Origin of the sequence: Nonomuraea sp. NPDC052634 (assembly GCF_040678535.1) — a bacterium.
Classification (GTDB): Bacteria; Actinomycetota; Actinomycetes; order Streptosporangiales; family Streptosporangiaceae; genus Nonomuraea; species Nonomuraea fastidiosa.
The window spans coordinates 283,038-339,191 of the sequence record NZ_JBFATY010000006.1 but is presented as its reverse complement, the minus strand read 5'-3'; the positions used below and the strand labels follow the sequence as shown (position 1 = coordinate 339,191).

The following is a 56,154-nucleotide window of genomic DNA, read 5'->3' as shown; positions in this document are numbered from 1 at the left end:
ACGCCTACAACCCCTCGCAGGCGTACGTGGACGCGATCCTGCTGCACGCCCGCCAGATCAAGCGCGACCCGCGCGCCTACTACGCCTATTACGCCTGGCAGGTCTTCGTGCTCACGACGGAAGGCGAGCGCCGCCTCACCGGGCCCTGAAGCTCAGGACAGCGCGCGGGCCGCGTGCACCAAGGGCACGTGGCTGAACGCCTGCGGGAAGTTCCCGACGAGCCGCCCGTAGCGGGGGTCGTACTCCTCGGCCAGCAGCCCCACGTCGTTACGGAGGGCCAGCAGCCGTTCGAACAGCTCCTTGGCCTCCTCCTTGCGCCCCTGCATGGCCATCACCTCGACCAGCCAGAAGCTGCACGCAAGGAACGCGCCCTCGCCGCCGGGCAGGCCGTCCACGTCGTTGTCGGCGGCCAGCGGATAGCGCAGCACGAACCCGTCGGACATCAGCTCCTTCTCGATGGCCGCGACCGTGCCGGTCACGCGCGGGTCGTCGATGGGCAGGAAGCCCACGAGGGGGATCATCAGCAGCGCGGCGTCCAGCTCGGACGAGCCGTACGACTGGGTGAAGGTGTTGCGCCGGGCGTCGAAGCCCTTGTCGCAGACCTCGGCGTGGATGGCGTCGCGCAGCCTGCGCCACTTGTCGACCGGCCCGACGCGGCCGAACTGCTCGACGTACTTGACGGCCCGGTCGAGCGCCACCCAGCACATCACCTTGGAGTGCACGAAGTGGCGGCGCGGCCCGCGCACCTCCCACAGGCCCTCGTCGGGCTCGTCCCAGTGGTCCTCCACGTAGTCGAGGAGCTGGCGCTGAATCGTCCAGGCGCGGTCGTCCGGCCACAGGCCGCGGCTGCGGGAGGTGAACAGGCAGTTCATCACCTCGCCGTACACGTCGAGCTGGAGCTGCTTGACGGCCTCGTTGCCGATGCGGACCGGGCGGGAACCCTCGTAGCCGTCGAGCCAGTCGAGCATCAGCTCGGGCAGGCGGCGTTCGCCCGCGACGCCGTACATGATCTGCAGGTCCTGGGGGCGGCCGGCGATGGCGCGCAGCAGCCAGCCGCGCCAGTCGGCGGCCTCCTCCAGGTAGCCGGAGCTGATGAGCGCGTCCAGCGTGAGGGTCGCATCGCGCAGCCAGCAGAAGCGGTAGTCCCAGTTGCGCACCCCGCCGAGGTCCTCGGGCAGCGACGTGGTGGCGGCGGCGACGATGCCACCGGTCGGCGCGTACGTGAGCCCCTTCAGCGTGATCAGCGACCGCACCACGGCGTCGCGGTACGGCCCCGAGTAGGTGCACTTGGCCACCCACTCGGCCCAGAACGACTCGGTCTCGTCGAGCTGGTTCTCGCACTCGATCTGCGGCGGCATCGGCTCGTGCGACGGGTGCCAGGTGAACACGAACGGCAGCCGCTCGCCCTCGCTGACCTTGAACGTGGCCCGGTGCGCGTAGTCGCCGCCCTTGAGCGGCACGGGGGAGTGCAGCCACACCGAGTCGGGGCCGCCGATGGCCTGCAGGTGGCCGTTGTGGCGGCGCACCCAGGGCACGATGCGGCCGTAGTCGAAGCGCACGCGCAGCTGGGTGGACATCTCGACGGTGCCGGAGACGCCTTCGACGATGCGGACGACGTCGGGGTTGCGGTCGCGGGGCGGCATGAAGTCGATCACGCGGACGGTGCCCGTCGGAGTGTCCCACTCGCTCTCCAGGATGAGCGTGTCGGGACGGTAGCGGCGCCGGGTGGCCGGCTTGCGGCCCGTCGGCCCGAGCCACCAGTGCCCGTTGCGCTCGTTGCCGAGCAGCGCCGCAAAGCACGCGGGTGAGTCGAACCTGGGCAGGCAGAGCCAGTCGATCGAGCCGTCCCGCGCCACGAGCGCGGCTGACTGCATGTCTCCGATCAGGGCGTAATCCTCGATCCGCATGCCTAGACGGTACTCGGCGCGGGGTGATCCCGGGCCCGGGCCGATCATGTCGCGTCATGTCCGGCCCGGACGGCCCGGGATCACGTCAGGGGGAACCAGCGGGTGAACAGCTGCGTCAGCGGTCCGATGGCCAGCGCGAACACGACGGTGCCGACGCCGACCTGCCCGCCGAGCAGCCAGCCCGCGGCCAGCATGGTGGCCTCGATGAGGAAGCGGGACAGGCGTACGGACATGCCGAGGCGCACCAGCCCGGTCATGATGCCGTCGCGCGGCCCCGCGCCCATGCCGGCCCCGATGTAGAACAGGGTGGCGAGGGCGACCGTCACGACCGCGAGGCCCACGTAGACCGCCTGGACGGCGAGGTCGCCGGGGGTGGGCAGCAGGTACAGGCCGAGGTCGGCGAACACGCCCACGAGCAGCACGTTGCTGATCGTCCCCAGCCCCGGTTTCTGTTTCAGCGGGATCCACAGCAGCATGACCAGGGCGCCCGTCAGGGTGATGACGGTGCCGATGGTCAGGCCGAGCCGCAGGGCGACGCCCTGGTGGAAGACGTCCCATGGACCGTTGCCGAGGCCCGACTCGACCTGGAAGGCGAGGCCGAAGCCGTACAGGGCGAGCCCGCCGAAGAGGCGGAGGAGGCGCACCGGGAAGGAGTGCGGCCGCGCGACGGTGGTTTCACTCATGATGGCTTCACAGTGGCAGGCCATGACTTGCCAAGAACAGGGCCAATAGCGAAAAGTGGCCTCATGCGGCACTTGTCAGCCACGCAGGTGGCCCGGCTCGTCGGCCTCGACCCCGGCGCCCGGCCCTACTATCGCGCGCTCGCCGACGCGGTGCGCGCGCTCATCCTGGACGGGCAGATCCCCGTACGCGTCCGCATGCCCGCCGAGCGCCACCTCGCCCAGACGCTCAAGGTCAGCCGCACCACCGTCACCGCCGCCTACGACCTGCTGCGCGAGCGCGGCTACCTGGAGAGCCGGCAGGGCTCGGGAAGCTGGACCGCCCTGCCCGACCCGGCCGCCACCGCCGACAACCCGTGGCTCGGCACCGACGGCGACGGTCTCGTCCAGCTCCACGCCGCCGCGCCGCCCGCGCCCTGCGGGCTCGCCGAGGTCATGGCGGAGGCGGTGGCCGACCTGCCCCGCTACGGCATGGGCAACGGCTACGACCCCATGGGCCTGCCCGCGCTCAGGGAGCGCATCGCCGCCCGCTACACCGCCAGGGGAGCGGCCACCAGGCCCGAGCAGATCCTCGTCACCACCGGCTCCCAGCACGCGCTCCAGCTCGTCTTCGGCCTGCTCACCGGCCCCGGCGACCCGGTGCTGATCGAGTCGCCCACCTACCCGCACGCCATCGGCGCCGCCCGCAGGCGCGGCGCCCGCATCGTCCCTGTCGGCGTCTCCTCCGAGGGCTGGCAGCAGGACCTGGTGGCGGGGGCGATGTGCCAGTCGTCGGTGCGGCTGGCGTACCTGATGCCCGACTTCCAGAACCCGACGGGCGCGCTCATGGAGGACTCCGTGCGCGCCGCGCTCGCCGGCGCCGCCCGCCGCGCGGGGACCACGCTGCTGGTGGACGAGACCTGGGCCGAGCTGGCGCTGGACGAGGTGCCGCGGACCTCGCCGATGGCCGCCTTCGACACCGACGGCCGGGTGATCAGCGTCGGGTCGGCGTCCAAGCTGTGGTGGGGCGGGCTGCGCATCGGCTGGATCCGCGCGGGGGCGGCGCTGATCCGCCGGCTGGCCACGTTCCGCGCCTCGGCCGACCTGGCCAGCCCCGTGCTGGAGCAGCTCGTCGTGGCGCGGCTGTTCGACCGGCTGGAGGAGACGCGCGCCGAGCGCCGCCGCGGGCTGCGCGCCTCACGCGCGGCGCTGCTCGCGGGGCTGCGCGAGCATCTGCCCGAGTGGACGTACGTGCCGCCCAAGGGCGGCGGCACCCTCTGGGTACGCCTGGGGCAGGGCACCAGCTCGGCCGTGCTCGCCGAGGCGGCCGCCTGCCAGGGGCTGCGCCTGGCCCCCGGCCCGTGGTTCGGCCTGGACGGCACGCTGGAGAACTACCTGCGGCTGCCGTTCACCCAGCCGCCCCAGGTGCTCGCCGACGCGGTCGTCCGGCTGCGCGCCGCACTCGACCAGGGCCCGTCGGCCGTGCCGAGGCCCCGCGAGTCGCTCATCGGGATGGTCTGAGGCGTGGTCCGACGGGCGTCCGATGGGCCCGATCAGTCGCCGACGCCCCTGGCCAGCGGCGCCCGCCAGTTGCGCCGCATCGCGGCGATGCGCAGCCCGAAGGCCAGCACCGCCGCCGCCAACGTGGCCGGCCAGCCGTGCAGCCCGTACGCCGACAGCCCCGCCATCGCCGCCGACCCCACCAGGGCGGGCACCGCGTAGAGCTGCCGGTCGTACAGCAGGGTCGGGATCTCCCCGGCCAGCACGTCGCGCAGCATGCCGCCGCCGACCGCCGAGGTGACGCCCAGCAGCGAGGCGTGCAGGGGGCTGAGGCCGTACTCCATGGCCTTGGCCGTGCCGACCGCGCAGAACAGCCCGAGCCCGGCCGCGTCCAGTACCAGGATCGCCGGCATCACCCTGGCGACGTGGGGATGCCAGAAGAACACGATCACGGTGGCGGCCAGCGGCACCAGCACGTAGCCGAGGCTCTGGAAGGCCGCGGGCCGCACGTTGAGGATGAGGTCGCGGACGAGACCGCCGCCGAGCGCGGTGATCTCGGCGAGCACCGCCATGCCGACCACGTCGAGGCGCTTGCGCACGCCCATGAGCGCGCCCGACAGCGCGAAGACGAAGATTCCGGCCAGGTCAAGAAGTTCGGACACGTTGGGAATGTCTACCGCATGGCAGGTTCGTGGTGTTCGGCCATCATGATCCGCAGCTTGCGGGTGAACATGAACAGCGCCGCACCCGCCACGATCGCCAACGCCGCCAGCACCAGGTAGTACGCCGGATCCGACAGCACCCGGCTCAGCCGCCCGGTCTGCCCGCCGACCGCGTCGCCCACCGACGTGGCGATGAACCACAGGCCCAGCATCTGCCCCTTGAACGCCTCGGGCGCCAGTTTCGTCGTCACCGACAGTCCGACCGGGCTCAGCGACAGCTCGCCGAACACCTGGATCAGGTAGACCAGCACCAGCCACCACACCGACACCCGGCCGCTGCCGGCCAGCGAGGCCGCCAGCGCCATGACCACGAAGCTCAGCCCCACCATGACCAGCGCGAAGGCGAACTTCTGCGGCGTGCTCACCCGCGTGCCGAGCCGCACCCACAGCGCCGCGAACACCGGCACGAAGATCATGATGAACAGCGGGTTGAACGACTGCGTGGTGGCCGCCTGGATCGGCAGCCCGAACAGCGACAGGTCCGTATGGTCGGCGGCGAAGAACAGCAGCTTGCTCGGCGCCAGGTCGTAGATCATCCAGAACACCGCCGCCGCCACGAACAGCCAGATGTAGGCCTTCATCCTGATCCGCTCGTCCTCGGTCAGGTCGTGGCTGCCCAGCAGGATGTAGCCGAAGTAGGCGATCGGCACGATGAGGATGATCACGGTGATCGCCACGGTGAGCCCGTCGATCGTCAGCGTGCCCGTCGCCGCCCACACTCCCAGCGCGATCGCCACGATCGCCACGCCGAGCAGCGCCAGCCGCAGGAAGTGGTGCCGCTCGCGGCGGGTCAGGCGCAGGCCGGGACGCTCGCCGACGCCGCGCAGGCTGTGCCGCCCCCACACGTACTGCACCAGGCCGAGCGCCATGCCGACCGCCGCCGCGCCGAACCCGAGATGCCAGCGGTCGTCCGCGGCCAGCCAGCCCACCACGATCGGCGCGAAGAACGCCCCCAGGTTGATGCCGAGGTAGAACAGCGAGAACCCGGCGTCCCTGCGCCCGTCGTCGCCCTCGGGATAGAGCCGGCCCACCATGACCGAGATGTTCGGCTTCAGCAGGCCCGTGCCGGAGATGATCAGCAGCAGCCCGAGCCAGACGAAGAACGGCGTCGTCACCGGGATCGCCATGCTGATGTGCCCCAGCATGATGATGAACCCGCCCCACAGCACCGACCTGCGCGCACCCAGGATGCGGTCGGCGATCCACCCGCCCGGCAGCGCCACCAGGTAGATCAGCGCCCCGTAGACGCCGACCACCGCCTGCGCCGTCTCCTGAGACAGGCCGAGCCCCTGGTGTGCGGGCGAGGCGGCCATGAACGTGGCCAGGATGGCCCGCAGGCCGTACCACGAGAACCGCTCCCACATCTCGGTGGTGAACAGGGTGGCCAGCCCCCACGGATGCCCGAAGAACGTCCTGCCGCCGTGTTCGCTCATGCGCGCCCCCAGCACACTCCACGCATTGTCTCGATCACTGTACGTGAACAACATGGATCTTTCTCCGCAAGCTCTTGTCGCCTCCGGCGTGCTGTGGTGCGATGCATGCCACTCACATAAGTGATTACTGACAGGAGGCGGGTGCCATGGCCGATGTCCTCGAAGTCCGGGCGGAGATCCTGCGGGAGAGCGCCGGCCGTACCGTCTGCGAGCGGCTCGCGAACGCGGCGGAGCAGCATGGCGACGCGCCCGCGTACTCCGATCCGGACGGCGACGGATGGACCACGCTCACCTACCGCGAAGCCCGCACGCGGGTCCTGGAGATCGCCGCCGGCTACACCGCGCTCGGGCTCCGGCCGGGGGAGCCGGTGGCGATCATGATGGTCAACCGCAGCGAGCACGTGCTCGCCGACCTCGGCGCCGTGCACGCAGGAGGGGTGGGCTGCACGATCTACTCGACGTTCGCGCCCGACCAGATCGCCTTCGTGGCCGGCGACGTCGGCGCCCGCATCGCGGTGCTCGGCGGCCCCGCCGAGCTGGTCCGCTGGGCGCCCGTCCTGGACCGCCTCGACGGCCTGCGCAAGATCATCATGCTGGACGGCGCTCCCGCCGGCGACCGCTTCATGACCTGGCGGGCGTTCCTGGAGCTGGGCCGCGAGCGCCTGGCCGCCGACCCGGCCGCCGTCGAGGCCCGCCACCGCGCGGTCACCTCCGACGACGTGGCCACCGTCCTGTACACCTCCGGCACCACCGGCACGCCCAAGGGCGTGCCGCTCACCCACACCAACATCTTCTACGAGGTCGCCGCCACCGACCGGCTGACCAGGCTGCCCGAGAAGGGCACCCAGGTCTCCTACCTCACCTACGCCCACATCGCCGAGCGCATCCTGAGCCTCTACCTGCCGCTGGTGAAGGCCTCCCACGTGCACTTCTGCACCGACCTCGCCGGCCTCGGCGCCACGCTGGGCAAGGTCAGGCCGATGTCGTTCTTCGGCGTGCCGCGGGTGTGGGAGAAGATGATGGCCCGCCTGCGGGCCGTGCTCGCCACCCAGCCGGAGGAGCAGCAGGCCGCCGTACGCGCCGCGATGGCCGCCGGGGCCGCGTACGTCGAGGCCGGCCAGTACGGCCGCACCGTCACGCCCGAGATCAAGGCCGCGTACGAGAAGGCCGACGCGGCCGTGCTCTCCACCATCCGCGGCTTGATAGGCTTCGATCGCGCCGAGTGGACCGCCACCGGCGCCGCCCCGCTCTCCGACGAGGTGCGCCACTTCTTCGCCGGACTCGGGATCAAGGTCATCGACGTGTACGGCATGACCGAGACCGCCGGCGCCTGCACCGGCAACAGCCCCACCTGCTACCGCCTGGGCAGCGTCGGCAGGGCCGAGCCCGGCGTCGAGATGCGCATCGCCGAGGACGGCGAGATCCTCACCCGCAGCCCGCTCAACACCGCCGGCTACCTCAACAGGCCCGAGGCCACCGCCGAGCTGATCGACGCCGACGGCTGGCTGCACACCGGCGACATCGGCACCGTGGACGAGGACGGCTTCTTCCGCGTCGTCGACCGTAAGAAGGAGCTGATCATCACCGCGGGCGGCGAGAACATCTCACCCGCCGAGATCGAGAACCACCTCAAGCAGCACATCCTCATCGGCCAGGCGCTCGCCTACGGCGACCGGCGCCCCCACCCCGTCGCCGTCCTCACCCTCGACGCCGAGACCGCGCCCGGCTGGGCGCAGGCGCGCGGCATCTCCTTCGGCTCGCTCGCCGAGCTGGCCCAGCACCCCGAGGTGCTCAAGGAGGTCGAGGAGGCGGTACGCGCGGCCAACGCCAAGCTCGCCCGCGTGCAGCAGGTCAAGAAGTGGGCCTTACTCGGCGTGGAGTGGACCGCCGAGACCGAGGAGCTCACCCCGAGCCTCAAGCTGAAGAGGCGGATCATCCACTCGAAGTACGCCGACGTCATCGAAGGGCTCTATTCAGGCTGATCCCGGCTTTGCCATTCGGGGCGTGTGTTGTGGCCGTGCCCATTACCGGCCGGTTCCTACCGTCTTGATCATGAGCAGAAGCCTTCTTCTCGCCTCGCTCGCGGCGGGAGCGCTCACGGTGCCCGCACCGCCCGCCTCCGCCGCGACCGAGCCCGCCATCCGTTCCATCACCGTACGACCCGCGCAGCCGGTGGTCGGCGCGCACGGTTCCGTCCGTCTGGTGATCGACGTGATCGCCAGAGGGGTGAAGGGCAAGGACGGCGTCACCGTCAAAGTCGAACCCGGCGCCCCGCCCGCCGACGCCCCGCAACCCCGTCCCGCCACCCCACCCGTCACCGGACCCCAGAACCCCCCACCAGGACAGAACGGCACCCCGGGCACGCCTGAGCAGGACCAGAACCCCGGTGCGCCCGACACCGCCCAGGACCCCGCGACACCCGACGACGCCCGGAAGCCGAACACGCCACCCGCCCAGACGCCCGTCAAGGACGAACCCCAGGAGAACGCGGAGCCCGCACCGCAGGGGACGGCTGATGAGGCGACTCAGGAAGGGGCGACTCAGGAGGGGACGTCCCAGCAGGGGGCGACTCAGGAGGGGACGGTTCAGGAACCGGCGGCTCAGGGCACGGCCGGTGAGTCGGCTCAGGCCGGCGCTCCCGTCACCGTCCTCGCGCCCGGCCGGGAACCCGCCCGCCCGCACCACATCCTCACCCAGGCCCGCGCCGGCGAGCAGCAGCCCCAGAACACGCAGTGGGGCGTTCCCCAGCAGCCGGGACAGAACGCGCAATCAATACAGGACGGTGCTGTCACCGCGCCGAAGGTGGGCGTGCCGCCCCGGAACGCGGAAGCCATCCTGCCCCGGCTGGTGTGGCGCCGCATCCCCGTGCCGCCCGCCAGGATGGCCGACGGCTGGGAGACCTGGCGCTTCCTGCCGGACAAGCGCCTGAACCGCTACTACCCGGCAGGCACCTGGACGATCACCGCCACCGCCAAGGGCAGGGACGGCAAGACCGTCACCCAGTACGCATCGTTCCAGCTCAGGAGGGAGAGCAGGCTGTCCTCCGTGCGCGTGGAGAAGGCGGCCAAGGGCGACGGCGTACGCCTGCGCGGCTCGCTCACCCGCGTCGATCCACGCGGCCTGACCGACTTCGGCCCGTTCGCCAAGCAGCGCCTGGACATCCTCTGGCGTCCCGACACCAGTTCGGCCTGGGAGAAGGTGGGGCAGGCCACCACCGACGCGTCCGGCGCGTTCGTCCAGACCGTGCAGGGACGTACGGGCGGTTACTGGCGCGTCCGCTTCGCCGGAACTGGACATTACGCACCAGACAATTCAAAAGTGCAACAAATCCCGCAATAGGCCATTCTGCTAATGGCCGCGAACAATGGCGTCGTTGCCCTTTTGTGATCGGTCTGACGGCAACTTTTCCTTCCCCGGGCGCGTCTATTGGCGTTGACGTGCCCCGCTACGTGGGCCGTCTCGCAAACGGGGAAGGATTTCTCTCTTGAAGATGCGACGTCTAGCCGCCGGCCTGGCGGCTGCCGCCATGGGCGCGACGGTGGTGGCCACCACCGCCGCCACGCCCGCGCTCGCGGACCCGGGCCTCGACCCGGATGTCGCGGGTGGCCAGACCAGCCTCCAGCTCGACGTGAACCCTGAGCCCGCGTTCCGCGGCCGGCCTCTCCACATCGGGGGCAAGCTCTCCGTGAAGTGCGAAGAGGACTACATCCGCGGCCTGGTGTCGGTGACCCACTCCGACCGCTGCAAGAAGCAGGAGACCTGGCACCGCCTGGCCTGGAAGCGGATCGTCATCCTCTTCCAGCCCGCCGGCAGCGGCCGCTGGGAGCACGTGGACACCGTCCGTACGCGCGGCAACGGCAACTTCGCCCTGAAGGTGCCGGCCCGCACGTCGGGCACGTGGCGCGCGGTGTTCGAGGGCAGCCGGCACCTCGCCCCGTCCGAGGGCAAGGACTGGGTGAAGGTCATCGGCCATCGCCACCGTCACCACCACTGATCACCTTCGCGAACGCCCGGCCCCAGCGGCCGGGCGTTCGCCGTTCCCAACCCTCTGCCCAACACCCCGCCCGTCCTCTGCCCAACACCCCCGCCCGGCTCTATGCCACCGGTCGGCCGTTTACCCGTCCGGCTCTGTGCCACCGCCCGGCCGTTTACCCGCCCGGCTCTATGCCACACCGGCTTGCCGTTTACCCGTCCGGCTCCATGCCACCGGCCGGCCGTCTACGGCGAACACCCCGCCGAACCCCGCCGCCTGGTGAGCCCCGTGCGGACCTGCCGCCTGCGCGGTCATGCCGCCCCTTCGACCCGCATTCGCCGCGTGCGCGGCCGGCTCCCGCGCGAACCCGCCTTCTGCGTGGTCCTGCCCTCTCGTACGCGTCGCTTGCAGGGCGGCGTCCCGTGCGAATCGGCTCTTGGGACTGTGCCCCGTGCGGACCTGCCACCCGCGCTGCCATGCCTTGCCCGCGAATTCCGCCCGTACGGTCCTGCCGCGTCCGGTTCGCCGCCTGCGAGGGCGATGCTCATCGCGGGCGGGCCGCCACCTGCGCCGCCGTCCTACGCGCGCCCCGGCACTACCCCAGCCTCTGCTCAACCTGCGCCCGCGCTCCCTGTACCCGCGCGGCCCGTCCGGGCTTCCTGCGCCCGCGTGGCCCGTCCGGGCTTCCCGCGCCCGCGCGGCCCGTCCGCGCTTCCCGCGCCTCTGTTCTACTCGCACTTCGGCTTTACCACGCTCCCGCTGTGAAGCCGCATCCCGGGCGAGACCGCCGTGAGCAGGGCATCGTGAGCAGGGCATACGGCCTCGGCCGGACCGCCACGGACAGGGCGCTGCTGGTGGGGCGCAGGACGGGAGCGGTGGCCGGTCCTTGGCGGCGGGTCCTGGGATCAAGGGCCCCTACACCGGCGTGAGCTCGGAATCGATCTAGGGAACAATGTGTTCTCGAGGCGTGAACCAGAGGATTTCCGGCCCGGCGCAAACCCGACGTAGGCTGGCGATCTGGCACACGAACAGGAGGTGACGCCCCGTGTTGCGAGACTCGTTCGGACGGGTGGCGACAGATCTGAGGGTGTCCCTCACCGACAAATGCAACCTGCGCTGCACGTACTGCATGCCCCCTGAGGGGCTCGACTGGCTGCCGAAGCCCGAGCTGCTCACCGCCGACGAGATCGTCCGCCTGGTCACGATCGGCGTCGAACGCCTCGGCATCACCGAGGTCCGCTACACCGGCGGCGAACCCCTCCTGCGCCGTGAGCTGGTCGACATCGTCGCCCGCACGGCCGCGCTCAAGCCCCGCCCGCAGATCTCGCTGACCAGCAACGGCATCGGCCTTGCCCGCCTGGCCGAGCCGCTGGCCGCCGCCGGGCTCGACCGGGTCAACGTCTCGCTCGACACGCTCGACCCCGACACGTTCAAGCGGCTCGCCCACCGCGACCGGCATGCCGACGTCATCGCAGGCCTGGCCGCCGCCGACGCCGCAGGGCTGCGCCCTGTCAAGATCAATGCCGTGCTGATGCGCGGCATCAACGACCATGAGGCCGTGCCGCTGCTGCGCTGGGCCCTCGACCAGGGTTACGAGCTGCGCTTCATCGAGCAGATGCCGCTCGACGCCCAGCACGGCTGGAGCCGCGCCGACATGGTGACCGCCGACGAGATCCTGCATCTGCTGTCCACCGACTTCGACCTCGCGCCCGACGACCGGGAAGAGCGCGGCAGCGCCCCCGCCGAGCGGTTCCTCGTGAACGGCGGCCCGGCCAGGGTCGGCGTGATCGGCTCGGTGACGCGGCCGTTCTGCGGCGCCTGCGACCGGGTGAGGCTCACCGCCGACGGTCAGGTGCGCAACTGCCTGTTCGCCACCGAGGAGTCCGACCTGAAGACCGCTATGCGGGCCGGGGCCTCCGATGACGAGCTGGCCGAGCGCTGGGTGGCCGCCGTCGCCAGCAAGCGCGCCGGACACGGCATCGACGACCCGTCGTTCCTCCAGCCGGCCCGCCCGATGTCCGCCATCGGCGGCTGACGGTCCGCGACCGGCATGCCCGCCGCCTCCGACCCCGCCCCCGTCGACGAACGCCTCCATCCACCCGAAGAGCCATCCCCCGCCCCGCCCCAACTCCCGTCCCGCCCCCGGACGTTTCCGCCCACCCGGCGAACCGTCCCTCATCCCGCGTCCCACTTCCGGTCCCGCCTCCAGCGCCGGGACAGCTCCCGGTGCTCGGCCGTCCTCATGCGCCGAGACGGTCCGGAAATCGGAGCGTCCGCCGCAAAAGCAGCAGCGCCTGGCGCGTCCTCCGTTGCGGTGGTGACGCCTGGCGCATTCTCCGCCACGGTGGCGGTGTGCGGGGCGCCCTCCACCATGGCGGCGGCGCCTGGCGCGTCCTCCGCTGCGGCGGCGGCGCCTGGCGCATTCTCCGCCACGGTGGCGGTGTGCGGGGCGCCCTCCACCATGGCGGCGGCGCCTGGCGCACCCTCCACCACAGTCACAGCGTCCGGCGCGCAGGCGTCTGCCGCCATCGGGCCGACGGCGGGTGACGGTGTCAGGTGCCCTCCGGCTCCGGGTGCCCGGTACTCAAGGCGGGCGCCCCGGACGTGGGCGTCGCGGGAGAGCCTGAGGTGCAGGCCGCCTTCGTATCCGAGGCGGCGGTGAGCGACGCGCGGGGCGTCCTCCGAGCGCATGGCGCTGGTGCCTGACGCGCGTAGTGCCTTTCGCGCTGCGAGGGAGCTTTTGCGCTGCGAGGGAGACTGACGTTCCGATGGCCTTCGCGAGCGCGGCGGCGAGGCCCGGCGGTCAGGCGCTCTTCGGTCCTGGGCCGGCCTCCGACGATCACGGGGCCATCCCGTGCGATGCTGGGGCGGCTTCCCAGAGCACGAAACCGGGCAGGGAGGGGCTGTGAGCGAGGGGTTCGATGCGGTGATCCTGGCCGGTGGGCGGGCCAGGCGGCTGGGTGGCGCGGACAAGCCGGCGCTCACCGTGGGCGGCAGGTCCCTCATCGAGCACGTCATCGCGGCGGTCGAAGGCGCCCGCACCGTCGTCGTGGCAGGCCCGGAGCGCCGTCCCGTCCCCGGCGTCGTGTACGTCCGTGAGAACCCGCCGGGCAGCGGCCCGGTCCCGGCGCTCGCCGCCGCGCTGCCCCACGTGACGTCCCGATGGCTGGTCCTGCTGGCCGGAGATCTCCCGTTCATGGGGCCTGGCCACGTGGCGGCGCTGCTCGAAGCGGCCCGGGAGGCGGGCGGCGGCGCCATCCTGCTCGACGACGGCGGACGGGAGCAGTGGCTGGCGGGCGCGTGGCCGGCGGCCGGGCTGAAGGCGGGCATGGCCGCCTACGACGGACGTTCGCTCAGGGGCGTGCTGGCCCCGCTCGTACGCGCCCGGCTCACCTTGCCCGGGCGCCCCTGGTTCGACTGCGACACAATGGACGACCTGGAGGAGGCTCGCATGAACGTGCTGCACGAATGGACCGTCCTGGCCTGCAAGGAGCTGGGCATCGACCCGGCCAGGGTGGACCGCGACCAGATCCTCGACCTCACCAAGGAGGTCGCCCACGGCGTGGCGAGGCCCGCCGCGCCGCTTACCGCCTACCTGCTCGGGCTCGCTCAAGGCGCGGGCACCGCCCCGGAAGACGCCGTCGCCCGATTGACCACATTGGCGAAGAACTGGAGCCGCGCCACCCAAGAGACCCTGACAGACGACTGACACTCGAACGAACTCTTGAAGTCAAGCTCGCCCCAAACCTGAAGATTTCCTGTGAATAACGGGGGAGGGGCGAGTGTAAACGATTTCGGGAAAGCCGCCCTATCGAACCGGGGCCGATGGCGCGCGTTGATCGAAACGCGACCCGGGAAAAGGGCGACGCCGGGTGGTTACGGGGGCAAACCACCCGGCGTCGCATCATCGGCGTTCCGACGGGGGCCCGGAACGCCGGCACCAGCACTCCGACGGGGGACCGGAGCGCTTGGCTAAAGCGTACACCTACAACCCATGGGATGCGTCAAGAGTTAGTCACGACCCGATCTCGCGTCGATGCAGCGGTATCTCGGTTTGGTTAGCCTCCGGGCTCTGAAAGGTAGGCGGCGGACCAGGGTTCCCCCTCTCATTGGCCCCGATTACGGCTATGTATGGCAAAAAGACCGCGCCGGCGATGAACAGCAGCCGGTACGGCCACGGGACCGGCACCACGACCGCCAGGATCAGGCAGATCGTGCGGATCCCCATCTTGATCAGATAGCTGATCTCCCGCTTGTGGATGTCCGCCGACAGCGACGGCTTGGCGTCCGTGACCTGGTGGACTTCCGGCTTCCTGCGCCACCCCTTCATGCTTTCCACGGTAGTCCCGCCATGCCGAGCTCCTGACCGTGCCCCGGCGGGGACAGGGGGTCATGCGACCATGGCCTTCTAGTAAGGAGGATGTGGAGATGACGGATCGCACGTACCGGGTGACCGAGATCGTCGGAACCTCTGGGGAGAGTGTCGACCAGGCCATCCGCAACGGCCTCAAGAGGGCCTCCGAGACGCTGCGGCACCTCGACTGGTTCGAGGTCACGGAGATCAGGGGTCACCTCGACGCGGGCGAGGTCGCCCACTTCCAGGTCGGCATGAAGGTCGGCTTCCGCCTCGAAGACGCCTGAGCCCGTCTGCGTGAGCCCCCCTCACGCCCTCTCGCGCCCACGTGTCCCGCTCCGGCGCCCAAGACCGTACGAGAGCCTCGTGAAGGCCGGAGCAGGCCGCCCAGAGCCCCGAGAAGCCGCGCGGGCGCGGGGTGAGGCCTTCCGGAGGCGGGGGAGAGGGCGTGGACGCGCCAGAGGCGTACGGGGCGACAGGGGAGGCGTGCGGGCGGCCGGGAAGGCCTGCGGGCGCAGGAGAGGCGTACAGCGTTACAGGCAACGTCCCGCGGCCGCGCCGCGCCCCATATGCGACACGATCCGCACCTGAGCCCCAAGCGATCCGCGCCTGCGGCCGGCGCAAGCGCGGCCGCGCCTCAAGCGATCCCGCGCCTGAGGTTTGCGCGAACGCGGCTGAGGCCTGAGCCCTCCCGCGCCTAACCTGCGTAAGCGCACTGAGGCCTGAGCGAGCGCGCCTGAGGCGCGAGGAACGGCGCCGCCAGCCCGGCTGAGCCGCGCGCGGAGTCGAACGGGCCCGTGCCGCGAACAAGCCCTTGCGCCGAACAGCCCCGTGCAGTGTACGTGGGGCCCAAGCGGGGCTCGAACAAGCCGCGTAAGGCCCGAGCAGGCCCGAGCAGGCCCGAGCAGGCCCAGGCAAGCCGCGCCGCGAGCCTCGACCGAACCCGAGCCCTCGATCGAACTTGCTCCCTCGACGGAGCCTGAGCCCTCGGCCGAACGCGAGCGAAGACGGCCCGCGCTCGGGCGGGCGTAGCAGACCCGTCCGAGCGCGAGAACCACAAGGCCGAAAGGCCCGTCTGAAACGCGTGTCAGCTCGCCTGGCTGACCGTGGACATGTTGAAGTCGGGCACCCGCACCGCCGGCATGATCGCCCGCTGGAAGTAGTCGCTCCACTCCCGGGGCAGCGTGCGGCTCCCCTCGCCCACCTCGGTCATCCGCCCCAGCAGGCCGACGGGGCTTTCGTTGAAGCGGAAGTTGTTCACCTCGCCGACGACCTCGCCGTGCTCGACGAGGTAGACGCCGTCGCGGGTCAGCCCGGTGAGGAGCAGCGTCTGGGGGTCGACCTCGCGGATGTACCACAGGCAGGTGAGCAGCAGCCCGCGCCGGGTCGAGGCGATCATGTCGTCGAGCGAGGCCGCGTCGTCCGGCCCGGCCATGATGAGGTTGTCGATGGCGGGCGTCACGGGCAGCCCGCTCAGCTCGGCCGAGTGGCGGGTCTGCAGCAGCGCCTCAAGCCGGCCGTCCTTGATCCAGTCGGTACGCGACAGCGGCAGCCCGTTGTCGAACACCGAGCTCTCCCGGCTGGAGGCGTGGGCCGTCACGAACGGCGCGCAGCCGATGCCGGGCGCCGCCGGGTCGCTCGTCAGCGTGACCGGCAGCCTGGCGAGCTGCTCGCCGACGCGGGTGCCGCCGCCCGGCTTGGAGAAGACCGTACGGCCGTCGAGCGCGTCACGCGCGCCCGCCGACCAGAACATGTAGATCATCAGGTCGGCCACGGCGCTCGGCGGCAGCAGCGTCTCGTAGCGGCCCGCGGGCAGCTCGATGCGGTTCTTCGCCCATTCGAGCCGCTGCGCCAGCGACGAGCCGAGCGCGGAGACGTCGACGTCGGTGAAGTCCTCGGTGGACACGCCCGCCCACGCCGACCGCTTGAGGTCGGCGGACTTGGCGTTGACCTCAAGCCGCCCGGTCGGCTGGTCGTGGCGCAGCCGCACGCCGGCCGACGTGCCGAGGAACGTGGAGGTCAGCGAGTGCTCGGCGAACCCGTACAGCTTCCTGCCGCCGGCCTCCGCCGCCGCGAACGCCTCCCCCAGAGCGGGCGCGAAGCGCCCGAACGCCTCGATGTCGGTCGGCACCACCTCGTCGGCCCAGTGGGGTGAGGCGGGGCCGGCCTCGACGAGCGGCCGGGCGTCCTCGGCGGGCTGGGCCTCGCGCGCCGCCGCGTCGGCCGCCGCCACCACGTCGGCGAGCTGGTCGTCGCGTACGGCCGAGCGCGACACCACGCCGGCCTTGTCGCCCGCGATCGAGATGACGGTCAGCCGGGACGAGCGCGCGACGCCGTTCGTGGTCAGCGTGTTGCCCGCGAAGCGCAGGTTGGCGGTGGAGCCCTCGTCCACCAGCACCACGCAGCCGTCGTTAGAGGAGAGCTCCAGCGCCCTCTCCACCATCTCCTGAGGCGTCACTTGCCGCCCTCCTGCACCGTGTTGAGGATCCGTACGCCGCGGAACAGCGCCGACGGGCACCCGTGGCTGACCGGCGCGACCTGTCCAGGCTGGCCCTTGCCGCAGTTGAAGGCGCCGCCGAGCACGTACGTGCCGGGCCCGCCGACCGCCTCCATCGACTGCCAGAAGTCGGTGGTCGTGGCCTGGTAGGCGAAGTCCCTGATCTGCCCGTCCAGCCGGCCGCCGGTGATGCGGTAGGCCCGCTGGGCGGTGAACTGGAAGTTGTAGCGCTGCATGTCGATCGACCAGCTCTTGTCGCCGACGAGGTAGATGCCCCGCTCGACGCCCGCGATCAGGTCGTCGGTGGACGGCCCGTCGGGGGCCGGTGCGAGCGAGACGTTCGCCATGCGCTGGATCGGCATGTGGCCGGGCGAGTCGGCGAACGCGCAGCCGTTGGAGCGGCCGAGCCCCTTCATCAGCGCCATGCGCCGGTCGAGCTGGTAGCCGACCAGGACGCCGTCCTTGATGATGTCGAAGCTCTGCGTCTGGACGCCCTCGTCGTCGTAGCCGATGGTGGCCAGGCCGTGGGTGACGGTGCGGTCGCCGGTGACGTTCATGATGGGCGAGCCGTAGACCAGCTCGCCGAGCTGGTCGAAGGTGGCGAAGCTGGTGCCGGCGTAGGCGGCCTCGTAGCCGAGCGCGCGGTCCAGCTCGGTGGCGTGGCCGATCGACTCGTGGATCGTCAGCCACAGGTTGGACGGGTCGATGACCAGGTCGTACTCGCCGGCCTCCACGGAGGGCGCGGCCAGCTTCTCCGCCAGCAGCTCGGGCAGCCTGGCCAGCTCGCCCTGCCAGTCCCAGTGGCCGCCGGTCAGGTACTCATAGCCGCGGCCGGCCGGAGGCGCCAGCGTGGACATGTCGTCGAAGCCGTTCTCGGCCGCCTTCATGGCGTTGAGCGTGGGGTGCACCCGCACCCGCTGCTGGGTGGTCACGGTGCCGGCCGTGTCGGCGTAGAACTTCTGCTCCTTGACCTGCAGCAGCCGGGCCGAGACGTGGTCGGCGCCCTTGAGCAGCCCGGCCGACCAGTCGGCGAGCAGGCTCACCTTGTCGGATGCGGCCACCTCGAACGGGTCGATCTCGTAGTCGGACACCCACACCGCCTCGGCGTGGACCGGCTCGGGCGCCAGCTCGATGCGCTCCCTGTTGATGGGGGCGCTCACCTCCGCCACGCGTACGGCCTGCTCGGCCACCTTGGCGGCGGCCTCGGGCGTCAGGTGGATGCCGGAGGCGAAGCCCCAGGTGCCGTTCTTGACCACGCGCACCGCGTAGCCCAGATCGTCGGCGTCCATGGAACCTTCGAGCCGGGCGTCGTAGAGGCTGAGGGACTCGGCCCTGATGCGTTCGAGCCGGAAGTCCGCGTGCTCGGCGCCGAGGTCGCGAGCGCGTTGCAGAGCGGCGTCCGCGAGCTGCCGCAGCGGCAGCTCCAGGAAGTCGGAATCGATCTGGCGCATGTCCACGATCCTAACCCTGTGATCTTGTGCCACCCGGACAAGCGGATACCCGCCGGTAGGAGATACCGTCAGGTGTCATGGCACGCTCTGTACTCGTCACCGGGGGCAATCGCGGCATAGGCCTCGCGATCGCCCGAGAACTCGCCGCGGCAGGCGACGCCGTCGCGGTCACGTACCGATCGGGTGAGCCGCCCGAGGGCCTGTTCGGCGTGCGCTGCGACGTCACCAGCACCGCCGACGTCGAGGCCGCCTTCGACAAGGTCGAGGCCGAGCAGGGTCCCGTCGAGGTGCTGGTCTCCAACGCCGGCATCACCAAGGACACGCTGCTGGCGATGATGAAGGAAGAGACCTTCACCGACGTCATCGACACCAACCTCACCGGCGCCTACCGCGTCGCCAAGCGGGCCATCAGGCCCATGATGCGGCTCAAGCGCGGCCGGATCATCCTCATCTCCTCCGTCATCGGCCTCACCGGCCAGGCCGGTCAGGCCAACTACGCCGCCTCCAAGGCGGGCCTGGTCGGTTTCGCCCGCTCGCTGGCGCGCGAGTACGGCTCGCGCAACATCACCGTCAACGTCGTCTTGCCCGGCTTCGTCAACACCGACATGACCGCCGGGCTCGACCACGACGCCATCGTGTCCAACATCCCGCTCGGGCGGCAGGCGGCCCCCGAGGAGATCGCGCGCGTCGTGCGCTTTCTGGCCGGCGACGACGCCTCCTACATCACCGGGGCCGTGATCCCGGTCGACGGCGGACTCGGAATGGGGCACTGACATGGGCATTCTCGACGGCAAGCGGATCCTCGTCACCGGGGTGCTGACCGACGCGTCGATCGCGTTCGCGGTGGCCAAGCTGGCCCAGGAGGAGGGCGCGACGGTCGTGCTGACCGGCTTCGGCCGGCTCAGCCTCGTCGAGCGCATCGCCAAGCGGCTGCCCGAGCCCGCGCCGGTGCTGGAGCTCGACGTCCAGAACACCGAACACCTCGACACGCTGGCCGACCGCGTGGGCGAGCACGTCGACGGGCTCGACGGCGTCGTCCACTCCATCGGCTTCGCCCCGCAGTCCGCGCTCGGCGGCAACTTCCTCAACACCTCCTGGGAGGACGTCGCCACGGCGCTGCAGGTCTCCACGTACTCCTACAAGTCGCTGGCCGTGGCCTGCCTGCCGCTGATGAAGGAGGGCGGCGCGGTGGTCGGCCTCGACTTCGACGCCTCCAAGGCGTGGCCGGTCTACGACTGGATGGGCGTGGCCAAGGCCGGGCTCGAGTCCTGCAACCGCTACCTCGCCCGCGACCTCGGCAAGCACAACATCCGCGTCAACCTCGTGGCGGCCGGGCCGCTGCGCACGATGGCGGCCAAGTCGATCCCCGGCTTCAAGGAGTTCGAGGACAGCTGGCCGGAGAAGGCGCCGCTCGGCTGGGACCTCGCCGACACCACGCCCACCGCGCGGGCGTGCGTGGCGCTGCTGTCCGACTGGTTCCCGGCGACGACCGGCGAGATCGTGCACGTCGACGGCGGCGTCCACGCCATCGGCGGCTGACCGCCCCTGCCACCGTCCGAACCCCTGGCCCGCCCGTCGGGCCGGGGGTTCGCACGTTTCAGGGCCGGGGTTCGCACGTTTCAGGGCCGCGCGGGGCGACCCGAGCCGGGCGGCGGCAGGCGGTCCCAGGGACAGGCGGAGGCGGCGCAGGGCCCGCGCCAGAGCGGCGTGAGGAGGCTGCGGGGCACTTGGTGGACGCGGCGGCCGGCTGCGCGAGCACGCTCCGGCCCGGCTGGGCGCGGCCCGCTGGAGCGGCCGTTCACGCGAAGCGACCGGGGCGGGCTGGGGCCCAGGGGTGACCGTGCGAGGGGACGTTCAGGCGAGGCGGTGGCGGCCGTTTCCGGCGCGGGCCGGCTCGAAGGGGATCGACTCCGTGGACTCGCCCTGGTGCCGCCGCTGCTGAACGATCCGCGTGGCCAGCACCGCAGACCCGAGCAGCGCGATGGTCAGCACCGTGCCGATCACGTCGGAGGCCGGCGGGCTGGGCCGCACCACCCGGCGGTCCTGCATCGGCACGGCCAGCTCGTGCGAGAACGGGTTGGGCCAGAGCAGATCGACCCGGGGCTCCTCGGCGTGCGCGGTCTTCTTCTGCGTCACCGGCCGCTGCGTGTCAGGACGCTGCTGGGTCCTGGACGGCTCCGGCCTGGAGGGAAGGGGCTGGGGGAGGGCGGTGGCGGTGGCGGAGATGAGGCCGTCCGGGGGCTCGGGGGTGGGGGAGGGGACCGATGAGATGTCGGGCCGCGGGGTGAGCCGGTCGACGCTGCCGCGGTCGGAGCAGGACGGCGCCGTCAGGCAGTCGTCATCGCCGCCCTCGGGCGGGCCGGCCGTCTCCGGCGTGTCCGGCCTGCGGGACGGCGGTCCGTCCTCATCCTCGTCCTCGTCGGTGGCCGCCTTCGGCCGCCCTGTGGGCAGCACCTCGCCCACGCGCCCGAGCACCTCATCGGTGGTCTTGTCGAGCCCTTCCGTCACCTTGCGGGTCGTGCCGCCCGTCAGTGTGTCGACCGTGCCGGTGACCGCCTGGACGACGTCGCACAGCGTGTTGGTCACCCCCGAGAGCAGGCCACCGTCGCGCGTGCAGTCCTGGGCGGTGGCCGATGCGGCGGGAGCCCCCACCGGGACGGCCACCAGCGCCACCGCGAGAACTCCAGCCGAGATCGCGGTTCTGGTCCCCATCCGTCCCCTCCTGCGTCGCTTCCGGGAGAAATCTTGCTGGACATCAGGCGGAAGACGCAGGCTTTTGGCGGCCGAAGTTGCGTTTCGGTATCGACTAGTGATACGCGAGGGAGGCTTACGTTCCTCCCGGCGGTGACGGCGCGCCGTCCTAGTCGATCGACGACACGTCATCGAGTGCCTCTCGGATCTCTATCGGCAGCACGACGTCCTCGGCGGGCAGGATGCCTTTGAGCTGCGCATGCGTACGGGCGCCGACGATGGCCGAGGCGACGCCGGGCTGGTCGCGCACCCACGACAGGGCCACGGCCAGCGGCGACACGCCGAGGCCGTCGGCCGCGGTCATGACGGACTCGACGACCCGCCGGCAGCGCTCGTCCAGATAGGGGCGGACGAAGTCCGCGAAGTGGGGTGTCGCGGCCCGCGAGTCGGCGGGGATGCCGGTGCGGTATTTGCCGGTCAGCACCCCGCGGCCGAGCGGCGACCAGGCCAGCACGCCGACGCCGAGGTGGGCGGCGGCGGGCAGCAGCTCCCGCTCGGGCTCGCGGGCCAGCAGCGAGTACTCGGTCTGCGCGGCGGTGATCGGGATGCGGCCGGGCACCATCTTCTGGGTGACGGCCGCGGCGGCGAGCTGCCAGCCGGTGTAGTCGCAGACGCCGGCGTAGACGGCGCGGCCGGAGGAGACGATCGCGTCGAGCGCGGCCAGGGTCTCCTCCAGCGGCACCTCATCGTCATAGGTGTGCAACTGCCACAGATCGACGTAATCGAGCCCAAGGCGGTTGAGCGACTCGTCGACGGCGGCGATGAGATGGCGCCTGGAGGCGTCGCGCGGGCGGCGGCCCTGCGGCGTCACCACGGCCTTGGTGGAGATCACCAGCTCCGAGCGCGGCACCGTGTCGCGCAGCATCCGGCCGAGCAGCCGCTCGGAGTCGCCGCCGGTATAGACGTCGGCCGTGTCGACGAGGTTACCACCCGCGTCGAGGAACGTGCGGAGCTGGGCCGCGGCCTCGTCCGCGTCGGTGTCACGCCCCCAGGTCATCGTGCCGAGCCCCAACCGGGACACCGACAGGCCGCTGTGGCCGACATAGCGCTGCTCCATGATCCCGCCAGGTTACCGTTCAGGCCGATGAAACGTCGTGATCGACGCCTGCGACACTTGCTGGATGACCACGTTGCTTCTGGTCCGGCACGGGCTGACGGACCTCACGGGGCCGGTGCTGGCCGGCCGCACCCCAGGGGTGCATCTGAGCGAGGCGGGCAGGGCGCAGGCCGCCGCGCTCGCCGGGCGCGTCGCGGGCGTCAGGCTCGACGCCATTGTCTCCAGCCCGCTCGAGCGCTGCTTGGAAACGGCGGAAGCCGTCGCAGAAGGTCGCGGACTCGAGGTGACCGTCGATGAGCGGTTCATCGAGTGCGGCTACGGGGATTGGACGGGCCGGCCGCTCAAAGAGCTGGCCGAGGAGCCGTTGTGGCCGGTCGTGCAGGCGCATCCGAGCGCGGCGACGTTCCCCGGCGGGGAAGCGGTGGCGGACATGCAGCATCGCGCCGTCGCCGCGGTCCGGGACTGGAATGAACGTCTCGGGGAGAAGGCTATATACCTCGTGTGCAGTCACGGCGATGTGATCAAGTCCATCGTGGCCGACGCGCTGGGGCTCCACCTCGATAACTTTCAGCGGATAACAGCCGATCCGGCCGCCGTCACCGTCATTCGCTATGCCCCCTTGCGTCCCTTTGTCCACAGGATTAACGATATGGGGGAATTGAAGCTGTCCGAGGATTCGGAGGAGAAAGACGGGGGAGAAAACATCACCGGGAGCGATGCCGCCGTCGGCGGCGGGTCCGGAACCACGTAAGGTCAGGCTATGCCGGTCTTCGACTACGACCCACCGGAGAGGTTCGTCGCCGGTGCCCTGGGGCGGCCGGGCGCGCGGGTCTTCTTCCTGCAGGCCAGGGCCGAGGGCAGACTGACCACGGTGGCACTGGAGAAACTGCAGGTGGCGGCGCTGGCGGGCAGGCTCGACGAGCTGCTCGACGAGGTCCTGCGGCTCAGCGGCGGCACCGCCCAGGTGCCCGCGCTCGCGCCCGCCGACCTGGCCGACGACGGTCCTCTCGACACGCCGGTCGCGGAGGACTTCCGCGTCGGAACCATGGCGCTGACCTGGGATGCGGAGAAGTCACAGGTGGTGATCGAGGCGCAGGAGGTCATCGACGAAGACGATCTCGACAAGTCCGAGCCCTCGGTGCTGCGCGTGCGCATCAGCGCCGGGGCCGCGCGGGCCTTCACCCAGCGAGCGCTCCAGATCGTCGCGGCGGGCCGTCCCCCGTGCCCGCTGTGCGGCCAGCCCCTCGACGCCACGGGGCACGTATGCGTCCGACTCAACGGCTACCGCGGGGGTGAGGCGGCTTCATGACCGCTCCCGAGAGCGAACCGGCCGTCAAGCCCGCCCCGCCGCCCCCGGTGCATGACGAGGAAGCCCTCACGCTGCTGCGCGAAGGGACGCTGGAGGTCGCGGGCCGCCTCGTCGAGGCGACCAACATGACGCTCTACTGCTCGGTCAGGCTGGGCGACCGCCAGGCCGCCTGCGTCTACAAGCCCGTACGCGGCGAGCGCCCCCTGTGGGACTTCCCCGACGGCACCCTCGCCGCCCGCGAGGTCGCCGCCTTCGAGGTCTCCCAGGCCACCGGCTGGCGCATCGTGCCGCCCACGGTCTACCGCGACGGGCCCTTCGGCCCCGGCATGTGCCAGCTGTGGATCGACACCGAGCGCGAGATCGACCTCATGCGGCTGGTCAAGAGCCGTAACCCGGTCGTACGCCGGATGGCGGTCTTCGACGCGGTGGTCAACAACGCCGACCGCAAGGGCGGCCACCTGCTGCCGCTGCCCACCGGGCACGTCTACGGGGTCGACCACGGCGTGTGCTTCTCCGTCGAGGACAAGCTCCGCACGGTCCTGTGGCAGTGGCGGGGCAAGCCGCTCTCCCGCGAGGCGGTGGCGGTGCTGGCCAAGCTCGAACGCGACATCGAGTCAGGCCCGCTCGGCCGCCGGCTGCGCGAGCTGCTGTCGCTGGCCGAGGTCGAGGCCACCTGGCAGCGGGTGCGGCGGCTGCTCGACACCGGCGTGCACCCCTACCCGTCGGAGGGCTGGCCCGCAATACCCTGGCCCCCGATCTAGGGCGATCCTCGCCGGTTTATTACTCTTTGCCCATGTGCACGCTGATCGTGAGGACCGGCCGGGAGCTGACGCTCATGGGCGTCAGGGACGAGTTCGCCGACCGGCCCTGGGAGGGGCCCGGCGAGCACTGGCCCGACTATCCCGGAGTGATCGGCGGGCGCGACCTCAAGGCGGGCGGCACCTGGCTGGCCGTCAACCCGGCGGCCCGCCGTGCCGCCGCCCTGCTCAACGGGCACGGCAAGCCCGCCGATGAGACCACCAAGGTCTCGCGGGGCGACCTCGCGCTGCGCGCGGCGTACACGGGGGAGGGGCCCGGCGCCGGCCTGAGCCGCTACGACCCCTTCCACCTCGTGCTCGCCGACCTCGGCCAGGTGCGGATGTGGAGCTGGAACGGCGAGCGGCTCACCACCTCACCGCTGCCCGCGGGCACCAGCATGGTCGTCAACTCTGGCCTCGACCCGGAAAGCGAGCGGGTGGCCGCGTACCTGCCGCGCTTCCGCGCCGCCGAGGACTGGAGCGAGTTCACCGCCGAGCCGCCGTCCGACGACCGCGGCGCGCTCATCATCAGGCACGAGCTGCCGGACGGCCGCGTCTTCGCCTCCCTGTCGGTGATGCGGGTCTCCATCGCGCCTGAGGGTGTGACGTACGACTTCACCGACCTGACCGCCGATCAGGACAGATAGGCTCAAAGGCATGAGATCGTGGTCTGCCCAGAACGTTCCAAAACTCCCAGGTAACAGCATTCCGCTGAGTCTCTACGACACGTCGGCCAGGCAGGTGCGGCAGACCGATCCAGGGCCGACGGCCAGGATGTACGTCTGCGGCATCACCCCGTACGACGCCACCCACCTCGGCCACGCCAACACCTACCTCGCCTTCGACCTCGTCGGCCGCATGTGGCGCGACGCCGGCCACGAGGTCCACTACACCCAGAACGCCACCGACGTGGACGATCCGCTGCTGGAGCGGGCCGAGCAGACCGGCGTCGACTGGCAGGAGCTGGCCGAGCGGGAGATCCAGCTGTTCCGCGGCGACATGGAGGCGCTGCGCATCCTGCCGCCCCGCGAGTACGTCGGCGTCACCGAGATCATCGACCGCGTGGCCGACCTGATCATCCGGCTGTCGGCCAAGGGCGTCACCTACACCCTCGACGGCGACGTCTACTTCAGCGTCGCCGACGCCCCCAAGTTCGGCCAGGTGTCCGGCTACGACGAGCAGCAGATGCTGACCCTGTTCGCCGAGCGCGGCGGCGACCCCGACCGCCCCGGCAAGCGCCACCCGCTCGACTGGCTGATGTGGCGGGCCGAGCGCCCCGGAGAGCCGGCCTGGGACTCGCCGCTCGGCCGCGGCAGGCCCGGCTGGCACATCGAATGCACCACGATCGCCCTCGACAACCTGGGAGCCGGATACGACGTCGCCGGCGGCGGATCGGACTTGATCTTCCCGCACCACGAGTGCGGCGCCTCCGAGGGGCACGCGGCCACCGGCGAGTGGCCGTTCGCCAAGTTCTACACCCACGCCGGCATGGTGGGTCTCGACGGCGAGAAGATGTCGAAGTCGAGGGGCAACCTCGTCTTCGTCTCCAAGCTGCGGCAGACCCACGACCCGATGGCGATCAGGCTCGTCCTGCTCGCCCACCACTACCGCACCGACTGGGAGTACACACCGGACCAGATCGAGGCGGCCGAGCGGCGGCTGGCCCGCTGGCGCTCCGCCGTCGCGCTGCCCGGCGGCCCCCCGGTCGGCGACCTGCTGGCCACGGTCCGCAAGCGGCTCGCCGCGGACCTCGACGCGCCCGGCGCGCTGGCCGCCATCGACGCCTGGGCCGACGACGCGCTCGCCCGCCCCGGCTCCGACCCCTCCGCCCCCGCCCTCGTCAAGGACCTCACCGACGCCCTGCTCGGCGTCGCACTCTGACGAACCCGCACCGCCCGGGCCACCCCGGCCCGGGCTTCCGCGATCTCCCACACCGGACATCGCCGCCCGATCCAGGTGCCGTCTTCAGGTCGGGCAGTGGACTGGGGATCCTTGATGAAGAGGGTCAGACCCGGACGCGTTGTGTGCCCGGTCTTCCCCTCGGACGGCCGGGCACGAGCGTGTCAGACCTGGACGCGTTCGAGCCGGGTGATCGCGGCCAGCTCCGCGGAGAACCACTCGATCGTGCGGCGCAGCCCCTCCTCGGCCGGCACCTGAGCCCGCCAGCCCAGCCGCTCCCGGGCGAGCGTGGTGTCGGGCCTGCGCACCTTCGGGTCGTCGGCGGGCCGGTCGATGAAGCGGATCTCCGACGACGACCCGGTCAGCTTCTTGATCAGGGTGGCCAGTTCCAGCATGGTCAGCTCGTCGGGGTTGCCGATGTTGACCGGCCCGGCGAAGTCACTGGCGGCCATGGCCAGGATGCCCGAGACCGTGTCGTCCACGTAGCAGATGGAGCGGGTCTGCGAGCCGTCGCCGGTGACCGTGATCGGCTCGCCGGTCAGCGCCTGCCGGATGAACGTCGGGATCGCCCGCCCGTCGAACGGCCGCATGCGGGGCCCGTAGGTGTTGAAGATCCGCACGATGCCGGTGTTCGTCCCGCGCGCGTGACGGTAGGCGGTGGTCAGCGACTCGGCGAAGCGCTTGGCCTCGTCGTACACGCTGCGCGGGCCCACCGGGTTGACGTTGCCCCAGTACGTCTCCTTCTGCGGATGCTCCAGCGGGTCGCCGTACACCTCGCTGGTGGAGGCCAGGATGAACCGGGAGCCCTTCTCCCTGGCCAGGCCGAGCGCGTGCAGCGTGCCGACGCTCCCCACCCGCAGGGTCTCGATGGGGTAGCGCAGGTAGTCGGCGGGCGAGGCGGCCGAGGCGAAGTGCAGGACGAGGTCGAGCCGGTCGGGCACGTGCACGTACCCGGTCAGGTCGCACTCGATGAGCCGGAACTCCGGCCGCTCCAGCAGGTGCTCGACGTTGCGCGGCCCGCCGGTCAGGAAGCTGTCCATGCAGATGACGTCGGCGCCTTCGTCCAGCAGCCGTTCGCACAGGTACGAGCCCAGGAACCCCGCGCCCCCCGTGACCAGAGCCCTCATGACGTTACCTCCATGGCCGCTTCGACGACTTCGGACACCTCGATTTCGAGCAGGCCGGGGTCCGGCCGCTCGCCGTGCGGGTCGCCGTGGTGCCCGGTCCACAGCGCGATGTGCCGCCAGCCCGGCGGCGGGCCCCACAGCATGGGGGAGACGGGGCCGAACAGCACCACCGACGGCACGCAGAACGCCGTCGCCAGATGGGCGACGCCGGTGTCGCCGCACACCACCAGCCGGGCCCGGCTGACCAGGTCGATCAGGTCGGCCAGGCGGGTGCGCCCGGCCAGCATGCGTTCGGGCGGCAGCCCCGCGAGCTCGGCGACGCGGGTGGCGATCGGCACCTCGGCCGCGTTGCCGGTGACGACGACGTCGTCCAGCGCGGCCGCCACCTCGGCGAACCGCTCGGGCGGCCAGCGCCGCGCCGGGTAGGCGGCGCCGGGATGCACGATCGCCGGCCCCGTACGGTCGGAGATGCCCAAAGTCAGGTCCGCCGGGTCGGCCGGGATGCCGTACCACTCCAGCAGCCCGCACCAGCGCCGCACCTCGTGCACGCCGTCCTGCCATTCGGGACCGGCACCGAAGCCGAGCAGCCGCCCCGGGCGGGTGCGCCGCAGCGCCTCGGTGCTCTGCGGGCCCTTGCCGTGCAGGTTGACCGCGACGTCCGGCCGCTCGAACGGCACCGGTCCCGGCCCCGCCACGTCCACCTGGTCGTCCACCGCGCCGATGAGCGGCAGCAGCGCGCCGAGCGCCCGCGGCGCCGCCAGCGTGATGCGGTGATCGGGGAACGCCTGGCGCAGCGCCCGCAGCGCGGGCACGGCCGTGAGCAGGTCGCCCAGGCCGAGCCCGCGCAGCGCCACCAGCTCTAGGGCCATGACGTCTCCGTGGACGGGCAGACGACGAGCTCTCTCACCTCGCATCCGGCCGGCTGCCGCAGCGCGAACACGATGGCCTGGGCGACGTCCGCCGGGTCGTTCAGCCCGGCCTCCGGCCCCGGCTTGTACTGCTCGGGACGGCCGTCGAAGAAGCTCGTCCGCATGCCGCCGGGGATGAGCAGGGTCACCCCCACCTCCCCGCGCAGCTCGATCGCCAGCGCCCGGGTGAAGCCGACGACGCCGAACTTCGACGCCGAGTAGGCGGAGGCGTCGCTGAGCGGCCGCAGGCCCAGCGTGGACGCGCAGGTGACCACCGTGCCCCTGGTGTGCTTCAGGTACGGCAGCGCCGCCCGCACCACCGAGGCGGTCCCCAGCAGGTTGACCTTGATGACCCGCTCCCAGTCGTCGGCGGGCACGTCCTCCAGCCGCCCGCAGGCGTCGATGCCCGCGGCGGTGACGACGCCGTCGAGGCCGCCCGCCCGCTCGGCCAGCTCGCGCACCGCGCGCTCGGCCTCGCCCCGGTCGGCCAGGTCCGCGATCACGTGCTCGAAGCGCTGGCCGGGCGCGCGTACGTCGATGACGAGCGCCTTCCAGCCCTCCTTCTCCACCGCCTCGGCGGTGGCCAGGCCGAGCCCGGACGCGCCCCCCGTAATGAGAATGTTCACTGGATCTCCCTGATCAGATTGGTTGTGGACCGCCCCGGCAGCGTGCTCAGCACGACGATCTCCGCGCCGAGCCTGCCGAGGACCTCGGATTCGGGCAGCGTCTCCCCCTCGTAGTCGCCGCCCTTCACCCACACGTCGGGCCTGAGCAGCTCGATGGCGGCCGCCGGGGTGTCCTCGTCGAACACCAGCACGGCGTCCACACAGCCCAGGGCCCGCAGCACCTCCACCCGGTCGCGCACGTCCACGATGGGCCTGGACGGGCCCTTGAGCCGGCGCACCGAATCGTCGGAGTTGACGCAGACGACGAGCGCGTCGCCGAGCGCCCGAGCCCGCCGCAGCAGGCTCACGTGGCCCGCGTGCAGCAGGTCGAAGCAGCCGCCGGTGGCGATCAGCCGTCCGCCCTGGGCGCGGACCAGCGCGGCCACCTCCAGCGCGGTGCGCGGCCGGTCGCCGAGCCGCTGCTCCTGCACCTTCACCGAGGCGGCGCCGCCGCGCTCGACGAAGCGAGACGCCTCGCCGACGCCCACCGTGATCGCCTCCTCGGCGTCCGCGCCGTCACGCATGGCCAGCGCCGCCGCCCCCGCCAGCCGGTCGCCGGCGCCGCACGCGTCCTGGCCGCCCGCCCGCACCGGCGGCGGCACCGTGACCAGCGGGCCGCCCGCCACGGCCAGCGCGGCGCCGCGCTCACCGGTGGTGACCGCCACCGCCTCGGCGCGCAGCGCCCGCACCAGCCGGCGGGCCGCCTGATCGGGCCCCTGATAGCCGGACGGGCACATCAGCCGCGCCTCGGCCTCACTCGGCGTCAGCAGCGCGCAGCCCGGCATCGGCTGCTCGCCGCGCGGATGCGGGTCCCACACCACCGGTACGGAGACCTCGCGCAGCAGCTCGCGGGCCATCCTGGCGACGCCCCTGCCGTAGTCGGACACCAGCACCGCGCCCGCCCGCAGGACCGCCTGCGCCGCCTCCTCGGTGGGGGAGAACCGGGCCGTGCCGTCGCCGGTGTCCAGCCTGACGAGCGTCTGGCCGCGCGACCTGATCCGGGTCTTGCGCACGGTGCCGCCGCGCAGCGGCAGCCGCAGCAGGTCGAGCTCCTCCGACAGCAGCCCGCACAGGCGGCGGCCGTCCTCGTCGTCGCCGACCGCCGTGACCAGCACCACGTCGGCGCCGTCGCGGGCGGCCAGCAGCGCCGCCAGCCCCGCGCCGCCCGGCCTGGCCCGCTCCGACGAGACGTCCACCACGGGGACCGGGGCGTCCGGGCAGAGCCGGTCGGCCACGCCCTCGACGTCCACGTCGAGCAGCGTGTCGCCGATGACGACCAGCGGCCCCGCCTTCACAGCGTCTCCTCCAGCGCCCCCTCAAGGGCGTCCTCGAGCGCGTCGCACAGCAGGTGGATCAGCGCCAGGTGCACCTCCTGCACGGTGGCCGTCTCACCCGGTACGGCGACCGCCTCTTCGCACAGCTCGCCCAGCGCGTTCGGCCCCGGCCCCGTCAGCGCCCAGGCCGTCACCCCGCACTCGCGCGCCGCCGCCGCGGCGGCCAGCACGTTCGGGCTGCCGCCGCTGGTCGACAGGCACACCAGCACGTCGCCGGGGCGTCCGTGGGCGCGCACCTGGCGGGCGTAGACCTGCTCGGCGCCGAAGTCGTTCGCGATCGCCGTCACCGAGGAGCCGTCGGCGTGCAGCGGGATCGCCGCGTACGGCCGCCGGTCGTCCCTGAACCTGCCGACCAGCTCGGCCGTCAGATGCTGGGCCTCCGCCGCCGACCCGCCGTTGCCGCAGGCCAGCAGCCGGCCGCCGGACGACAGCACGCCGGCCAGCCGCCCGCCCCACGACCGGACGGCGGCCGCCTGGTCATCAAGCTTCTCCAGGGCGTTCCAGAGCTTTTCCAGATGAGCATCCATGATCAACCCCCCAGGGCGGCCAGCCGGCCGACCTTGCCGTCGATGACCTGCGCGTACACGGCCTCGGTGAGCTCGGCGACGCGCGGCCAGCCGTAGCGCTCGCGGGCCCGCCTGGCGCCGGCCGCGCCGATCTCCGCGCGCCGCCGCGGGTCGCCCAGCACGTCCTTGAGCGCTCTGGCCAGGGCGCGCGGCCTGCGCGGCGGCACCAGCACGCCGCAGCCCGCCACCGTGTCGAGGTGGCCGCCGACCGCCGAGGCCACGACGGGCACCCCGCACGCCATCGCCTCGACCGGCACCATGCCGAACGGCTCGTACCAGGGCACGGTCACCACGACGTCGGCCGCCCGCATCAGCGCGGGCACGTGCCGCCTGGGCACGCTGCCGATGACGTGGACGCGGTGGCCCATGCCGTAGCCCTCGGCCAGCTTCCTGAGCCGGATCGCCTCCTCGTCCTCCCGCCCGCCGCCGGCGATCACCAGCTCCGCGCCGGGAAGCTGGCGCATCGCCCTGATCAGGGTGTCCACGCCCTTGCGCGGCACCATGCGGCCGATGCTCAGCACCATCGGCCCGTCCGTACGCGGTGCCACCGGCCCGTCCGGGCGGAACTCCGCCAGGTCCACCCCGCACGGGACGACCGAGATGCGCTGCCGGGGAACGCCCATCGCGAGCAGCTCGCCCACCTCGTCGCTGCAGGTGGCGAGCACCGCGTCGGCGCGCTTGCCGATCTCCCGCTCGGTGTCGATGCGGTGCGCGGGGCTGGTGTCGGCCTCGCCCTGCCAGCGCCGCTTGACCGTGCCGAGCGCGTGGAAGGTCTGCACCACCGGGATCCCGCCGGCCGCCTCCAGCGCCGCCTGCCCGCTCATCCAGAAGTGCGCGTGCGCCACGTCGGGCGGGTGTGCGGCCCAGCGCTCGGCCAGCCGTTCGGCGAACTCCGGCATGTACGGGGGCAGCTCGTCCTTGGGCACGGGGGCCGGGGGACCCGCGGTGACGTACTCGACCGTGACGCCCGGCGCCAGGCGCACGGACGCGGGCTGCGACTCGCAGGAGCGCCGCGTGTGAACGGCGACCGTGTGCCCGCGCTCGGCGAGCGCGACGGCCAGCGCGGCGACGTAGACGTTCTGGCCGCCGGAGTCGACCCCGCCGACCGCCGCCAGCGGGTCCGCGTGCTCCGAGATGAGATCGACCTTCACTGCGTCAGCTCCCTCACTGCCTTGACCACCTGCTCACTCGTCACCTGCGACAGGCACGGGTGCCCGGACACCGGGCAGACGCGCGCCCTGCTCCCCCGGCAGGGCGCGTGCTGGTCGCCCAGCACCACCGTGGGCACGCCGTACGGGGCCCACCGCTCCAGCGGCACCACGGGGGCGAACAGGCTCACGACCGGCGTGCCGACGGCGGCGGCCAGGTGCGCGGGGCCCGTGTTGCCCGCCACCAGCACGCCGGCGCCCTCGATGACGGCGGCGAGCTCGGCGAACGTGGTGGCGCCGCCCAGGTCGGCCGCGACGCCGCCGGCCACGTAGGCGGTGAGGTCGCGTTCGGTGCCGGTCACGACGACGCGGTGCCCGTCCTCGGCCAGCTCCCGCACCGTCTCCCGGTGCCGGTCCGCCGGCCAGGTGCGGGCGGGCGCCGAGGTGCCTGGGTGCACGACGACGTACGAGCCGGGGCCGAGCGCGCGCCCGAACGTCCGGCGGACGTCCGGCAGCGGCCGGCGGACCGCGAGCCCGCCCTCGTCGCCCGGCGGCAGCTCGAACCCGGCCGCCCGCGCGAGCGCGAGCATCCGCTCCGCCTCCGGCACGTCCACGCTCTCGTCCACCACGTGCCGCACGTCGAGCAGCGAGCCCGGATAGTCGTTGCTGATCGCGCTGATCCGCGCCACCCCGGCCAGCCTGAGCAGCAGCGCCAGCGGCAGCGCCGACTGGTGGAACGAGGTGAGCAGCACCGCCTCGTCGACCCCGCGCACCAGGCCGATCAGCTCCTCGGCCCCGGCCCTGGAGGCGGGCGGCGGCGTGTGGTCGATCCACGGGGCGTGCCAGGTCACCACCCGGTCCACGCCCGGCAGCAGCTCGGCCGCCGCCCTGCCGTTCGGTCCCGACAGGAAGACGACCTCGGCGGCCCGCGTGCGCACCGCGCGCACGGCGGGACCGGCGAGCAGCACGTCGCCGGCGTCGTCGAGCCGCGCCACCAGCACGCGCCCCCGGTCTGCAGCAGCCGTCATCGCCGCACTCTCCATTCCCCGCGCAACCGGTGCGCGCAGGCGACCGGCGGGATCAGCACGCTGGTGACGGCCATCCGCAGCACCTCGTCCGGCGTGCGCGGGCCCGGGGCGATGCGCCGCCAGGCGAACTGCGCCGTCAGCGCCGCCCAGACCGCGCCCGCCGCCAGCGCCGCCGTCCTCTGGCGGCCCGTCGCGAGCAGCGCGGCCGCCAGGCCCGCGGCCGTCGTGGCGGCGTGCAGCCGCAGCTGTCCGGGCGCGCCGCCGATGGCCGCCCGCCAGCCGGGACCGTGCAGGCGCCGCATGAGCGCGTCGTCGGCGTTGCCCCGCTGGTGGCGCACGCTCGCCCAGAAGCCGTCGTCGCGGACCGGATGCACGGTCACCCGCTCGCCCTTGACCAGCCGGTGCCCGGCCCGCGTCACCCGCAGCGCCAGGTCGGCGTCCTCCCGGTAGGCGCGCGGGAACCGCTCGTCGAAACCGCCGAGCGCCTGCAGCACCTCGCGCCGGTAGGCCATGTCGGCCGTCACCCAGAGCGCGCCCGCCAGCCCGGCGGTGTGCCGCTCGGCGTCGGTGGGCCTGCGCCCCTCCGGCCTGGGCACCCGGATCCTGCCCTGGCTGCCCGCCACCTCGGGCGGCAGGTCCACCAGGTCCTTCCAGACGGCCTGCGCCCACCCGGGGGCGGGGACCACGTCGTCGTCGAGGAAGACCACCCAGGGCGTGTCGGCGGCCCGCCAGCCGGCGTTGCGCGCCGCCGCGGGACCGCGCCCGCCCGAGCGCACCACCCGTACGTGCGGAGGCACGCGCAGCGCCGCCAGCGAGGCGGGATGGCCCCGGCGGTCGTCCACCACGATCACCGGCACGTCCGGGCCCACGGCGGCCAGCGTGTCGTGCAGCGTCGGCCGCCCGACGGTGGGGATCACCACGGTGATCATGAGGCGAACACCTCCCGCCGCCGCACCAGGTAAGGACCCAGCGCCAGCACGTCCACCGGCGCCGAGCCGAAGCACTCCAGCGCGTCACGCGGGTCGTCCACCATGGGACGCCCCGCCGTGTTGAGGCTCGTATTGACCACCACCGGCAGCCCCGTGCGCGCCTCGAACTCGCTCAGCACCCGCGCCATCAGCGGCTGACGCTCCGGCGAGACGGTCTGGATGCGGGCGGTGCCGTCCACGTGCACCACCGCGGGGATGCGCGGCGCCCAGTCCGGGTGCACGTCGTGCACGAACAGCATGTACGGCGACGGCACCGGCCCCCGCGCGAAGATCTCCCGCGCTCGCGACTCCAGCACCATCGGCGCGACCGGCCGGAACTGCTCGCGCCCCTTGACGTCGTTGAGCCGCTCGGTGTTACGCGGATTGCCGGGGTGGGCCAGCAGCGACCGGTGGCCCAGCGCCCGCGGCCCGTACTCGGCGCGGCCCTGGAACCAGGCCACGATCCGGTCGGCGGCCAGCTCCGCCGCCACCGCCGCCGCCAGGTCGGCGGGCCGCGTGTACGGCACGCGCGCCACGTCCAGCCACGCGCCCAGCTCCTCGTCGGTGAAACCGCGGCCGAGCGCCGGGCAGGTCATCGGCGCGGCCGGCTCGCCGTACACCTGCGCCAGGTGCAGCGCCCCGCCCAGCGCGGTGCCGGAGTCGCCGGCGGCCGGCTGCACCCACACCTCGTCGAACGGCCCCTCGTCCAGCAGCCGCGTGTTGGCCACGCAGTTCAGCGCCACCCCGCCGGCCAGCGCCAGCCGCCGCTCCCCGGTGCGCTCGTGCAGCCAGCGCGCCAGCTCCAGCAGCACCTCCTCCAGCCGGGCCTGCACGCTGGCGGCCAGGTCGGCGTGGTCGGAGGTCCACGGTGCGCCCTTCTTCAGCGCCTTGGCGTAGACGTTCCAGTCGACCGGCTCGACGCGGAACCCGCCGTCGCCGGTGGTGTAGATCACCTCGCGCAGCGCCTCCAGGTGGCGGGGACTGCCGTAGGAGGCCATCGCCATCACCTTGTACTCGTCGCTGGAGCGCAGGAAGCCGAGATGCTGGGTGACGTCCTCGTACATCAGGCCGAGCGAGTGCGGCAGCTCCTGGGCGGCGAGGATCTCCAGCTCGCCGCCCCGGTAGCGGCCCGCCAGGTGGGAGACGTTCTCGCCGCGCCCGTCGCACACCAGCACCGCGCAGTCGCGCCACGGCGAGGCCAGCCCGGCCGATGCCGCGTGCGCCACGTGGTGCGGCACGTAGGTGACCTGCCCGGGGTCGAGCCCCGGCAGCGCCGTGGCGAGGAAGGCGGGGGCGCGCACCGCGTACCGGGTGCGCAGGTCCTCCCAGTCGCCCTCAGGCCGCTGGAGCACCAGCGACGGGTCGTAGGAGTAGGCGACGGCGTCGATGTCCTCCGGCGCGAGCCCCGCCTCGCTCAGGCACCAGGCGGCCGCCAGCTCGGGCAGCTCCCAGGCGGAGAAGGCCAAGGGCCGCTTGCCGTGTTTGCGCCGGCTGAAGCGTTCCTCTTCGGCCGCGGCCACGATCCTGCCGTCGGCCACGAGCGCCGCGGCCGGGTCGTGGAAGATCGCGTTGATGCCGAGAAATCTCATGCTTCCTCCCCCTGGGGATGTCGAGAACCGCTACCGAGAGAAGCGGCTCTCAAACCTGACGCAACCGCGAGCGCCTTCGTGAGCTGCGAAAACGCCTGCGGCCACCTGGGGTTGCTCACGCTGCGTAGTTGTTTGTCCCGGCAGGCCACGGGTAGCTGCCGCTCACGCGCGACGGAGGTGGATGGTGTTCGAAAAGCGGCGTCCCGGGGCCGTGCTCTTCGACCGGGACGGAACCTTGATCAAGGACGTGCCCTACAACGGCGACCCCGCCCTCGTCGAGCCCATGCCGGGCGCGGTCGAGGCGCTGTGCCGGCTCAGACGCGCCGACGTGCCGGTGGCCGTGGTCACCAACCAGTCGGGCGTGGCCAAGGGCCTGCTGTCGCCGGACGACATGGACCAGGTGAACGCCAGGGTGGAGGAACTGCTCGGCCCGTTCGACGCATGGGCGATCTGCGTGCACGGCGACGCCGACGGCTGCACCTGCCGCAAACCGGCGCCCGGCCTGGTCATCAGGGCCGCGGCCGTGCTCGACGTCAGCCCCCGCGACTGCGTCGTGGTGGGCGACATCGGCCGCGACATGGAGGCCGCGAGGGCGGCCGGCGCGCGGGGCATCCTCGTGCCCACGGAACAGACACGTCAGGAGGAGATCGACCAGGCCCCCGAGGTCGCCGGCGACCTGACCGACGTCGTCGAGCGCGTGCTGAACGGCGCCGACGACCCGGTGCCCGCCGTCTCGGCGCCCTGGGCCCGCGCGATGGGCTGGAGCCGCTGGTGAGGATCCTGCTCTGGCACGTGCACGGATCCTGGACCAGCGCGTTCATCAGGGGGCCGCACGACTATCTGCTGCCGCTCGTTCCCGGCCGCGGACCCGACGGCCGGGGGCGGGCGGCCACCTACGACTGGCCGGACAGCGCCCGCGAGGTGCCCTGGGACCGCCTGCGCGACGAGCCCGTGGACGTCATCGTCTACCAGCGCCCGCACGAGATCGACCTGGCCCGCGAATGGCTCGGGCCGCGCGCCTCCCGCCTGCCCGCCGTGTACGTCGAGCACAACACGCCCGCGGGCGACGTGCCCCGCACCCGCCACCCGCTGGCCGGGCAGAGCGGCATCACGCTCGTGCACGTCACCCACTTCAACGAGCTGTACTGGGACAACGGCCGCGCCCCCACCCGCGTCATCGAGCACGGCGTCCCCGACCCCGGCCACCTCTACAGCGGCGAACTCGCCAGGGCCGGCGTCGTCGTCAACGAGCCCGTGCGCCGCACCCGCGTCGCCGGCACCGACCTGCTGCCCCGCTTCGCCGAACGGGTGCCGCTCGACGTGTTCGGCATGAAGGTGGACGGCCTGCCGTACGGCACGTACGAGGACCTGCCTCAGCACGCCATGCACGCCGAGCTGGCCAGAAGGCGCGTCTACCTGCACCCGTACCGGTGGACCTCGCTCGGCCTGGCCCTCATCGAGGCCATGACGCTCGGCATGCCCGTCGTCGCGCTCGCCGCCACCGAGGCGATCGAGGCGGTGCCGCCCGAGGCCGGCGTGCTGTCGACCAAGGTGCACGTGCTGGCCGACGCGCTGGCGGAGTTCGCCGCCGACCCCGAGCGCGCGAGCCAGGCCGGCAAGGCCGCCAGGGCCGCCGCGCTGGCCCGCTACGGGCTGAGCCGCTTCCTCGCCGACTGGGACCTGCTGCTCGACCAGGTATGACGCCTCGCGCCATGGGTAGGCGCGGACAGCATGATGATGCTCGACTGGACACGCAGGGCCGCCTGCCTGGACCTCGACCCCGAGCTGTTCTTCCCGATCTCGATGGAGGGGCCGAGCCAGTCGCAGGCGGACAGGGCCAAGCAGGTGTGCGCAGGATGCCCTGTGCGCGAGCCGTGTTTGGAATACGCGCTGAGCACCAGGCAGGCGCACGGGGTGTGGGGCGGCACCGACCCCGGGCAGCGGCGCGAGCTCAGCCTGGCAGGGCCGCGCGGAAACGCTCCCGCTCGGCCTCTTCGAGGTGGTCGCTGAACAGCACGCCGTCGAGGTGGTCGGTCTCGTGCTGGAGCACCCGCGCCAGCGTGCCGAGCGCCCTGACGGTCACCGGTTTGCCGAACATGTCACGGCCACGCGCGGTGACCATGTAGGAACGTTCCAGTGGCCACCACACGCCGGGCGCCGACAGGCACGCCTCGTCGGCCGTCACCCGCCGCTCCGACAGCTCCAGCCGCGGATTGACCAGGTGGCCCGACTTGCCGTCGTAGTCGTAGACCACCACCCGCACCGGCTCGCCCAGCTGCGGAGCCGCCAGGCCGGCGCGCCCAGGGCCCGCCCGCAACGTCGCCGTGAGCGACTTCACCAGCCGGCGCAGCTCCCGATCGAAATCCCGGACCGGCTCCGCGACCGTGCGCAGCACCGGATCGCCGAACATGCGAATGGGCAGGACCGACACCCGTGACTCCCCGATAGGCGGCCATATCACGGACAACGTTTCCCCCGCCCGCGCCGGGCCAATCCAGCGGGCGCGGCCTTGTAGCACAGCGGTAACAGAAGAGACCCGTGGGCGAAACCACCCGAAAGCAGTATCGGAGGGTGATCTCACTTGCGTCACAAGCACCTGTGATGCCTGGCCGGGTGCTCGGGGTCCGGCCAGGCGTCCCCGACTACCTGGAGGTGCACGCATGAGCGCGCTTTCCCTGGAGGCCGGAACCTCCCCGGAGACGGCCCCCGACGCGCTGGCGGGCTTCACCGTCGGCGTGACCGCGACCAGGCGGCGCGAGGAGTTCGGCGCCCTCCTGGAACGCCGCGGCGCCCGCGTGGTCAGCGCCCCCGCCATCCGCCTCGTCCCCCTCGCCGAGGACGCCGACCTGCTCGCCGCCACCCGGCAGAGCCTGGAGGCGCCGCTCGACGACGTGGTCGTCACCACCGGCGTCGGCTTCCGCGGCTGGATGGCCGCCGCCGAGGGCTGGGGCCTGTCCACCGAGCTGAGCGAGCACCTGTCACGGGCCCGCCTGCTCACCCGCGGACCCAAGGCCAGGGGAGCGGTGCGCGCCGCCGGGCTCAACGACCACTGGACGCCCTCCACCGAGTCGTGCAAAGAGGTCAAGGAGTACCTCCTCGCCCAGGACCTGCGCGGCCGGCGCATCGCCGTCCAGCAGCACGGCGAGCCGCTGCGCGACTTCGTGGCCGACCTGCGCGCCGCCGGCGCCGAGGTGATCGAGATACCGGTCTACCGGTGGCTGCCGTACCGCGACATCTCGCCGCTGCGCCGCCTCATCAGCCAGACCGTCTCCGGCGCGATCGACGCGGTCGCCTTCACCAGCGCGCCCGCCGTGCACGCCATGCTGAACACCGCCCGCGCGGACGGCCTGGAAGAGGCGCTGCTCGCCGCGTTCGGCGGCTCCGTCGTGGCCGCCTGCGTCGGGCCGGTCACCGCCGACCCGCTGACCTCGCGCGGCGTGCCCACACTCCAGCCCGACCGCTCCAGGCTCGGCGCGCTCGCCCGCGCCCTGGCCAGGCACCTGCCGGAACACGGCGTCACCCGGGTCACCGCCGGTGGACACCGCCTGGAGATCCGCGGCCACGCCGTGGTCGTGGACGGCGAGCTGCGTCCGCTGCCGCCGGCGCCGATGGCCGTGCTCAAGCGCCTGGCCGACAAGCCGGGCCACGTGGTGTCGCGGGCCGACCTGCGTACGGTGCTGCCGGGCAGCGTCGCCCGCGACTCGGCCGAGCACGCCGTGGAGATGGCCATCACCCGGCTGCGCCGAGCCCTCGGCCCGAGCGGCATCGTCGAGACCGTCGTCAAACGCGGCTACCGGCTCGCCTGCCTGTACGAGGACGGCCTTTGAGCCTCCTCGCACCACCGACCGTCACATCAGCCCACACCGAGGAGTTTCCGCATGCCCGGGCCCGTTCCCGCAGGAGCCGGCCGATGACCCCCACCCTCGTCCTGGCCGCGCACGGCACCCGCAGCCAGGCCGGTCAGCGCACGCTCGCCGCGCTGGCCGAGACGGTCAGGGCCGCGCGGCCGGGAGGCCGGGTCGAGCTCAGCTACCTGGAGCTGGCCTCGCCGCTGCTCCGGGAGGTCCTGCCCGCCGTACGCGGCCCGGTGGTCGTCGTCCCGCTGCTGCTGGCCGGCGGCTACCACGCGCACATCGACCTGCCCCAGGTCGTGGCCGAGCACCGGCCCGACGCGATCGTGGCCGGCTGGCTGGGGCCGCACCGGCTGCTGACCTCGGCGCTGGCGCGCAAGCTGGCACGGGCGGGCCTGCGCGCCACGGACGCGGTGCTGCTCGGCGCGGCGGGATCGTCCGACCCGTCGGCGCTGGCCGACGTGCGCGCGGCGGCGCACCAGCTCGCCGTGCGGCTGGCCAGGCCGGTGACCGCCGCGTTCGCATCGGCGGGCGCGCCGTCGCTGGATGAGGCCATGGAACGGCTCGGCGCGACCCCGGCGTCCCGGGTGGCGATCGCCTCGTACGTGCTGGCCCCCGGCTTCTTCCACGACCGGCTGGTCGCGGCGGCCGCGGGCCGGACCGCGGTGGTCAGCGAGCCCCTGGGCGCCGACCCCGACGTGGCGGCCCTCATCTGGCGCCGCTTCGACGAGGCCCTGCGCCGCCCGGCCGCCCGGCCGCGCACCCTCCGCAGGGCATGACGCACCGCACAGGGGAGGGGCCTGCCGCGATCAGGCGTGACGCCGGCGGCAGCGGGGGATCAGGCCGCGCCGGGCATCGGACGCCGCGGATCGGGCGGTGCCGGGAGCCGCCGCCGGGCTCGGCCGCCGATGGCCGGGTGCCAGGGATCAGGCGGGGTCGAGGCGCAGTTCGCGGACGATCTCGCGGGCGCTCGCGTCCCGTGACGGCGCGTCGTCGCAGCCGACGAACATCTCGATGAAGGCCCGGTGGAAGCAGCCCGCGACCATCAGGCGTGCGCTGGCCTCCGGGTCGGCGTCGGCCCTGACCCGGCCCAGCCGCTGTTCGTCCGCCAGATAGCCGGCCAGCGGTGCGATCTCGGTGCGCGGCCCGAGCCCCGCCTCCTTGATGGCCCGGCGGAAGCGTACGGTGACGTCGGGGGAGGTGAAGGCGGGCAGCGCCGCGCCCTGGACATCGATGTAGTAGTCGATGCCCGCACGCGCGACCGGGTGGAGGTTGTCCGACACGGACCCCTTCCCTGCGCGGTGCGTCAGGTTGTGCAGGATGCTCAGCCAGAGCGGGAGCCGGTCCTGGAGCAGCGCCAGGAAGTAATCCACCGAGCCGCCGGCACGGTCCTCCCTGAGCGAGACGGCCATCTCGAGGACGCGCCGCCTGGTGTCCTGACTCCTATGGTGCGGGTCTACGTGGGATGTCGCCATGGCATGCCTAACGTGCGCGGTCGGTGGATGTAGGCATCACGTGCGAAGCCGGACGGTCTCCGTCCGGCGTGAATCTGGAGTCCCGGCCTGTCGGGATCTGGTGAACCCCGATTATTACTCGAAACCGCGAAAAATTGGCGGATTTAATACGTCAGGGTTAGCTGTCCGTGTCGCGATCTCTACGTCGCAGGTAGCGCTCGAACTCGGCCGCGATCGCATCGCCGCTGGCCTCGGGCAGCTCCGCGGCGTCCTTGCGCTCCTCCAGCTCCTTGACGTATTCGGCGACCTCGCTGTCCTGCGCGGCCAGCTCGTCCACGCCGCGCTCCCACGCCCTGGCCTCCTCGTCGAGGTCGCCGAGCGGCATGGGGATGTCGAGGACGTCCTCGAGACGGCGCAGCAGCGCCAGCGTCGCCTTCGGGTTGGGCGGCTGCGCGACGTAGTGGGGCACCGACGCCCACAGCGAGATCGCATCGAGCCCGGCCTTGCCGAACGCGTGCTGCAGCACGCCCACGATGCCGGTCGGGCCCTCGTAGCGGCTCAGCTCCAGGCCGGTCGAGCGGGCCAGCCCCTCGCTGGTCGCGCCGCCGAGAATCGGCACGGGGCGGGTGTGCGGGGAGTCGTTGAGCAGGGCGCCGAGCATGACCGCCAGCTCGATGCCCAGCTCACGGCAGACGTAGATGATGTCGTCGCAGAACGAGCGCCAGCGCATGTTGGGCTCGATGCCGCGCAGCAGCACGACGTCGCGCTCGACGCCCGGCGGCCTGGCGCGCAGCAGCCGCGTCGTGGGCCACACGATGGACTGCGTGAGCCCGTCGCTCATCTCCACCACGGGCCTGGTCACCTGGAAGTCGTAGTAGTCGTCCGGGTCGAGCGCGACCAGCGGCTCGGCCTTCCAGGCGGACTCGAGATGGGCGATCACGCCGCTGGAAGCCTCACCCGCGTCGTTCCAGCCCTCGAACGCGGCAATGAGCACCGGGTCGACGAGCTCGGGGAGCCCTTCGAGCTCTATCACGTGTCGCCTCCACTCTCCTTCGTCCCGCTAAGCCTATGCCGTGAGGAGGCATCGCCGTCACCGATCTCCCCCCGAATGCCGCGCTGCCCCGTTCGCCCACGTGACGGCCGGGTGGCGGGCGCGTGCCGGGTCCGGCGGCGCCACGGGCCGGATCGGCACGCGCAACCCCAGGTCGAAGGCCCTTCCGCCGGGCGCGGGACGCTCGCGCGCGGCCCGCGTGCGGCCTCGCGCGCGGGCGTGCGGAGCGCGCGGGCGGGCGCCGCACGTTCGCGACCCGCGAACTCGACGGGCGCACCCCATCCCCATTCACCCGAAATCGGGAATAAAACCGAGCGCATCGCAAACACCCCGAAAACCCCGAGTTCAGGCCGCTTACGACGCGCGGAAACGGCGCACGACCGGCGCTCGAGGCGCACCCGATAAGCTGAACCTCATGAGCATCTCCCCGTCCTTTCGAGAAGTGTTGTCCCAGCGCGTCATCGTGGCCGACGGGGCTATGGGCACGATGCTCCAGGCGCAGGACCCCACGCTCGACGACTTCCATGGTCACGAGGGCTGCAACGAGGTGCTCAACGTCACCCGGCCCGACATCGTGCGCGGCGTCCACGACGCCTACTTCGCCGTCGGTGTCGACTGCGTCGAGACCAACACCTTCGGCGCCAACCTCGCCGCGCTCGGCGAATACGACATCGCCGACCGCGTCTACGAGCTCTCCGAGGCCGGCGCCCGCATCGCCCGCGAGGCCGCCGACCACTGGTCCACGCCCGACCAGCCGCGTTTCGTGCTCGGCTCCATGGGCCCAGGCACCAAGCTGCCGACGCTCGGCCACCTGCCGTACGCGAGCCTGCGCGACGCCTACCGCGACAACGCCGCCGGCCTGATCGCGGGCGGCGCCGACGCGCTGATCATCGAGACCTGCCAGGACCTGCTCCAGGTCAAGGCCGCCGTCGTCGGCGCCAAGCGGGCCATCGAGGCGGCGGGCCGCGACATCCCGATCATCGCCCAGGTCACCATCGAGACCAACGGCGCCATGCTGCTCGGCTCCGAGATCGGCGCGGCGCTCACCGCCATCGAGCCGCTCGGCGTCGACGTCGTGGGCCTCAACTGCGCGACCGGTCCCGCCGAGATGAGCGAGCACCTGCGCTACCTCGCCCGCCACTCGCGGCTCAAGCTGTCCTGCATGCCCAACGCCGGCCTGCCCGTGCTGACCGCCGACGGCGCCCACTACCCGCTGACGGCGCAGGAGCTGGCCGACGCCCACGACTCCTTCACCCGCGACTACGGCCTGTCCCTGGTCGGCGGCTGCTGCGGCACCACGCCCGAGCACCTGCGCCAGGTGGTCGAGAAGGTGCGCGGCAGGCAGCCCGTCGCCCGCCGCCCCCGCCCCGAGCCGGGCGCCTCCTCGCTCTACCAGACCGTCCCGTTCCGGCAGGACACCTCCTACCTCGCCATCGGCGAGCGCTGCAACACCAACGGCTCCAAGGCGTTCCGCGAGGCCATGCTGGAGGGCCGCTGGGACGACTGCGTCGAGATGGCGCGCGAGCAGGCGCGCGGCGGCGCCCACATGCTCGACCTGTGCGTCGACTACGTCGGCCGCGACGGCGTCGCCGACATGAAGGAGCTCGCCTTCCGCTTCGCCACCGCCTCCACACTGCCGATCATGCTCGACTCCACCGAGCCGGCGGTGCTGCAGGCCGGCCTGGAGATGCTGGGCGGGCGCGCCGCCGTCAACTCCGTCAACTACGAGGACGGCGACGGCCCCGACTCCCGCTTCCAGAAGATCATGCGCCTGGTGCGCGAGCACGGCGCCGCCGTGGTCGCCCTCACCATCGACGAGGAGGGCCAGGCCCGCACCGCCGAGCACAAGCTGCGCGTGGCCACCCGGCTGATCGAAGACCTCACCACCAACTGGGGCATGCGGGTCGAAGACGTCATCGTCGACTGCCTGACCTTCCCCATCGCCACCGGCCAGGAGGAGACCAGGCGCGACGGCCTGGAGACCATCGAGGCGATCCGCGAGCTCAAACGCCGCTACCCCGGCGTGCAGACCACGCTCGGCGTCTCCAACATCAGCTTCGGCCTCAACCCGGCCGCCCGCATGGTGCTCAACTCGGTGTTCCTCAACGAGTGCGTCAACGCGGGCCTCGACTCGGCCATCGTCCACGCCTCGAAGATCCTGCCGATGGCGCGCATCCCCGACGAGCAGCGCCAGGTCGCGCTCGACATGGTCTACGACCGCCGCCGCGAGGGCTACGACCCGCTGCAGCGGTTCATGGAGCTGTTCGAGGGCGTCGACGCCGCCGCCATGCGCGCGGGCAAGGCCGAGGAGCTGGCCGCGCTGCCGCTGTGGGAGCGGCTCAAGCGCCGCATCATCGACGGCGAGCGCAAGGGACTGGAGGCCGACCTCGACGACGCGCTCGGCCAGCGGCCCGCCCTGGAGATCATCAACGACGTGCTGCTCGACGGCATGAAGACGGTCGGCGACCTGTTCGGCTCCGGGCAGATGCAGCTGCCGTTCGTGCTCCAGTCGGCCGAGGTGATGAAGGCCGCCGTCGCCTACCTCGAGCCTCACATGGACCGCGTCGAGGGCGAGACCAAGGGCCGCATCGTGCTCGCCACCGTCAAGGGCGACGTGCACGACATCGGCAAGAACCTCGTCGACATCATCCTGTCCAACAACGGCTACCACGTGGTCAACCTCGGCATCAAACAGCCGGTCTCGGCCATCCTCGAGGCCGCCGACGAGCACAAGGCCGACGTCATCGGCATGTCCGGCCTGCTGGTCAAGTCGACGGTCATCATGAAGGAGAACCTGGAGGAGATGAACTCCAGGGGCCTCGCCCAGCGCTACCCCGTGCTGCTCGGCGGCGCCGCCCTGACCCGCGCCTACGTCGAGCAGGACCTCGCCGAGCTGTTCGAGGGCGAGGTGCGCTACGCCCGCGACGCGTTCGAGGGGCTGCGGCTGATGGACGCGTTCATGGCGGTCAAGCGCGGCGAGGAGGGCGCGACGCTGCCGCCGCTGCGCGAGCGGCGCGTCAAGACCGGCGCCACGCTCGTCCGCACGCCCGTCGAGGAGCTGCCGGCCCGCTCCGACGTCGCCACCGACAACCGGGTGCCGAAGGCGCCCTTCCACGGCGACCGCGTCGTCAAGGGCATCTCGCTGGCCGACTACGCCGCCTTCCTCGACGAGCGCGCCCTGTTCCTCGGCCAGTGGGGGCTCAAGCCCACCAGGGGCGGCGAAGGGCCCGGCTACGAGGAGCTGGTCGAGACCGAGGGCCGGCCGCGGCTGCGCATGTGGCTCGACCGCATCCAGACCGAGGGGCTGCTGGAGGCGGCCGTCGTCTACGGCTACTTCCCGTGCGTCTCCGAGGGCGACTCGCTGATCATCCTCGACGAGTCCGGCGGCGAGCGCACCCGCTTCACGTTCCCGCGCCAGCGCCGCGACCGCCACCTGTGCCTGTCCGACTTCTTCCGCCCCAAGGACAGCGGCGAGACCGACGTCGTCGGCTTCCAGGTCGTCACCATGGGCGCGAAGATCAGCCAGGCCACGGCCGAGCTGTTCGCCAAAGACGCCTACCGCGACTACCTCGAGCTGCACGGCCTGTCGGTGCAGCTCACCGAGGCGCTGGCCGAATACTGGCACGCCCGGGTGCGCGCCGAGCTCGGCATCGGCGGCGACGAGTCGCTCGACGACATGCTCAAGGTCAACATCCAGGGCTGCCGCTACTCGTTCGGCTACCCGGCCTGCCCGAACCTGGAGGACCAGAAGCAGCTGTTCGAGCTGCTCGGCCCCGAGCGCATCGGCGTGACGCTGTCGGAGGAGTTCCAGCTCCACCCCGAGCAGGCCACCTCGGCGCTCGTCGCCCACCACCCTGAGGCGAAATACTTCAACGTCTGACCGCCCGGTCCCGCCCCGCGCCGGCATCGGGCGGTTCGCCGTGCGCGCAGGGCGGCAGGTCAGCGACGTCACGGCACGAACCGCCAACCGATCGGGGAGCGATACATGGACGCCGTCTTCTTCGACATGGACGGCCTGCTGGTGGACAGCGAACGCGTCTGGCTGGAGATCGAGACCGGGGTGATGGCCAGGCTCGGCGCCGCCTGGACGCCCGAGCACCAGGCCAACCTGGTGGGCGGCTCCATGGAGCGCACCGTCGACTACATGCTGGCCGTCTCGGGCGCCGACGTGCCGCCGGAGAGCATCCGCGCGTGGATGACCGACGGCATGGTGGCCAGGCTCCAGGACGGCGTCCCCGTCATGCCCGGCGCCTCCGAGCTGCTCGACGCGCTGCGCGACGAGGGCGTGCCGGTGGGACTGGTCACCTCGTCGGTCCGGCCGATCGCCGACGCCGTGCTCAAGAGCGTGGGCAGGGAACGCTTCGACCTCGTCGTGACCGCCGACGACGTCACCCGTACCAAGCCGGACCCCGAGCCCTACCTGACGGCGGCCCGGCGGCTCGGCGTCGAGCCGGCGCGCTGCGTCGTGCTGGAGGACTCGCCCAACGGCGTGGCCGCGGCCACGGCCGCCGGCTGCGCCGTGGTGGCCGTGCCGAGCCTGGTGCCCGTCGAGGAGGCCCCCGGGCGGCTCGTCGTGCCGTCCCTGACCCGCGTCGGGGTCGCGGACCTCAGGGCACTTCTGGGGTCATAGGGACGTTCCCCTAGGGGAGAAGTGGTTCTCGCGGAGGAGGCGGGAACGCCTCCGCGTGCCAGGATGGAAAGCACGAGCCACGGACTAGGGGACGTCTGACATGGAGACCTTCAACGCGATCGCCTGGCTGCCGCTGTGCGCAGGAGTGACCATCGCCGGGCTGGTGCTGGCCTTCCTGGCGTTCCGCCGCAGAGGCGCGGCCGCCGGCCTGCGCGTGACGGCGTGGGCGCTGCTGCCGATGGCCGCCTACCTCACCGACGCGTTGCAGTCCCTGTGGACGATCGGCACCACCGCGGTGCGCTTCGTGACCGGCCTGGTGTTCAACCCCTCGGTGTGGGCGGGCGTGGCGCTGGCCGGGCTGTCGGCGGTGCTGTTCGTGGTGTCGGGCGTGATGCGCGGCAGGAAGCTGGCAGGGGCCCGCAAGAAGCAGGGCGGCGAGTCTCCGCAGGCAGGAGCCGCCGCGACGGCCACGCGGCCCGCCCAGCAGGCCACCGCGGCCGCCAAGCCGCAGCCCGCCGTGAGCCCCAAGAAGACGAGCTCCGCCGACGACGACTTCTCCGACATCGAGGAGCTGCTGAAGCGGCGCGGAATCAGCTGAAGCCGGCGCGCCGCGCGGCTATGTCACGGTTCCGAGACTTAACCGGAACGCGCTCTAGACATTCGGTTCAAGATCGATACGAATGAGTTTCGCAACAATCACAGATTAGCCACATCGCGTCTGGAGGGACTAGTCAGCGCAGCTCAGGCCATAGATTCTGCCTCCTGAGGTCGCGTCATGCGGTCTGTAGTTCACTACGCAGAGACTGCGTCGTCTTGTCAGCAGGGGGCATTACGGAATGACCGCACCGCTTGACGTTCCCGGTTCCACAGCCGAGGCGAACCCGGAGGCTGTGCTCACCGGAGCGGGCAAGTCCATCCAGGGCCGTTCTCTCACCCGGATCGCCTGGATGCGGCTGCGCCGTGACAAGGTCGCGCTCGGCGGCGGCATCGTCGTCATCCTGCTGATCCTTGTCGCGATCTTCCAAGGGCCGATCATCAGCGCGTTCGGCCACCCGCCCCTGGAGTTCCACCAGGACCAGATCGACCCCAACACGCTCCTGCCCAAGGGCGCGTTCGGCGGCATGAGCAGCGAATACCTGCTCGGCGTCGAGCCGGTCAACGGCCGCGACATCTTCAGCCGCATCGTCGCAGGCGCCTGGATCTCGCTGCTCATCGGCTTCCTCGCCACCATGCTGTCGGTGATCATCGGCACCACGCTCGGCGTCATCGCCGGATACTTCGGCGGCTGGGTCGACCAGATCATCGGCCGTCTCATGGACGTCTTCCTCGCCTTCCCGCTGCTGGTCTTCGCCATCGCGCTGGCCGGCGTCATCCCCGACAAGGGATTCGGACTGGAGGGCAACGGGCTGCGCATCGCCATGCTGATCTTCATCATCGGCTTCTTCAGCTGGCCCAGCATCGGCCGCATCGTCCGCGGCCAGACGCTGTCACTGCGCGAGCGGGAGTTCGTCGACGCGGCCAAGAGCCTCGGCGCGCGCCACGGCTACATCCTCTTCCGCGAGGTGCTGCCGAACCTGATGGCGCCCATCCTGGTCTACGCGACCCTGCTCATCCCGACCAACATCCTCTTCGAGGCCGCGCTGTCGTTCCTGGGCGTCGGCATCAACCCGCCCACCCCGACGTGGGGTGGCATGCTCTCCGAGGCGGTCCGCTTCTACACACTGCCCCACTTCGTGCTCTTCCCGGGGCTGGCGATCTTCATTACGGTCTTGGCGTTCAACCTGTTCGGCGACGGGCTGCGGGACGCCTTCGACCCTCGGGCGCACTGAGTTCCGCCAACGCTTCATCCCCCGCATCTCACTCACCAAGGGGTTAGTCAATGAGAAGGAAACACGCACTGGCCGGAGCCGCGACAGCGGCCGCCCTGGTGCTCTCCGCCTGCGGCGGCGGAGGTGGCAACGCCTCCCAGCCCGCCCAGTCGGCCTCTGGCGGTGCCGCGCAACCCGCGTTCAACGCCGCTCTGACCCAGGTCTACAACCCGTCCACCAAGAAGGGCGGGACGCTCAAGGCGGCCCACTCATCCGACTGGGACAGCCTCGACCCGGGCGACACCTACTACGGCTACTCGTTCAACTTCGGCCGCTTCTACTGGCGGACGCTGACGACGTACAAGCCGGGCCCCGGCCCCGAGGGCAACACCGTCGTCCCCGACCTGGCCGAAGGGCTCGGCCAGCCCAGCGACGACGGCAAGACCTGGACGTACAAGCTCAGGAGCGGGCTGAAGTTCGAGGACGGCACGCCGATCACCGCCAAGGACGTGGCCTACGCGGTGGCGCGCTCCTTCGACAAGGAGACCTTCCCGCACGGCCCCTCCTACCTCAACGAGCTGCTCGACTGGCCGAAGGACTTCAAGGGCGTCTACAAGACCCCCGACGTCGACTACAGCTCCGCCGTCGAGGCGCCCGACGACACCACGGTCGTCTTCCACCTGAAGAAGCCGTTCGCGTCGATGGACTACATCGTCCAGATGCCGATGACGGCTCCGGTGCCGAAGGACAAGGACACGGGCGCCAAGTACAAGGAGCACGTGATCTCCTCGGGCCCGTACAAGTTCGAGACCAACGAGATCGGCAAGCGCTTCACCCTGGTCCGCAACGACCAGTGGGACCCGGCGACCGACCCGATCAGGCCCGCCCTGCCGGACCGCATCGAGGTGCAGCTCAACGTCAACGCCGACGACCTGGACAACCAGCTCATCGCCGGTGACATCCACCTCGACATCCCCGGCACCGGCCTGCAGCCCGCCGCGCTCGGCAAGGTGCTGCCGGACCCGCAGCTCAAGGCCCGTACGGACAACCCGACGATCCCCAGGCTCTGGTACGTCTCGGTCATCCCCGACACGGCGCCGCTCGACAACGTCGAGTGCCGCAAGGCCGTCATGTTCGCCGCCGACCGCGTCGCCAACCAGACCGCCTACGGCGGCCCGCTCGCCGGTGGCGACATCGCCACCAACGTGATGCCGCCGCCCATCGTCGGCCAGGAGAAGTTCGACCTGTACGCCAGCCCCGACAACAAGGGCGACGTCGAGAAGGCCAAGCAGGCCCTCGCCGCCTGCGGCCAGCCGAACGGCTTCTCCACCACCATGACGTACCGCTCGGACCGCCCGCGTGAGAAGGCGCTCGCCGAGGCCATGCAGCAGGCCCTGGCCCGGGTCGGCATCAAGCTCACCCTCAAGGGCTTCCCGGCCTCCAGCTACTTCTCCGACTACGCAGGCAACGTCGACTACGTCAAGAAGAACGGCATCGGCCTGGCCACCCACGGCTGGGGTGCCGACTGGCCCGACGGCTACGGCTTCATGCAGGCGATCGTCGACAGCCGCACCATTCGCAAGGCCGGCAACTATAACCTCAGCGTCAAGAACGAGGAGGTCGACAAGCTGATCGACCAGGCCTCCGCGGAGCTGGACGCGACCGCCCGCGGCAAGCTGTGGGTCGAGGTGGACAAGAAGGTCATGGAGGACGCGTCCATCCTGCCCGTGGTGTGGGCCAAGTCCCTGCTCCTGCGCGGTGAAGGCGTGACGAACATCGCCTACAACGAAGGCCAGAGCATGTACGACTACATCTTGCTCGGCGTCGAGTGACCAGGCGAGGTTCGGGGATCTAACGAAGGCAGGTGAAGGCAGGAGTGGCCCGCCCGCCAGCGCGGGCGGGCCACTCGGCCGGTAGCGGTGGTCACATACATCATCAGGCGTCTGATCGGCGCGATCGCCATGCTCATCCTGATCAGCATGGTCACGTTCGGCATCTTCTTCGTCGTGCCGCAGTGGGCCGGGGCGACACCCGAGGCCCTCGCGTCGCGGTACGTCGGGCGGGCGGCCACGCCGGAGACCGTCCACCTGGTGGCCGAGCGGCTCGGCTTCTACGACCCGGTGGTCGTGCAGTACGGCAGGTTCGTCAAGGGCCTGGTCGCCGGTGCCGAGTACGACTACGGTGCGGGCGTCGAGCAGTGCCCCGCGCCCTGCTTCGGCTACTCCTTCATCAGCGGCCAGCCGGTCTGGCCCGACCTGCTCGACCGCATGCCGGTCACCTTCTCGCTGGCCATCGGCGCGGCCCTGCTGTGGGTCGTGGGCGGCGTCAGCGTCGGCGTGCTGTCGGCGCTGCGCAGAGGCAGCTTCTTCGACCGGCTCTCCATGGGCACCGCCCTGGCGGGCGTCTCGCTGCCCATCTTCTTCACCGGCATGATCTCCCTGGTCGTCTTCAGCTACGGCCTCGGCTGGACGCCGCCGGGCGGCGCGTGGACGGACTTCACCGAGAACCCGGCGCAGTGGGCCTACAACCTGCTGCTTCCGTGGATCACGCTGGCGTTCCTGTTCGCCGCCACGTACGCGCGGCTGACCCGGGCGGGCATGCTGGAGACGATGGGCGAGGACTACATCCGCACCGCGAGAGCCAAGGGCCTGCGGGAGAACCAGGTGGTGGTCAAGCACGGCCTGCGCGCCGCGCTCACCCCGATCCTGACCCTCTTCGGCATCGACTTCGGCCTGCTCATCGGCGGCGCCGTCCTCACCGAGACCACCTATACTCTGCCCGGGCTCGGCCAGTTCGCCATCCTGGCGATCAGGAACCAGGACCTGCCGCAGGTCATGGGTGTCGTGCTCGTCGCCGCGGGTTTCGTGGTGGTCGCGAGCTTGGTCGTCGACCTGCTGTACGCCGTGGTCGACCCGAGGGTGAGGTTGGCATGAGCTTCCTTGACGTCAAGGATCTGAAGATCCACTTCCCGACCGACGACGGTCTCGTCCGCTCCGTCGACGGGCTGTCGTTCAGCGTCGAGCGGGGCAAGACCCTCGGCATCGTCGGCGAGTCCGGCTCCGGCAAGAGCGTGACCAGCCTCGGCATCCTCGGCCTGCACAAGGGCGGCAGGGCCCGCATCTCCGGCGAGATCTGGCTCGACGGCGAGGAGCTGATCGGCGCCTCCGCCGAGCACGTGCGCCGGCTGCGCGGCAAGAAGATGGCGATGATCTTCCAGGATCCGCTGTCGTCGATGCACCCCTTCTACACCGTCGGCGACCAGATCATCGAGGCGTACCGGATCCACAACGACGTCTCCAAGCAGGTCGCCCGCAAGCACGCCATCGACATGCTCGGCCGCGTCGGCATCCCCGAGCCGGCCAAGCGCGTCGACAGCTACCCGCACGAGTTCTCCGGCGGCATGCGCCAGCGCGCCATGATCGCCATGGCGCTGTCGTGCGACCCCGAGCTGCTCATCGCCGACGAGCCGACCACCGCGCTCGACGTGACCGTCCAGGCGCAGATCCTCGACCTGATGCGCGACCTGCAGCGCGAGTTCAACTCCGCGCTCATCGTCATCACCCACGACCTGGGCGTGGTCGCCGAGCTGTCGGACGACATCCTCGTCATGTACGCCGGCAAGTGCGTCGAGTACGGCAGCACCGAAGACATCTTCTACCGCCCCGAGCACCCCTACACCTGGGGCCTGCTGGGCTCCATGCCGCGTCTCGACCGCGAGCCCACCGAGCGGCTGCTGCCGATCAAGGGCTCGCCGCCGTCCCTGATCAACGTGCCGCCGGGCTGCGCCTTCCACCCGCGCTGCCCGTACGCCGAGCGCACCAAGGGCAAGGCCACGACCGAGGTGCCGGCCCTCGCCGAGACCGAGGGCGGCCACCTGGTGCGCTGCCACATGAGCAGGGACGAGCGGCAGAGCCTGTGGGCCAACGAGATCAAGCCAGTGCTGGAGACCCAGTGAGCGACAACGAGCTGCTTCTTTCCGTGCAGAACATGGAGAAGCACTTCCCCGTGACCAAGGGCCTGTTCAAAAGGCAGGTCGGCGCCGTCAAGGCGGTCGACGGCATCAGCTTCGACGTGTACAAGGGCGAGACGCTCGGCCTGGTGGGGGAGTCCGGCTGCGGCAAGTCCACCACGGGACGCCTGGTCACCCGCCTGCTGGAACCCACCGGCGGCAAGGTGATCTTCGAGGGCCAGGACATCACGCACATGAGCCAGAGCAAGCTCCGGCCGCTCCGGCGCGACATGCAGATGATCTTCCAGGACCCGTACTCGTCGCTCAACCCCCGCCACACGGTCGGCGCCATCGTCGGCGCGCCGTTCCGCATCCAGGGCGTGCGCACCGAGAACGGCATCAAGAAGGCCGTCCAGGAGATCCTGGAGATGGTCGGGCTCAACCCCGAGCACTACAACCGCTACCCGCACGAGTTCTCCGGCGGCCAGCGTCAGCGCATCGGCATCGCCCGTACGCTCGCGCTCAAGCCCAAGCTGATCATCGCCGACGAGCCGGTCTCCGCGCTCGACGTGTCCATCCAGGCCCAGGTCGTCAACCTGCTCGAAGACCTCCAGCGCGAGCTGGACCTCACCTATGTCGTCATCGCCCACGACCTGTCGGTCGTGCGGCACATCAGCGACCGCGTCGCCGTCATGTACTTGGGCAAGATCGTCGAGGTGGCCGACCGCAAGCGGCTGTACAACTCGCCGATGCACCCGTACACCAACGCCCTGCTGTCGGCCGTGCCCGTGCCCGACCCCAAGGCGCGCAAGGAGCGCGAGCGCATCCGGCTCACCGGCGACGTGCCGAGCCCGCTCAACCCGCCGCCCGCCTGCCGCTTCCACACCCGCTGCTGGAAGGCGCAGGAGATCTGCAAGAAGGTCGAGCCGCCGCTGCAGGAGCTGGCCGGCGGCCACCAGGTGGCCTGCCACTTCCCGGAGAACGCCCCCGAGGAGTCCGGCGCCTCGGCGCCCGCCGCCGGCTGACGACGGCCTCCACGCACGCGCCGGGCGCCGCTCAGCTCAGGAGCCGGCGCCCGGCGTGATCAGGCCCGTCTCGTACGCCAGCACGACGGCCTGCACCCGGTCGCGCAGCCCCAGCTTCGTCAGCACGTTGCCGACGTGCGTCTTGACCGTCGTCTCGCTCACCACGAGCTTGGCCGCGATCTCGGCGTTGGACATGCCCCTGGCGATGAGCCGCATCACCTCGAGCTCCCGCTCGGTCAGCCGGTCCAGCCGCGCCGGGGCGGCCTGCTCGTACGCGGGCGGCAGCTTCGTGGCGAACCTGTCGAGCAGCCGCCGCGTCACGCTCGGCGCCACGATGGCGTCGCCCGCCGCCACCACCCGGATCGCCTGCACCAGCTCGTCGGGCGGCACGTCCTTCAGCAGGAACCCCGACGCTCCCGCCCGCAGCGCCTCCACGATGTACTCGTCGAGGTCGAACGTGGTCAGCACCAGCACCTTCGGCACGTGCGCGGCCGGCGCCGCCTCCCGCACGATCCTGCGGGTCGCCTCGATGCCGTCGACCCCCGGCATCCGGATGTCCATCAGCACCACGTCGGGCAGCAGCGCGCGGCACTGCTCCTGCGCGTCCTTGCCGTCGCCCGCCTGCCCCACCACCGTGATGTCGGGCTCGGCCTCGAGGATCAGGCGGAAGCCTGTGCGCAGCAGCGGCTGGTCGTCCACCAGCAGCACTCTGATCGTCATTGGCCGTCCTTCAACGGGAACCTCGCCCGCACTTCGAAACCGCCCCCCGGCAGCGGACCGATGTTGAGGATTCCACCATAGAGCGTGACACGTTCGCGAATGCCCACCAAGCCGTGCCCCGGAGGCTCCGTCTGGTCCTCCTTGACGCCCACGCCGTCGTCCTCCACGCTCACGTCCAGCTCGCCCGGCAGGTAGCGGACCGTCACCACCGCCTTGGCCCCCGGGCCCGCGTGCCGCAGGCTGTTGGTGAGCCCCTCCTGGACCAGCCGGTACGCCGCCAGGTCCACCCCCGCGGGCAGCGGCACCTCCGTGCCCTCCACCTGCAGCCGCACCGGCAGCCCCGCCTCGCGCATCTGCTCGACCAGCGCAGGCAGGTCCTTCACGGCCGGTTGCGGCCCCAGCTCGGCCTGCCCGTCGGTGCGCAGCACGCCCACGATGTTGCGCATCTCCGTCATCGCCAGCCGCCCGGTGTGCTCCACCGCCGACAGCGCCTCGCGGGCCAGCTCGGGATCGGTCTCCAGCACCCGCCGCGCCGCCGCGGCCTGCACCGTCATCACGCTCACGTGGTGAGCCACCACGTCGTGCAGCTCGCGGGCGATCCGCGAGCGCTCCTCGGCCCGCGCCGCCCTGGTGTCGGCCGCGTGCGCGCGCTCCAGCCGCGCCGCCCGGTCCTTCAGCTCCTCCATGTACGCCCGGCGCAGCCGCAGGCTCCTGCCCGCGCCCCAGACCGCCACCAGCACCACGACGACGATCACGTACTCGTTCCAGCCCACCGGGCCGACCGGGCCCGCCGCCGCCCCCGTCAGGTACGCGGTCAGCGCCACCGCCAGCGCCACCAGCGAGATCGCCAGGCCACGATGCGAGGCCACCGAGTACAGCAGCACCATCCCCGACAGGCTCGCCGTGCCCGTGCCGTAGCCGAGCCCGCTCAGCAGCGCCTCGGGCGCCAGCCCCGCCCACAGGGCGCTCAGCGGCCAGCGCCGCCGCACCACGATGGGCGCGCACGACAGCACCACCAGCGCCACCCCGAACGCGTCGGGCGGCCGCATGCCGTGCACCGGCAGCCCCTCGGCCTGCAGCCGCTCGGGCCCGTACAGCACGAACAGCGAAACGGATGCCGCGGCCACCACCCCGGCCAGCACCGCGTCGTGGAGCCTGCTCCGATCCATCCGCACCGCTTCACTGTAAGACCAGGTGAGAGCCCGCAACCTCCTACCTCGGGAGGATTGCACCGTCATCCGGGCCGGTGCGGCGGGGCCGGCGCTCAGTCAGAGCTCGTCGGTCGCCGACCGCCGGGTGCTGCGCACGGTGTCGCCGGGCTGCCGGTCGGGCACCGGGGGAGGGGTGCCGCCGAACTCCGGGCACAGCGCCTGATGGTCGCACCAGTCGCACAGCCGGCTGCGGCGCGCCCGCCACTCGCCGGTCTCCAGCGCCCGCTCGATCGCCGCCCACAGTGCCGTCACCTTGCGCTCGGTGGCCAGCAGGTCGGCCTCGTCGGGCGCGTACCGCAGCACCTCGCCCTGACCGCCCAGATAGACCAGCTGCAGCAGCCGCGGCACCTGGCCGCGCAGCCGCCACAGCACCAGCGCGTAGAACTTCATCTGGAACAGCGCCTTGGCCTCGAACTCCGGGCCCGGCGCGCTGCCCGTCTTGTAGTCGACGACCCGGATCTCGCCGGTCGGCGCCACGTCGAGCCGGTCGACGTAGCCTCGCAGCATCAGCCCGCCGTCGAGCACCGCCTCCACGTACAGCTCCCGCTCGGCCGGCTCCAGCCGCGTCGGGTCCTCCAGCGTGAAGTAGCGCTCCAGCATGCCGCGCGCCTGCGCCAGCCACTCCGCCTGCTCCGCCTCGTCGGCGAACATCTCGGCGTATTGAGGCTCCTCATCCAGCAGCCGCCGCCACTGCGGCTCCAGCAGCTCCAGCGCCGCCTGAACCGAACGCCGCGGCGCGGGAAGGTCGTACAGACGCTCCAGCACCGCGTGGACCACCGTGCCGCGCACCGCCGCCTGCGACGGCTTCTCGGG

At 71.9% G+C, this 56,154-nt stretch carries 52 protein-coding genes (2 of these 52 running past the window's edge); 28 read left to right on the top strand and 24 right to left on the bottom strand.

Annotated elements, in window-relative coordinates; all coding sequences use genetic code 11:
* Positions 1-149, top strand: the end of a protein-coding gene (locus AB0K67_RS26810; protein WP_364065547.1) for a transglycosylase SLT domain-containing protein. It extends 787 nt beyond the left edge of the window; the window shows 149 of its 936 coding nt (coding positions 788-936); its start codon lies beyond the left edge, outside the window; it ends in the stop codon at positions 147-149.
* A gap of 3 nt (positions 150-152) precedes the next feature.
* On the opposite strand, the gene AB0K67_RS26805 is transcribed toward AB0K67_RS26810, so the two are convergent.
* Positions 153-1,907 (bottom strand): glycoside hydrolase family 15 protein, encoded by a 1,755-nt coding sequence (locus AB0K67_RS26805; protein WP_364065544.1) that lies wholly within the window; start codon positions 1,905-1,907, stop codon positions 153-155.
* Between the two features lie 80 nt (positions 1,908-1,987).
* Positions 1,988-2,590, bottom strand: a complete 603-nt coding sequence (locus tag AB0K67_RS26800; RefSeq protein WP_364065541.1) for a hypothetical protein — start codon at positions 2,588-2,590, stop codon at positions 1,988-1,990.
* 63 nt (positions 2,591-2,653) lie between these two features.
* Between AB0K67_RS26800 and AB0K67_RS26795 the strand changes: the two genes are divergently transcribed.
* A complete protein-coding gene (locus tag AB0K67_RS26795; RefSeq protein ID WP_364065538.1) occupies positions 2,654-4,087 on the top strand; it encodes a PLP-dependent aminotransferase family protein in 1,434 nt (477 codons plus the stop codon).
* Positions 4,088-4,119: 32 nt separating this feature from the next.
* On the opposite strand, the gene AB0K67_RS26790 is transcribed toward AB0K67_RS26795, so the two are convergent.
* Positions 4,120-4,728 (bottom strand): trimeric intracellular cation channel family protein, encoded by a 609-nt coding sequence (locus tag AB0K67_RS26790; RefSeq protein ID WP_364065535.1) that lies wholly within the window; start codon positions 4,726-4,728, stop codon positions 4,120-4,122.
* Positions 4,729-4,739: 11 nt separating this feature from the next.
* Positions 4,740-6,221, bottom strand: coding sequence for an oligopeptide:H+ symporter (locus tag AB0K67_RS26785; protein ID WP_364065532.1), 1,482 nt, complete (start codon positions 6,219-6,221; stop codon positions 4,740-4,742).
* 146 nt (positions 6,222-6,367) lie between these two features.
* On the opposite strand from AB0K67_RS26785, the gene AB0K67_RS26780 reads away from it, so the two are divergent.
* From AB0K67_RS26780 to AB0K67_RS26760, 5 genes are all read left to right on the top strand, one after another.
* A complete protein-coding gene (locus AB0K67_RS26780) occupies positions 6,368-8,203 on the top strand; it encodes an AMP-dependent synthetase/ligase (protein WP_364065529.1) in 1,836 nt (611 codons plus the stop codon).
* Between the two features lie 70 nt (positions 8,204-8,273).
* Positions 8,274-9,560 (top strand): hypothetical protein, encoded by a 1,287-nt coding sequence (locus AB0K67_RS26775; protein ID WP_364065526.1) that lies wholly within the window; start codon positions 8,274-8,276, stop codon positions 9,558-9,560.
* 151 nt (positions 9,561-9,711) lie between these two features.
* Entirely contained in the window at positions 9,712-10,215 is a 504-nt protein-coding gene (locus tag AB0K67_RS26770; protein ID WP_364065523.1) for a hypothetical protein, read from the top strand.
* Positions 10,216-11,239: 1,024 nt separating this feature from the next.
* On the top strand, positions 11,240-12,229 hold the full coding sequence (gene moaA, locus AB0K67_RS26765; protein ID WP_364065521.1) for a GTP 3',8-cyclase MoaA: 990 nt from the start codon (positions 11,240-11,242) through the stop codon (positions 12,227-12,229).
* A gap of 870 nt (positions 12,230-13,099) precedes the next feature.
* Positions 13,100-13,903: an NTP transferase domain-containing protein gene (locus AB0K67_RS26760; protein ID WP_364065518.1), complete on the top strand. Its 804-nt coding sequence runs from the start codon at positions 13,100-13,102 to the stop codon at positions 13,901-13,903.
* Between the two features lie 306 nt (positions 13,904-14,209).
* Here the strand turns inward: AB0K67_RS26760 and AB0K67_RS26755 are convergent, their stop codons facing one another.
* Positions 14,210-14,524, bottom strand: coding sequence for a DUF3099 domain-containing protein (locus AB0K67_RS26755; protein WP_355429547.1), 315 nt, complete (start codon positions 14,522-14,524; stop codon positions 14,210-14,212).
* A gap of 98 nt (positions 14,525-14,622) precedes the next feature.
* Here AB0K67_RS26755 and AB0K67_RS26750 point away from each other — a divergent pair, with 98 nt between their 5' ends.
* Entirely contained in the window at positions 14,623-14,835 is a 213-nt protein-coding gene (locus tag AB0K67_RS26750) for a dodecin (RefSeq protein WP_364065515.1), read from the top strand.
* A gap of 800 nt (positions 14,836-15,635) precedes the next feature.
* Here AB0K67_RS26750 and AB0K67_RS26745 read toward each other — a convergent pair.
* Together AB0K67_RS26745 and AB0K67_RS26740 are read right to left on the bottom strand one after the other, a co-directional pair.
* The gene (locus AB0K67_RS26745) at positions 15,636-17,006 is read right to left on the bottom strand and encodes a metallopeptidase TldD-related protein (protein ID WP_364065512.1); all 1,371 of its coding nucleotides are present in this window, start codon (positions 17,004-17,006) and stop codon (positions 15,636-15,638) included.
* The gene (locus AB0K67_RS26740) at positions 17,003-18,496 is read right to left on the bottom strand and encodes a TldD/PmbA family protein (RefSeq protein WP_364065509.1); all 1,494 of its coding nucleotides are present in this window, start codon (positions 18,494-18,496) and stop codon (positions 17,003-17,005) included. The genes AB0K67_RS26745 and AB0K67_RS26740 overlap by 4 nt, the downstream gene beginning before the upstream one ends.
* 77 nt (positions 18,497-18,573) lie before the next feature.
* On the opposite strand from AB0K67_RS26740, the gene AB0K67_RS26735 reads away from it, so the two are divergent.
* Both AB0K67_RS26735 and fabI read left to right on the top strand, forming a co-directional pair.
* Positions 18,574-19,269: a beta-ketoacyl-ACP reductase gene (locus AB0K67_RS26735; protein WP_364065506.1), complete on the top strand. Its 696-nt coding sequence runs from the start codon at positions 18,574-18,576 to the stop codon at positions 19,267-19,269.
* A 1-nt stretch (position 19,270) separates the two neighbouring features.
* Positions 19,271-20,035 carry an enoyl-ACP reductase FabI gene (fabI, locus tag AB0K67_RS26730; protein WP_364065503.1) on the top strand — a complete coding sequence of 255 codons (765 nt, stop codon included), beginning with the start codon at positions 19,271-19,273 and terminating at the stop codon, positions 20,033-20,035.
* 315 nt (positions 20,036-20,350) lie between these two features.
* Here fabI and AB0K67_RS26725 read toward each other — a convergent pair whose 3' ends face one another.
* Entirely contained in the window at positions 20,351-21,208 is an 858-nt protein-coding gene (locus AB0K67_RS26725; protein WP_364065500.1) for a hypothetical protein, read from the bottom strand.
* A gap of 148 nt (positions 21,209-21,356) precedes the next feature.
* Positions 21,357-22,304 carry an aldo/keto reductase gene (locus tag AB0K67_RS26720; RefSeq protein WP_364065497.1) on the bottom strand — a complete coding sequence of 316 codons (948 nt, stop codon included), beginning with the start codon at positions 22,302-22,304 and terminating at the stop codon, positions 21,357-21,359.
* 64 nt (positions 22,305-22,368) lie between these two features.
* Here AB0K67_RS26720 and AB0K67_RS26715 point away from each other — a divergent pair, with 64 nt between their 5' ends.
* Genes AB0K67_RS26715 through mshC form a run of 5 tightly spaced genes read left to right on the top strand, consistent with a single transcriptional unit; the run spans position 22,369 to position 26,291 of the window.
* Positions 22,369-23,055 (top strand): MSMEG_4193 family putative phosphomutase, encoded by a 687-nt coding sequence (locus tag AB0K67_RS26715; protein ID WP_364065494.1) that lies wholly within the window; start codon positions 22,369-22,371, stop codon positions 23,053-23,055.
* A 9-nt stretch (positions 23,056-23,064) separates the two neighbouring features.
* Positions 23,065-23,613 (top strand): DUF3090 domain-containing protein, encoded by a 549-nt coding sequence (locus AB0K67_RS26710; protein ID WP_364065491.1) that lies wholly within the window; start codon positions 23,065-23,067, stop codon positions 23,611-23,613.
* Complete coding sequence (locus tag AB0K67_RS26705; protein ID WP_364065488.1) at positions 23,610-24,374, top strand: SCO1664 family protein; 765 nt, start codon at positions 23,610-23,612, stop codon at positions 24,372-24,374. The genes AB0K67_RS26710 and AB0K67_RS26705 overlap by 4 nt, the downstream gene beginning before the upstream one ends.
* Before the next feature lie 32 nt (positions 24,375-24,406).
* On the top strand, positions 24,407-25,057 hold the full coding sequence (locus AB0K67_RS26700) for an NRDE family protein (RefSeq protein WP_364065485.1): 651 nt from the start codon (positions 24,407-24,409) through the stop codon (positions 25,055-25,057).
* Between the two features lie 10 nt (positions 25,058-25,067).
* A complete protein-coding gene (gene mshC / locus AB0K67_RS26695) occupies positions 25,068-26,291 on the top strand; it encodes a cysteine--1-D-myo-inosityl 2-amino-2-deoxy-alpha-D-glucopyranoside ligase (RefSeq protein ID WP_364065482.1) in 1,224 nt (407 codons plus the stop codon).
* 182 nt (positions 26,292-26,473) lie between these two features.
* On the opposite strand, the gene AB0K67_RS26690 is transcribed toward mshC, so the two are convergent.
* Genes AB0K67_RS26690 through AB0K67_RS26650 form a run of 9 tightly spaced genes read right to left on the bottom strand, consistent with a single transcriptional unit; the run spans position 26,474 to position 35,642 of the window.
* Positions 26,474-27,436, bottom strand: coding sequence for a UDP-glucuronic acid decarboxylase family protein (locus tag AB0K67_RS26690; protein WP_364065479.1), 963 nt, complete (start codon positions 27,434-27,436; stop codon positions 26,474-26,476).
* Positions 27,433-28,305 carry a glycosyltransferase family 9 protein gene (locus AB0K67_RS26685; protein WP_364065476.1) on the bottom strand — a complete coding sequence of 291 codons (873 nt, stop codon included), beginning with the start codon at positions 28,303-28,305 and terminating at the stop codon, positions 27,433-27,435. The genes AB0K67_RS26690 and AB0K67_RS26685 overlap by 4 nt, the downstream gene beginning before the upstream one ends.
* Positions 28,296-28,970, bottom strand: coding sequence for an SDR family oxidoreductase (locus tag AB0K67_RS26680; RefSeq protein WP_364065474.1), 675 nt, complete (start codon positions 28,968-28,970; stop codon positions 28,296-28,298). Before AB0K67_RS26680 ends, AB0K67_RS26685 begins: the two co-directional genes overlap by 10 nt.
* The gene (locus AB0K67_RS26675; protein WP_364065471.1) at positions 28,967-30,304 is read right to left on the bottom strand and encodes a PfkB family carbohydrate kinase; all 1,338 of its coding nucleotides are present in this window, start codon (positions 30,302-30,304) and stop codon (positions 28,967-28,969) included. Before AB0K67_RS26675 ends, AB0K67_RS26680 begins: the two co-directional genes overlap by 4 nt.
* Positions 30,301-30,870, bottom strand: coding sequence for an SIS domain-containing protein (locus tag AB0K67_RS26670; RefSeq protein WP_364065468.1), 570 nt, complete (start codon positions 30,868-30,870; stop codon positions 30,301-30,303). The genes AB0K67_RS26675 and AB0K67_RS26670 overlap by 4 nt, the downstream gene beginning before the upstream one ends.
* 2 nt (positions 30,871-30,872) lie before the next feature.
* Entirely contained in the window at positions 30,873-32,060 is a 1,188-nt protein-coding gene (locus AB0K67_RS26665; RefSeq protein ID WP_364065466.1) for a glycosyltransferase, read from the bottom strand.
* The gene (locus AB0K67_RS26660) at positions 32,057-33,085 is read right to left on the bottom strand and encodes a glycosyltransferase family 9 protein (protein WP_364065464.1); all 1,029 of its coding nucleotides are present in this window, start codon (positions 33,083-33,085) and stop codon (positions 32,057-32,059) included. The genes AB0K67_RS26665 and AB0K67_RS26660 overlap by 4 nt, the downstream gene beginning before the upstream one ends.
* Positions 33,082-34,014 carry a glycosyltransferase gene (locus tag AB0K67_RS26655; RefSeq protein WP_364065461.1) on the bottom strand — a complete coding sequence of 311 codons (933 nt, stop codon included), beginning with the start codon at positions 34,012-34,014 and terminating at the stop codon, positions 33,082-33,084. The genes AB0K67_RS26660 and AB0K67_RS26655 overlap by 4 nt, the downstream gene beginning before the upstream one ends.
* The gene (locus tag AB0K67_RS26650; protein WP_364065458.1) at positions 34,011-35,642 is read right to left on the bottom strand and encodes a carbamoyltransferase C-terminal domain-containing protein; all 1,632 of its coding nucleotides are present in this window, start codon (positions 35,640-35,642) and stop codon (positions 34,011-34,013) included. Before AB0K67_RS26650 ends, AB0K67_RS26655 begins: the two co-directional genes overlap by 4 nt.
* A 181-nt stretch (positions 35,643-35,823) precedes the next feature.
* On the opposite strand from AB0K67_RS26650, the gene AB0K67_RS26645 reads away from it, so the two are divergent.
* From AB0K67_RS26645 to AB0K67_RS26635, 3 genes are read left to right on the top strand one after another with little or no spacing between them, the layout of a single operon-like run.
* Positions 35,824-36,417, top strand: a complete 594-nt coding sequence (locus AB0K67_RS26645; RefSeq protein ID WP_364065455.1) for an HAD-IIIA family hydrolase — start codon at positions 35,824-35,826, stop codon at positions 36,415-36,417.
* A complete protein-coding gene (locus AB0K67_RS26640; protein ID WP_364065452.1) occupies positions 36,414-37,343 on the top strand; it encodes a glycosyltransferase in 930 nt (309 codons plus the stop codon). The genes AB0K67_RS26645 and AB0K67_RS26640 overlap by 4 nt, the downstream gene beginning before the upstream one ends.
* Positions 37,344-37,373: 30 nt before the next feature.
* Positions 37,374-37,652: a WhiB family transcriptional regulator gene (locus AB0K67_RS26635; protein WP_364065449.1), complete on the top strand. Its 279-nt coding sequence runs from the start codon at positions 37,374-37,376 to the stop codon at positions 37,650-37,652.
* Here AB0K67_RS26635 and AB0K67_RS26630 read toward each other — a convergent pair.
* Positions 37,594-38,073 (bottom strand): peptide deformylase, encoded by a 480-nt coding sequence (locus AB0K67_RS26630; RefSeq protein WP_364065446.1) that lies wholly within the window; start codon positions 38,071-38,073, stop codon positions 37,594-37,596. The two genes, AB0K67_RS26635 and AB0K67_RS26630, sit on opposite strands and share 59 nt — an antisense overlap.
* 229 nt (positions 38,074-38,302) lie before the next feature.
* On the opposite strand from AB0K67_RS26630, the gene AB0K67_RS26625 reads away from it, so the two are divergent.
* Both AB0K67_RS26625 and AB0K67_RS26620 read left to right on the top strand, forming a co-directional pair.
* Positions 38,303-39,469, top strand: coding sequence for a uroporphyrinogen-III synthase (locus AB0K67_RS26625; protein ID WP_364065444.1), 1,167 nt, complete (start codon positions 38,303-38,305; stop codon positions 39,467-39,469).
* Between the two features lie 83 nt (positions 39,470-39,552).
* Entirely contained in the window at positions 39,553-40,272 is a 720-nt protein-coding gene (locus AB0K67_RS26620; protein ID WP_364065441.1) for a CbiX/SirB N-terminal domain-containing protein, read from the top strand.
* A gap of 147 nt (positions 40,273-40,419) precedes the next feature.
* Here AB0K67_RS26620 and AB0K67_RS26615 read toward each other — a convergent pair whose 3' ends face one another.
* Positions 40,420-40,905 carry a TetR/AcrR family transcriptional regulator C-terminal domain-containing protein gene (locus AB0K67_RS26615; protein ID WP_364065439.1) on the bottom strand — a complete coding sequence of 162 codons (486 nt, stop codon included), beginning with the start codon at positions 40,903-40,905 and terminating at the stop codon, positions 40,420-40,422.
* 220 nt (positions 40,906-41,125) lie between these two features.
* Positions 41,126-41,980: a PAC2 family protein gene (locus AB0K67_RS26610; RefSeq protein ID WP_364065436.1), complete on the bottom strand. Its 855-nt coding sequence runs from the start codon at positions 41,978-41,980 to the stop codon at positions 41,126-41,128.
* Between the two features lie 433 nt (positions 41,981-42,413).
* On the opposite strand from AB0K67_RS26610, the gene metH reads away from it, so the two are divergent.
* From metH to AB0K67_RS26570, 8 genes are all read left to right on the top strand, one after another.
* Positions 42,414-45,878: a methionine synthase gene (metH, locus tag AB0K67_RS26605; RefSeq protein WP_364065433.1), complete on the top strand. Its 3,465-nt coding sequence runs from the start codon at positions 42,414-42,416 to the stop codon at positions 45,876-45,878.
* Positions 45,879-45,983: 105 nt separating this feature from the next.
* Positions 45,984-46,628, top strand: coding sequence for an HAD family phosphatase (locus AB0K67_RS26600; protein WP_364065432.1), 645 nt, complete (start codon positions 45,984-45,986; stop codon positions 46,626-46,628).
* Positions 46,629-46,728: 100 nt separating this feature from the next.
* On the top strand, positions 46,729-47,226 hold the full coding sequence (locus AB0K67_RS26595) for a cellulose synthase (RefSeq protein WP_364065430.1): 498 nt from the start codon (positions 46,729-46,731) through the stop codon (positions 47,224-47,226).
* Between the two features lie 238 nt (positions 47,227-47,464).
* Positions 47,465-48,457, top strand: a complete 993-nt coding sequence (locus AB0K67_RS26590) for an ABC transporter permease (RefSeq protein WP_364065427.1) — start codon at positions 47,465-47,467, stop codon at positions 48,455-48,457.
* A gap of 50 nt (positions 48,458-48,507) precedes the next feature.
* Positions 48,508-50,268 carry an ABC transporter substrate-binding protein gene (locus tag AB0K67_RS26585; RefSeq protein WP_364065425.1) on the top strand — a complete coding sequence of 587 codons (1,761 nt, stop codon included), beginning with the start codon at positions 48,508-48,510 and terminating at the stop codon, positions 50,266-50,268.
* 87 nt (positions 50,269-50,355) lie between these two features.
* Positions 50,356-51,369, top strand: coding sequence for an ABC transporter permease (locus AB0K67_RS26580; protein ID WP_364065422.1), 1,014 nt, complete (start codon positions 50,356-50,358; stop codon positions 51,367-51,369).
* Positions 51,366-52,391 (top strand): ABC transporter ATP-binding protein, encoded by a 1,026-nt coding sequence (locus tag AB0K67_RS26575; protein WP_364065420.1) that lies wholly within the window; start codon positions 51,366-51,368, stop codon positions 52,389-52,391. Before AB0K67_RS26580 ends, AB0K67_RS26575 begins: the two co-directional genes overlap by 4 nt.
* 32 nt (positions 52,392-52,423) lie before the next feature.
* Positions 52,424-53,410: a dipeptide ABC transporter ATP-binding protein gene (locus AB0K67_RS26570; protein WP_364065947.1), complete on the top strand. Its 987-nt coding sequence runs from the start codon at positions 52,424-52,426 to the stop codon at positions 53,408-53,410.
* A gap of 36 nt (positions 53,411-53,446) precedes the next feature.
* On the opposite strand, the gene AB0K67_RS26565 is transcribed toward AB0K67_RS26570, so the two are convergent.
* The 3 genes from AB0K67_RS26565 to AB0K67_RS26555 form a co-directional block, all read right to left on the bottom strand.
* The gene (locus tag AB0K67_RS26565) at positions 53,447-54,130 is read right to left on the bottom strand and encodes a response regulator transcription factor (protein WP_364065417.1); all 684 of its coding nucleotides are present in this window, start codon (positions 54,128-54,130) and stop codon (positions 53,447-53,449) included.
* Positions 54,127-55,299, bottom strand: coding sequence for a sensor histidine kinase (locus AB0K67_RS26560; protein WP_364065944.1), 1,173 nt, complete (start codon positions 55,297-55,299; stop codon positions 54,127-54,129). Before AB0K67_RS26560 ends, AB0K67_RS26565 begins: the two co-directional genes overlap by 4 nt.
* Positions 55,300-55,398: 99 nt before the next feature.
* Positions 55,399-56,154: the 3' portion of a RecB family exonuclease gene (locus AB0K67_RS26555; RefSeq protein ID WP_364065414.1), read on the bottom strand. It continues 105 nt past the right edge of the window; only the last 756 of its 861 coding nucleotides appear in the window; its start codon lies beyond the right edge, outside the window; it ends in the stop codon at positions 55,399-55,401.

Coding starts and splice junctions, on each gene's coding strand:
- AB0K67_RS26785 (WP_364065532.1), bottom strand. CDS start 6,221: ATGAGCGAACACGGCGGCAGGACGTTCTTCGGGCATCCGTGGGGGCTG.
- AB0K67_RS26690 (WP_364065479.1), bottom strand. CDS start 27,436: ATGAGGGCTCTGGTCACGGGGGGCGCGGGGTTCCTGGGCTCGTACCTG.
- AB0K67_RS26770 (WP_364065523.1), top strand. CDS start 9,712: ATGCGACGTCTAGCCGCCGGCCTGGCGGCTGCCGCCATGGGCGCGACG.
- AB0K67_RS26650 (WP_364065458.1), bottom strand. CDS start 35,642: ATGAGATTTCTCGGCATCAACGCGATCTTCCACGACCCGGCCGCGGCG.
- AB0K67_RS26635 (WP_364065449.1), top strand. CDS start 37,374: ATGATGATGCTCGACTGGACACGCAGGGCCGCCTGCCTGGACCTCGAC.
- AB0K67_RS26565 (WP_364065417.1), bottom strand. CDS start 54,130: ATGACGATCAGAGTGCTGCTGGTGGACGACCAGCCGCTGCTGCGCACA.
- fabI (WP_364065503.1), top strand. CDS start 19,271: ATGGGCATTCTCGACGGCAAGCGGATCCTCGTCACCGGGGTGCTGACC.
- AB0K67_RS26755 (WP_355429547.1), bottom strand. CDS start 14,524: ATGAAGGGGTGGCGCAGGAAGCCGGAAGTCCACCAGGTCACGGACGCC.
- AB0K67_RS26740 (WP_364065509.1), bottom strand. CDS start 18,496: ATGCGCCAGATCGATTCCGACTTCCTGGAGCTGCCGCTGCGGCAGCTC.
- AB0K67_RS26780 (WP_364065529.1), top strand. CDS start 6,368: ATGGCCGATGTCCTCGAAGTCCGGGCGGAGATCCTGCGGGAGAGCGCC.
- AB0K67_RS26750 (WP_364065515.1), top strand. CDS start 14,623: ATGACGGATCGCACGTACCGGGTGACCGAGATCGTCGGAACCTCTGGG.
- AB0K67_RS26660 (WP_364065464.1), bottom strand. CDS start 33,085: ATGACGGCTGCTGCAGACCGGGGGCGCGTGCTGGTGGCGCGGCTCGAC.
- metH (WP_364065433.1), top strand. CDS start 42,414: ATGAGCATCTCCCCGTCCTTTCGAGAAGTGTTGTCCCAGCGCGTCATC.
- AB0K67_RS26775 (WP_364065526.1), top strand. CDS start 8,274: ATGAGCAGAAGCCTTCTTCTCGCCTCGCTCGCGGCGGGAGCGCTCACG.
- AB0K67_RS26795 (WP_364065538.1), top strand. CDS start 2,654: ATGCGGCACTTGTCAGCCACGCAGGTGGCCCGGCTCGTCGGCCTCGAC.
- AB0K67_RS26670 (WP_364065468.1), bottom strand. CDS start 30,870: ATGGATGCTCATCTGGAAAAGCTCTGGAACGCCCTGGAGAAGCTTGAT.
- AB0K67_RS26710 (WP_364065491.1), top strand. CDS start 23,065: ATGCCGGTCTTCGACTACGACCCACCGGAGAGGTTCGTCGCCGGTGCC.
- AB0K67_RS26645 (WP_364065455.1), top strand. CDS start 35,824: ATGGTGTTCGAAAAGCGGCGTCCCGGGGCCGTGCTCTTCGACCGGGAC.
- AB0K67_RS26615 (WP_364065439.1), bottom strand. CDS start 40,905: ATGGCCGTCTCGCTCAGGGAGGACCGTGCCGGCGGCTCGGTGGATTAC.
- AB0K67_RS26700 (WP_364065485.1), top strand. CDS start 24,407: ATGTGCACGCTGATCGTGAGGACCGGCCGGGAGCTGACGCTCATGGGC.
- AB0K67_RS26560 (WP_364065944.1), bottom strand. CDS start 55,299: ATGGATCGGAGCAGGCTCCACGACGCGGTGCTGGCCGGGGTGGTGGCC.
- AB0K67_RS26705 (WP_364065488.1), top strand. CDS start 23,610: ATGACCGCTCCCGAGAGCGAACCGGCCGTCAAGCCCGCCCCGCCGCCC.
- AB0K67_RS26600 (WP_364065432.1), top strand. CDS start 45,984: ATGGACGCCGTCTTCTTCGACATGGACGGCCTGCTGGTGGACAGCGAA.
- AB0K67_RS26585 (WP_364065425.1), top strand. CDS start 48,508: ATGAGAAGGAAACACGCACTGGCCGGAGCCGCGACAGCGGCCGCCCTG.
- AB0K67_RS26720 (WP_364065497.1), bottom strand. CDS start 22,304: ATGGAGCAGCGCTATGTCGGCCACAGCGGCCTGTCGGTGTCCCGGTTG.
- AB0K67_RS26805 (WP_364065544.1), bottom strand. CDS start 1,907: ATGCGGATCGAGGATTACGCCCTGATCGGAGACATGCAGTCAGCCGCG.
- AB0K67_RS26590 (WP_364065427.1), top strand. CDS start 47,465: ATGACCGCACCGCTTGACGTTCCCGGTTCCACAGCCGAGGCGAACCCG.
- AB0K67_RS26725 (WP_364065500.1), bottom strand. CDS start 21,208: ATGGGGACCAGAACCGCGATCTCGGCTGGAGTTCTCGCGGTGGCGCTG.
- AB0K67_RS26570 (WP_364065947.1), top strand. CDS start 52,424: ATGGAGAAGCACTTCCCCGTGACCAAGGGCCTGTTCAAAAGGCAGGTC.
- AB0K67_RS26735 (WP_364065506.1), top strand. CDS start 18,574: ATGGCACGCTCTGTACTCGTCACCGGGGGCAATCGCGGCATAGGCCTC.
- mshC (WP_364065482.1), top strand. CDS start 25,068: ATGAGATCGTGGTCTGCCCAGAACGTTCCAAAACTCCCAGGTAACAGC.
- AB0K67_RS26800 (WP_364065541.1), bottom strand. CDS start 2,590: ATGAGTGAAACCACCGTCGCGCGGCCGCACTCCTTCCCGGTGCGCCTC.
- AB0K67_RS26620 (WP_364065441.1), top strand. CDS start 39,553: ATGACCCCCACCCTCGTCCTGGCCGCGCACGGCACCCGCAGCCAGGCC.
- AB0K67_RS26655 (WP_364065461.1), bottom strand. CDS start 34,014: ATGATCACCGTGGTGATCCCCACCGTCGGGCGGCCGACGCTGCACGAC.
- AB0K67_RS26685 (WP_364065476.1), bottom strand. CDS start 28,305: ATGGCCCTAGAGCTGGTGGCGCTGCGCGGGCTCGGCCTGGGCGACCTG.
- AB0K67_RS26575 (WP_364065420.1), top strand. CDS start 51,366: ATGAGCTTCCTTGACGTCAAGGATCTGAAGATCCACTTCCCGACCGAC.
- AB0K67_RS26595 (WP_364065430.1), top strand. CDS start 46,729: ATGGAGACCTTCAACGCGATCGCCTGGCTGCCGCTGTGCGCAGGAGTG.
- AB0K67_RS26625 (WP_364065444.1), top strand. CDS start 38,303: ATGAGCGCGCTTTCCCTGGAGGCCGGAACCTCCCCGGAGACGGCCCCC.
- AB0K67_RS26715 (WP_364065494.1), top strand. CDS start 22,369: ATGACCACGTTGCTTCTGGTCCGGCACGGGCTGACGGACCTCACGGGG.